The 49,397-nt window shown below is 57.8% G+C and carries 61 protein-coding genes and 1 pseudogene; 19 read left to right on the top strand and 43 right to left on the bottom strand.

The window, feature by feature from the left end; genetic code table 11:
* The 7 genes and pseudogenes from CRP02_RS27045 to CRP02_RS27010 all read left to right on the top strand — a co-directional run.
* The coding region (locus CRP02_RS27045; RefSeq protein ID WP_143539342.1) for a DUF5131 family protein at nucleotides 1–716 on the top strand (716 nt) is incomplete at its 5' end.
* Between the two features lie 184 nt (nucleotides 717–900).
* Complete coding sequence (locus tag CRP02_RS27040) at nucleotides 901–1,185, top strand: hypothetical protein (RefSeq protein ID WP_097173000.1); 285 nt, start codon at nucleotides 901–903, stop codon at nucleotides 1,183–1,185.
* Between the two features lie 168 nt (nucleotides 1,186–1,353).
* Nucleotides 1,354–1,849, top strand: a pseudogene (locus CRP02_RS28075) (hypothetical protein); the annotation flags it as partial.
* Nucleotides 1,850–2,540: 691 nt separating this feature from the next.
* Nucleotides 2,541–2,942, top strand: a complete 402-nt coding sequence (locus tag CRP02_RS27025) for a hypothetical protein (protein ID WP_097172997.1) — start codon at nucleotides 2,541–2,543, stop codon at nucleotides 2,940–2,942.
* Nucleotides 2,939–3,742 carry a hypothetical protein gene (locus CRP02_RS27020; RefSeq protein WP_097172996.1) on the top strand — a complete coding sequence of 268 codons (804 nt, stop codon included), beginning with the start codon at nucleotides 2,939–2,941 and terminating at the stop codon, nucleotides 3,740–3,742. The genes CRP02_RS27025 and CRP02_RS27020 overlap by 4 nt, the downstream gene beginning before the upstream one ends.
* Nucleotides 3,743–3,837: 95 nt before the next feature.
* The gene (locus CRP02_RS27015) at nucleotides 3,838–4,044 is read left to right on the top strand and encodes a ribbon-helix-helix domain-containing protein (protein ID WP_097172995.1); all 207 of its coding nucleotides are present in this window, start codon (nucleotides 3,838–3,840) and stop codon (nucleotides 4,042–4,044) included.
* 182 nt (nucleotides 4,045–4,226) lie between these two features.
* Entirely contained in the window at nucleotides 4,227–5,087 is an 861-nt protein-coding gene (locus tag CRP02_RS27010) for a replication protein A (RefSeq protein WP_097172994.1), read from the top strand.
* 166 nt (nucleotides 5,088–5,253) lie between these two features.
* Here CRP02_RS27010 and CRP02_RS27005 read toward each other — a convergent pair whose 3' ends face one another.
* The gene (locus CRP02_RS27005) at nucleotides 5,254–5,856 is read right to left on the bottom strand and encodes a recombinase family protein (protein ID WP_097172993.1); all 603 of its coding nucleotides are present in this window, start codon (nucleotides 5,854–5,856) and stop codon (nucleotides 5,254–5,256) included.
* Nucleotides 5,857–6,290: 434 nt separating this feature from the next.
* Here CRP02_RS27005 and CRP02_RS27000 point away from each other — a divergent pair, with 434 nt between their 5' ends.
* The 6 genes from CRP02_RS27000 to CRP02_RS26975 all read left to right on the top strand — a co-directional run bounded on the left by CRP02_RS27000 (nucleotide 6,291) and on the right by CRP02_RS26975 (nucleotide 8,805).
* Nucleotides 6,291–6,959, top strand: coding sequence for a ParA family protein (locus CRP02_RS27000; RefSeq protein WP_097172992.1), 669 nt, complete (start codon nucleotides 6,291–6,293; stop codon nucleotides 6,957–6,959).
* On the top strand, nucleotides 6,956–7,240 hold the full coding sequence (locus tag CRP02_RS26995) for a hypothetical protein (protein ID WP_032489676.1): 285 nt from the start codon (nucleotides 6,956–6,958) through the stop codon (nucleotides 7,238–7,240). The genes CRP02_RS27000 and CRP02_RS26995 overlap by 4 nt, the downstream gene beginning before the upstream one ends.
* A complete protein-coding gene (locus CRP02_RS26990) occupies nucleotides 7,237–7,491 on the top strand; it encodes a hypothetical protein (RefSeq protein WP_097172991.1) in 255 nt (84 codons plus the stop codon). Before CRP02_RS26995 ends, CRP02_RS26990 begins: the two co-directional genes overlap by 4 nt.
* Nucleotides 7,492–7,593: 102 nt before the next feature.
* Complete coding sequence (locus CRP02_RS26985; protein WP_097172990.1) at nucleotides 7,594–7,842, top strand: BrnT family toxin; 249 nt, start codon at nucleotides 7,594–7,596, stop codon at nucleotides 7,840–7,842.
* Nucleotides 7,839–8,276, top strand: a complete 438-nt coding sequence (locus CRP02_RS28025) for a BrnA antitoxin family protein (protein ID WP_323455399.1) — start codon at nucleotides 7,839–7,841, stop codon at nucleotides 8,274–8,276. Before CRP02_RS26985 ends, CRP02_RS28025 begins: the two co-directional genes overlap by 4 nt.
* 106 nt (nucleotides 8,277–8,382) lie before the next feature.
* The gene (locus CRP02_RS26975; protein ID WP_097172989.1) at nucleotides 8,383–8,805 is read left to right on the top strand and encodes a hypothetical protein; all 423 of its coding nucleotides are present in this window, start codon (nucleotides 8,383–8,385) and stop codon (nucleotides 8,803–8,805) included.
* A 3-nt stretch (nucleotides 8,806–8,808) separates the two neighbouring features.
* Here the strand turns inward: CRP02_RS26975 and CRP02_RS26970 are convergent, their stop codons facing one another.
* From CRP02_RS26970 to CRP02_RS26920, 10 genes are all read right to left on the bottom strand, one after another.
* Nucleotides 8,809–9,075, bottom strand: coding sequence for a DUF982 domain-containing protein (locus CRP02_RS26970; protein WP_097172988.1), 267 nt, complete (start codon nucleotides 9,073–9,075; stop codon nucleotides 8,809–8,811).
* A gap of 30 nt (nucleotides 9,076–9,105) precedes the next feature.
* On the bottom strand, nucleotides 9,106–10,170 hold the full coding sequence (ligD, locus tag CRP02_RS26965) for a non-homologous end-joining DNA ligase (protein WP_097172987.1): 1,065 nt from the start codon (nucleotides 10,168–10,170) through the stop codon (nucleotides 9,106–9,108).
* Between the two features lie 238 nt (nucleotides 10,171–10,408).
* The gene (locus tag CRP02_RS26960) at nucleotides 10,409–11,248 is read right to left on the bottom strand and encodes a DNA adenine methylase (RefSeq protein ID WP_097172986.1); all 840 of its coding nucleotides are present in this window, start codon (nucleotides 11,246–11,248) and stop codon (nucleotides 10,409–10,411) included.
* Between the two features lie 204 nt (nucleotides 11,249–11,452).
* Nucleotides 11,453–13,141 carry an SGNH/GDSL hydrolase family protein gene (locus CRP02_RS26955; RefSeq protein WP_323455398.1) on the bottom strand — a complete coding sequence of 563 codons (1,689 nt, stop codon included), beginning with the start codon at nucleotides 13,139–13,141 and terminating at the stop codon, nucleotides 11,453–11,455.
* Complete coding sequence (locus CRP02_RS26950; protein WP_097172985.1) at nucleotides 13,138–13,416, bottom strand: hypothetical protein; 279 nt, start codon at nucleotides 13,414–13,416, stop codon at nucleotides 13,138–13,140. Before CRP02_RS26950 ends, CRP02_RS26955 begins: the two co-directional genes overlap by 4 nt.
* Before the next feature lie 105 nt (nucleotides 13,417–13,521).
* Complete coding sequence (locus CRP02_RS26945; protein ID WP_031234067.1) at nucleotides 13,522–13,812, bottom strand: phage holin family protein; 291 nt, start codon at nucleotides 13,810–13,812, stop codon at nucleotides 13,522–13,524.
* Between the two features lie 465 nt (nucleotides 13,813–14,277).
* Entirely contained in the window at nucleotides 14,278–15,186 is a 909-nt protein-coding gene (locus CRP02_RS26935; RefSeq protein WP_097172983.1) for a glycoside hydrolase family 19 protein, read from the bottom strand.
* 153 nt (nucleotides 15,187–15,339) lie between these two features.
* On the bottom strand, nucleotides 15,340–16,506 hold the full coding sequence (locus CRP02_RS26930; RefSeq protein WP_097172982.1) for a phage late control D family protein: 1,167 nt from the start codon (nucleotides 16,504–16,506) through the stop codon (nucleotides 15,340–15,342).
* A gap of 3 nt (nucleotides 16,507–16,509) precedes the next feature.
* Nucleotides 16,510–16,722, bottom strand: coding sequence for a tail protein X (locus CRP02_RS26925; protein WP_097172981.1), 213 nt, complete (start codon nucleotides 16,720–16,722; stop codon nucleotides 16,510–16,512).
* A gap of 6 nt (nucleotides 16,723–16,728) precedes the next feature.
* Nucleotides 16,729–17,193, bottom strand: a complete 465-nt coding sequence (locus tag CRP02_RS26920) for a phage tail protein (protein ID WP_097172980.1) — start codon at nucleotides 17,191–17,193, stop codon at nucleotides 16,729–16,731.
* Nucleotides 17,194–17,237: 44 nt separating this feature from the next.
* Here CRP02_RS26920 and CRP02_RS26915 point away from each other — a divergent pair, with 44 nt between their 5' ends.
* On the top strand, nucleotides 17,238–17,561 hold the full coding sequence (locus CRP02_RS26915) for a signal recognition particle (protein WP_097172979.1): 324 nt from the start codon (nucleotides 17,238–17,240) through the stop codon (nucleotides 17,559–17,561).
* Here the strand turns inward: CRP02_RS26915 and CRP02_RS26910 are convergent.
* The 32 genes from CRP02_RS26910 to CRP02_RS26755 all read right to left on the bottom strand — a co-directional run bounded on the left by CRP02_RS26910 (nucleotide 17,558) and on the right by CRP02_RS26755 (nucleotide 46,274).
* Nucleotides 17,558–19,708 carry a phage tail tape measure protein gene (locus CRP02_RS26910; RefSeq protein ID WP_097172978.1) on the bottom strand — a complete coding sequence of 717 codons (2,151 nt, stop codon included), beginning with the start codon at nucleotides 19,706–19,708 and terminating at the stop codon, nucleotides 17,558–17,560. The two genes, CRP02_RS26915 and CRP02_RS26910, sit on opposite strands and share 4 nt — an antisense overlap.
* A gap of 122 nt (nucleotides 19,709–19,830) precedes the next feature.
* A complete protein-coding gene (locus tag CRP02_RS26905) occupies nucleotides 19,831–20,142 on the bottom strand; it encodes a phage tail assembly protein (protein WP_097172977.1) in 312 nt (103 codons plus the stop codon).
* A gap of 75 nt (nucleotides 20,143–20,217) precedes the next feature.
* On the bottom strand, nucleotides 20,218–20,730 hold the full coding sequence (locus tag CRP02_RS26900; protein ID WP_179784181.1) for a phage major tail tube protein: 513 nt from the start codon (nucleotides 20,728–20,730) through the stop codon (nucleotides 20,218–20,220).
* Between the two features lie 13 nt (nucleotides 20,731–20,743).
* Nucleotides 20,744–22,207: a phage tail sheath subtilisin-like domain-containing protein gene (locus tag CRP02_RS26895; RefSeq protein ID WP_097172976.1), complete on the bottom strand. Its 1,464-nt coding sequence runs from the start codon at nucleotides 22,205–22,207 to the stop codon at nucleotides 20,744–20,746.
* Between the two features lie 111 nt (nucleotides 22,208–22,318).
* The gene (locus CRP02_RS26890) at nucleotides 22,319–22,957 is read right to left on the bottom strand and encodes a DUF4376 domain-containing protein (protein ID WP_097172975.1); all 639 of its coding nucleotides are present in this window, start codon (nucleotides 22,955–22,957) and stop codon (nucleotides 22,319–22,321) included.
* Entirely contained in the window at nucleotides 22,957–23,934 is a 978-nt protein-coding gene (locus CRP02_RS26885) for a hypothetical protein (RefSeq protein WP_097172974.1), read from the bottom strand. Before CRP02_RS26885 ends, CRP02_RS26890 begins: the two co-directional genes overlap by 1 nt.
* 61 nt (nucleotides 23,935–23,995) lie before the next feature.
* Entirely contained in the window at nucleotides 23,996–24,169 is a 174-nt protein-coding gene (locus CRP02_RS27675; protein ID WP_179784180.1) for a hypothetical protein, read from the bottom strand.
* Between the two features lie 9 nt (nucleotides 24,170–24,178).
* Complete coding sequence (locus CRP02_RS26880) at nucleotides 24,179–26,443, bottom strand: hypothetical protein (protein ID WP_097172973.1); 2,265 nt, start codon at nucleotides 26,441–26,443, stop codon at nucleotides 24,179–24,181.
* A gap of 11 nt (nucleotides 26,444–26,454) precedes the next feature.
* Entirely contained in the window at nucleotides 26,455–27,120 is a 666-nt protein-coding gene (locus CRP02_RS26875) for a phage tail protein I (RefSeq protein WP_097172972.1), read from the bottom strand.
* Nucleotides 27,117–28,070 (bottom strand): baseplate J/gp47 family protein, encoded by a 954-nt coding sequence (locus CRP02_RS26870; RefSeq protein ID WP_097172971.1) that lies wholly within the window; start codon nucleotides 28,068–28,070, stop codon nucleotides 27,117–27,119. The genes CRP02_RS26875 and CRP02_RS26870 overlap by 4 nt, the downstream gene beginning before the upstream one ends.
* The gene (locus CRP02_RS26865; protein ID WP_097172970.1) at nucleotides 28,067–28,450 is read right to left on the bottom strand and encodes a GPW/gp25 family protein; all 384 of its coding nucleotides are present in this window, start codon (nucleotides 28,448–28,450) and stop codon (nucleotides 28,067–28,069) included. The genes CRP02_RS26870 and CRP02_RS26865 overlap by 4 nt, the downstream gene beginning before the upstream one ends.
* Nucleotides 28,401–28,601: a hypothetical protein gene (locus tag CRP02_RS26860; protein ID WP_097172969.1), complete on the bottom strand. Its 201-nt coding sequence runs from the start codon at nucleotides 28,599–28,601 to the stop codon at nucleotides 28,401–28,403. The genes CRP02_RS26865 and CRP02_RS26860 overlap by 50 nt, the downstream gene beginning before the upstream one ends.
* Nucleotides 28,602–28,610: 9 nt before the next feature.
* Nucleotides 28,611–29,171: a phage baseplate assembly protein V gene (locus tag CRP02_RS26855; RefSeq protein ID WP_097172968.1), complete on the bottom strand. Its 561-nt coding sequence runs from the start codon at nucleotides 29,169–29,171 to the stop codon at nucleotides 28,611–28,613.
* Nucleotides 29,168–29,920 (bottom strand): hypothetical protein, encoded by a 753-nt coding sequence (locus CRP02_RS26850; protein WP_097172967.1) that lies wholly within the window; start codon nucleotides 29,918–29,920, stop codon nucleotides 29,168–29,170. The genes CRP02_RS26855 and CRP02_RS26850 overlap by 4 nt, the downstream gene beginning before the upstream one ends.
* A gap of 14 nt (nucleotides 29,921–29,934) precedes the next feature.
* A complete protein-coding gene (locus tag CRP02_RS26845; protein WP_143539341.1) occupies nucleotides 29,935–30,318 on the bottom strand; it encodes a hypothetical protein in 384 nt (127 codons plus the stop codon).
* Between the two features lie 58 nt (nucleotides 30,319–30,376).
* A complete protein-coding gene (locus CRP02_RS26840; protein WP_097172965.1) occupies nucleotides 30,377–31,429 on the bottom strand; it encodes a major capsid protein in 1,053 nt (350 codons plus the stop codon).
* 89 nt (nucleotides 31,430–31,518) lie between these two features.
* Entirely contained in the window at nucleotides 31,519–31,956 is a 438-nt protein-coding gene (locus CRP02_RS26835) for a head decoration protein (protein ID WP_097172964.1), read from the bottom strand.
* Between the two features lie 53 nt (nucleotides 31,957–32,009).
* Nucleotides 32,010–33,053: a head maturation protease, ClpP-related gene (locus CRP02_RS26830; protein WP_097172963.1), complete on the bottom strand. Its 1,044-nt coding sequence runs from the start codon at nucleotides 33,051–33,053 to the stop codon at nucleotides 32,010–32,012.
* An 11-nt stretch (nucleotides 33,054–33,064) separates the two neighbouring features.
* A complete protein-coding gene (locus CRP02_RS26825; RefSeq protein ID WP_080823777.1) occupies nucleotides 33,065–33,322 on the bottom strand; it encodes a hypothetical protein in 258 nt (85 codons plus the stop codon).
* Nucleotides 33,322–34,977, bottom strand: coding sequence for a phage portal protein (locus tag CRP02_RS26820; protein WP_323455397.1), 1,656 nt, complete (start codon nucleotides 34,975–34,977; stop codon nucleotides 33,322–33,324). Before CRP02_RS26820 ends, CRP02_RS26825 begins: the two co-directional genes overlap by 1 nt.
* Entirely contained in the window at nucleotides 34,974–37,088 is a 2,115-nt protein-coding gene (locus CRP02_RS26815; RefSeq protein ID WP_179784179.1) for a phage terminase large subunit family protein, read from the bottom strand. Before CRP02_RS26815 ends, CRP02_RS26820 begins: the two co-directional genes overlap by 4 nt.
* A 17-nt stretch (nucleotides 37,089–37,105) precedes the next feature.
* Complete coding sequence (locus CRP02_RS26810) at nucleotides 37,106–37,711, bottom strand: hypothetical protein (RefSeq protein ID WP_323455396.1); 606 nt, start codon at nucleotides 37,709–37,711, stop codon at nucleotides 37,106–37,108.
* Nucleotides 37,712–37,890: 179 nt separating this feature from the next.
* On the bottom strand, nucleotides 37,891–38,463 hold the full coding sequence (locus CRP02_RS26805) for a hypothetical protein (RefSeq protein ID WP_097172960.1): 573 nt from the start codon (nucleotides 38,461–38,463) through the stop codon (nucleotides 37,891–37,893).
* Nucleotides 38,464–38,694: 231 nt separating this feature from the next.
* Nucleotides 38,695–39,186 (bottom strand): transcription termination/antitermination protein NusG, encoded by a 492-nt coding sequence (nusG, locus tag CRP02_RS26800; RefSeq protein WP_179784178.1) that lies wholly within the window; start codon nucleotides 39,184–39,186, stop codon nucleotides 38,695–38,697.
* A gap of 173 nt (nucleotides 39,187–39,359) precedes the next feature.
* Nucleotides 39,360–40,577, bottom strand: coding sequence for a helix-turn-helix domain-containing protein (locus tag CRP02_RS27360; RefSeq protein ID WP_143539340.1), 1,218 nt, complete (start codon nucleotides 40,575–40,577; stop codon nucleotides 39,360–39,362).
* 33 nt (nucleotides 40,578–40,610) lie between these two features.
* A complete protein-coding gene (locus CRP02_RS26785; RefSeq protein ID WP_097172956.1) occupies nucleotides 40,611–41,135 on the bottom strand; it encodes a hypothetical protein in 525 nt (174 codons plus the stop codon).
* Nucleotides 41,132–42,922 carry a DNA cytosine methyltransferase gene (locus CRP02_RS26780; RefSeq protein WP_097172955.1) on the bottom strand — a complete coding sequence of 597 codons (1,791 nt, stop codon included), beginning with the start codon at nucleotides 42,920–42,922 and terminating at the stop codon, nucleotides 41,132–41,134. Before CRP02_RS26780 ends, CRP02_RS26785 begins: the two co-directional genes overlap by 4 nt.
* Nucleotides 42,919–43,980, bottom strand: coding sequence for a phosphoadenosine phosphosulfate reductase family protein (locus CRP02_RS26775; RefSeq protein WP_097172954.1), 1,062 nt, complete (start codon nucleotides 43,978–43,980; stop codon nucleotides 42,919–42,921). The genes CRP02_RS26780 and CRP02_RS26775 overlap by 4 nt, the downstream gene beginning before the upstream one ends.
* Nucleotides 43,980–45,326, bottom strand: coding sequence for an MT-A70 family methyltransferase (locus tag CRP02_RS26770; protein ID WP_097172953.1), 1,347 nt, complete (start codon nucleotides 45,324–45,326; stop codon nucleotides 43,980–43,982). The genes CRP02_RS26775 and CRP02_RS26770 overlap by 1 nt, the downstream gene beginning before the upstream one ends.
* On the bottom strand, nucleotides 45,323–45,553 hold the full coding sequence (locus tag CRP02_RS26765; protein ID WP_097172952.1) for a DUF6525 family protein: 231 nt from the start codon (nucleotides 45,551–45,553) through the stop codon (nucleotides 45,323–45,325). The genes CRP02_RS26770 and CRP02_RS26765 overlap by 4 nt, the downstream gene beginning before the upstream one ends.
* Entirely contained in the window at nucleotides 45,553–45,810 is a 258-nt protein-coding gene (locus CRP02_RS26760) for a hypothetical protein (RefSeq protein WP_097172951.1), read from the bottom strand. Before CRP02_RS26760 ends, CRP02_RS26765 begins: the two co-directional genes overlap by 1 nt.
* On the bottom strand, nucleotides 45,807–46,274 hold the full coding sequence (locus CRP02_RS26755; RefSeq protein WP_179784177.1) for a hypothetical protein: 468 nt from the start codon (nucleotides 46,272–46,274) through the stop codon (nucleotides 45,807–45,809). The genes CRP02_RS26760 and CRP02_RS26755 overlap by 4 nt, the downstream gene beginning before the upstream one ends.
* A 518-nt stretch (nucleotides 46,275–46,792) precedes the next feature.
* On the opposite strand from CRP02_RS26755, the gene CRP02_RS26750 reads away from it, so the two are divergent.
* From CRP02_RS26750 to CRP02_RS26730, 5 genes are all read left to right on the top strand, one after another.
* Nucleotides 46,793–47,215, top strand: a complete 423-nt coding sequence (locus tag CRP02_RS26750; RefSeq protein WP_097172950.1) for a hypothetical protein — start codon at nucleotides 46,793–46,795, stop codon at nucleotides 47,213–47,215.
* 560 nt (nucleotides 47,216–47,775) lie between these two features.
* Complete coding sequence (locus CRP02_RS26745; RefSeq protein ID WP_097172949.1) at nucleotides 47,776–47,967, top strand: hypothetical protein; 192 nt, start codon at nucleotides 47,776–47,778, stop codon at nucleotides 47,965–47,967.
* Nucleotides 47,968–48,043: 76 nt separating this feature from the next.
* Nucleotides 48,044–48,859: a hypothetical protein gene (locus CRP02_RS26740; protein ID WP_097172948.1), complete on the top strand. Its 816-nt coding sequence runs from the start codon at nucleotides 48,044–48,046 to the stop codon at nucleotides 48,857–48,859.
* On the top strand, nucleotides 48,856–49,035 hold the full coding sequence (locus CRP02_RS26735; protein WP_097172947.1) for a hypothetical protein: 180 nt from the start codon (nucleotides 48,856–48,858) through the stop codon (nucleotides 49,033–49,035). Before CRP02_RS26740 ends, CRP02_RS26735 begins: the two co-directional genes overlap by 4 nt.
* A partial coding sequence (locus tag CRP02_RS26730) for a DUF5131 family protein (RefSeq protein ID WP_143539339.1) occupies nucleotides 49,028–49,397 on the top strand: 370 nt, incomplete at its 3' end. The genes CRP02_RS26735 and CRP02_RS26730, both read left to right, overlap by 8 nt.

Genomic DNA, 49,397 nt, shown 5'->3' with positions numbered 1-49,397 from the left:
ACATCGCCAAGATGGCCGAAAAGGCCGGTGGCCTGCCCGAGAATGCAGCGATCGGCACCACGGTTGAGGATCAACCGCGGGCGAATATCAACGTGCCGGCATTGCTGCAGGCGAGCGTTGATCTATGGCACGCCAAAACCCGCCCGCTCTTCCTATTCCTGTCCTGCGAGCCACTTATCGGCCCCGCCGATCTGACAGCGTTCAAGGAATACCCGGCATCAAAGTATCACACTGACGCCTTGCGTGGGAAAATCTGGATGCGGCCGGAAGACAACGACATTCCCAGCACAAATCACGTCCATAACGGCCGGGACTACATTGGACTTTGCCACAGCATCCAGTGGGTAATCGTTGGCGGCGAAACCGATCAGGGCGAACACAAGGCGCGGCCGGCGCACCCGGACTGGATTCGCAGCCTGCGCGACCAGTGCGCGGACGCCGGCGTTGCCTTTCATTTCAAGCAGTGGGGCGAGTACGTGCCGCAGCTCGGCGCGGTAACGCTCGATGATGACCCGGAAATCAGCCGGTTCGACTGGATGGAGTGGACCGGCGAGGAATGGGAACACTGGCACAAGCCCATGTGGTGCGACGAGCTGGACCCCGACCACAGCATGATCCGGGCCGGCAAGCGCAAGACAGGCCGCTTTCTGGACCGCGTTGAACATAACGCCCGCCCCGCCGTCCCTGCCCTCACCCTGAAAAATTCCGCAGCCTGAAAGGCGTTTCGATGACAGAGCTTAGATACCTGCCGTCCGCGTGGATGGACGAATCTATCCCGATCCAGAAGAAGACCCGAACAGCTTTATCCAATCGCGCCGGCGATAATTGGTTTCTTCGGCCGACAGAAGAAGACGAAGATGACAGAATTACTCTCAGCGCCTACAGCACGGCGATATCGTCATGTTCGATGAAAACCGCGTCTTTGGCGATTTCACCCTCATCATTGAAGATGATGGCCGATGGCTGACGACTACGCACGTACCGGCGCAAGCCAATTGCTTTCGTCTCGAACGCGAGAACGAAACGATATCTCATTCGATAGATGACCTGATTTCACTCATGGAGATGAAGGAAGGCGAATACTCTATCGATGCCTATTGGTGGTCGGACTATGAAGTTCCGCTTCGCTTCGTTGCTGAAGGCGAAACGGCCCGCTTCGAGCGTATCGAAGGGACCGCGCAATGAGCCGCGATGATCTGGCAAAAGCAGCCCTCAAACTCGCAAACGCAGTTGAGCATGACATGAACGGCAGCATGGGCAAGGGAGCAATGGCGGCCTGCTTTCCGATACGACCTTGCGCGCAGCCCATGAGGTTCATGCGATCCTCCAACCGCGAGAAACGGAGGCCGCGCGATGAAAGACCATCCTATCCTATTCAGCGGCACCATGGTCTGCGCCCAGCTCGAAGAGCGAAAGACGCAATCGCGCCGCCATTTAAAACTGCCGAAATGGGCGGTGCCCGGCACGCTCGAAATCGATGAGGACGGCCCTTATGCTTGCGTAGAGGCCACAAGCTGCCTTGCAAAGGTGCCGCTCAAAGTCTCTGTGGGCGACCGCTTTTGGGTGAAAGAAACGTGGCGTGCGCATCAGTGGTGCGGCGATCTGGTTGAGATTGCCTATGCAGCTCAGCGCGGGAAGGTTGGCTGGACGGACCAGGTGGAGCAAATCCCCTACCCGAACGGCGACAAGGATGCGTTCAAATTTTACGCGCCCAAAGGTCCGGATTTCTGGCGGCCGTCCATCTTTATGCCACGCTGGGCATCTCGCATCACGCTTTGTGTGACCGATGTGCGGGTTGAGCGCCTTCAGGATATCAGCGAGGAGGACGCATTTGCCGAGGGCGTTTGGCACACACCTACCTTCAATCGATTTGCCGACGACCTTCAAGCAGCATGCGTATCACCTCCGGGAAAATGGTTCACCAGCGCAACCGACTGGTACCCGCGATCTATGGGACAGGATCAACGGCCCCGGATCATGGGACAAAAACCCGTGGGTAATTGCCTACACATTCACGGTGCACAAATCCAATATCGACAAACTGGAGGTCCATTCATGACGCACATCGCGTGGAGGCTGAGGCATCGCAACGATGGTCCTCACATGTGGGAATACTACCCACTACCCATTCACCCGCAAACTAATGCGGACATCGTCACTCAGCCCCTCACACTTTCGCAGCTGCTCGACATTCTTAATGACGATAGGCACGCGAACGCCCAAGAGCGCCCGCCGGAGCCGCACCCGCCGCTAGGTTGGGCATCCGACGAGGCCAAACAGCTTCTCTACCCCAGGTCACTGACAAGCGATCTGAAAACGGTACTTTCGACCATGCTCTGGAATTCCGGAACCATGGCCGAACTCTTGCGCGCTGGCGGCGAGAGCATCAACCACAGGGCCGAAGATGAGCAGGCACACGTTTTACATTGGCTTATCGTCACCCTCCTTGAACACGGCGACGATTACCGCACCGTTGCAATGGAACATTTAAGAAAATGCGACGCCGCCCGCACCGCGAATGAAGCCGATGGAGCCGCCACATGAGCATTATCAACGCATGGAAGCCGGAAGAAGACGTTGTATTGCACCAGGTGCTGGGCAAGGTGGCCGAGGAATGCAGCGAGCTGGCGAAGATTGCAACGCGCTGCATGATCCAAGGCTACGCTGAAGCCGATCCCGCTACGCAAAAGCTGAACAGCACCGCGCTCATGGAAGAAGCGGCGGACGTGCGCGCTACGATGCGCTGGCTGTTCGATGTGCTGGATATCCCATTCAAAGGCGAAAGCCCGCGTGAAGCCCGGAAATTCGACGGCTTCAAACGATGGGAGTCAATGCTACGAGCTGCGCCCGACAATCGCCGTTGCCAAAACTGCGACGGCTATAACTGCGATGACGGCTGCGCTTATCCGGAACCAACCACCAAGCAGGAGGCCGGCCGATGACCGCCGCAACAAAGACGCAAAGAGACCTGTACGAAACCGCCGTCATTGAGCGCCTGAAGGAAAGCGGGTTCCTCGAAATCGAGATACGCACCGAAAGTCTCATGCGCTGCGGTGACGGATATCAGGACGAGATCATCAATGCCGGCTGGCACTACTGGAATGCCGCCCTGTCCGCTGCGGAGCCACAGCCCGTGCCATCCGTGGCCGTGAAGGCTTTGGATACATGCGCCGTCGATTTGCTTCTGTACAACCTGCTCGGAGAGGCAATTCAGGAAGGCATGCACAAAGCCACCAATCCCGATTGGGTCACAAAAGACTTTACGCAGACCGTTACATATATCGCTCTTCGCTCCACCATCTCCGCACAGGTGCAGGACGTGGCGGGGACCGTAGAGGCATTCGATAAGGATCACCCGGAGCTTTACTGGCACATTGCCAAAGGGAAGATAACGGCAGGCGAACCGCTCTACGGCGCGATCATCACCGATTCAAAAGGAAACGAAATCGGTCATGGCGAAAGCGATGCCAGCGCCGTCGATGCATTCAATGTCGCTGTCGCGAAAGCCAAGCACCCGTCGGCACCCGAAAAGCAGGACATTGCCTCGCTAGAAACCCAGCTGAAACATCTCATAACGACGCGTCCGAACAAGGCTGCGCTTGCTGCTTTCGATGACGATACGCGCATGTGGTTCGTCGCACAGCTCGCGGGCACAGCCAGCAGCCGCGTACCCCTCACAGACATTGAGGCTTTGGTGGCGCGACACCTGCCACCAGTCACGAACGACGCGCACACGAACTAAGGGAAGAAGGGTTTTGCAGCCGGCGAAACGCCATCACCGAGGAAACTTTGTGACGCCGCTTGCAGAATCAACGGGAATCACTGCTACATGTAGAGATGAAGAATACTCGTCCCTCATCCCGTGAAAGCGTTGCAGCCACCCGCGCAAGACAAGCAGCCAGAGGGCTTGTGAATGTCAGCATTGTTATGCCGGGTGAAGTGGTAGCAGAGATTGACCGTTTGAAACAGGAACGTGGGGCAACGTCCCGCGCCCCGATTTTGGAAGAGGCCGTCAGGTTTTATTTAGAACAAACAAGGGCATAAAGTAAAAAGCCCCACCTTTGGCGAGGCGGGGGCTTTTTGGATAAGTAGATAAAACGATCTTGAGAACCGTAAGACAGTCTCAAGATAGTTCAGAATTAACGAACTCGCAAGATGTTAGCGCTTGCGGGAACGCTGATTTTTTGTCTTCTGTCCATGCCCTCTTGAGAGAGGACAAAGGAACCATGTTCCAGCAGATTGGCGCGGTGCAGGCAAAATCCAGCACCAGACGAACCGGCGCACCCGTGCGCAGAAATTCCCGCCTGAAGGGCAAGTGCGAGGCTGTATTCTGGAAGCCCCTGCCCCGCCACGAAGCCCGCGAAATCCTGCTTGCCGCGCGCAAGTATGAGCTGGCAATGAAACAGCCAGGTAAGCGCACCGGCCCCCTCGGTCACGTCGCCCTTGAAGTGCTGGACTATCTCACCAATCTGGTTGATTTCGGGAACGGCCGGCTTGATCCGTCCATCAGCACCATCATGGAGAAGATCGGCCGCGCCCGAGCTGCTGTATGCCGCGCCCTTGATGCGCTGCGCACTCACGGCTTTGTCGACTGGCTGCGCCGATACATCCCGACCGGCAATGACGGCGCAGGCCCGCAGGTGCAGCAGACAAGCAACGCCTATCGCTTGAGCCTGCCGGCGCGCGCCAAGGCGCTTCTTGGCAAATATGTGAGGAAGGCCACCCCCCTGCCCGATGACGCGCTACAGGCCCAGCAGGAACGTGAAGACGCCATCAAGGCGCACATGGATGGCCTTTCGTCGGCCGACCGCCTGCGGGAGACTGTAGAGGACAGGGCGCGCGCCGAGCAATTGGCCGGGTATGTGGAGCGGGCCGCACAGAACCGCGCCCAGCGGCCCGAGGAAGGCCGCCAGACGCCAGCAGCAAAGCGGATGCAGTTTCATTACACCCAGCCGGCGACGGCGAACCCTGCCATCGAGCGCATCCGCAAAAATTTGGAGGCAAGAAAGGCCGAAAAGCTTTTGAATGAGCGTGAGTTCACTGAAAGAACTGAATCCGGTCCTGATTTTTATAATCCTGCGGATTAATAAGCGGACGCCGCTTGTTCGGTCCGCTCACGCGGCCCTGCGGCGGTTCCGAACCGCGTTAAAGTGCGGTTCGGCGGCAACCTATACGCAGTTTCAGGACCGTTTACACGCCCGGATAGGTCTTTTGGCTTATGAGAGGTCGCAAGGGGAAATCTTGAAGAGAATATTATTCCACATCCCCCGGAGCGGCGTCTTGCGGTGCAACTTTAAGCCGCGCGATAGTCTGGCGGCTCACGCCGTGTTTTCGGGCCAAGGCCGACACGCTGACGCCTTCCGCGAGTTCTGCCTTGGCTGACTTCACTTGCCGATCCGTCAATGCGGGCGGCCGGCCGAAGCGCTTGCCTTTTTCGCGCGCCCGCGCCACGCCGGCTTGCGTCCTTTCAATCAACAGGTCACGCTCAAATTGGGCCATCGCATTCAAAATATGCATCGTCATCGTGCCGGCCGAGCTGGTGAGATCGAGGCCGCCCAGTTGGAGGCAATGCACCCTCACCCCGTTTTCGGCCAGCATCTTGACCGTGCTGCTAACGTCCATGGCGTCACGGCCGAGGCGATCCAGCTTTGTCACGATCAACACGTCTTCCGGTTCGAGTCGGTCGAGCAGTTTCAAGAACCCCGGCCGCTGGGCCACCGGCGTACTTCCAGAGATCGTTTCCGAGACGATCCGGCGCGGCATGATGTTAAAGCCGGCCCTTTCAATTTCCGCGATCTGGTTCTCGGCCGATTGTCCAACCGTCGAAACGCGCACGTAAGCAAAAATTCGAGACATTCTCTCCCCTGCCCTGTCCATAAGTGACCGGGCCATTATTGGACATGTCGCATTTGCTGGAAAGGGGGTTTCGACCAGGTGTTAGCGTCGGCGCCACATCCGGACGATTTTGAGCATGCGCCTTAGCCCCTGCCCTATTGCCCAACCCGTTGATTAGGCACGCGGCATTCACCCGATTTAAAATTAACTGCCTGTTTACTTTAGTCACTCGGCATACCGGATTAGGTGCAAAACCGGGTTCATATAAATATCGGGTTTTTTGGTTTATCCGGTAATAGCGATTATCCGATTAGTGGAAATACCCAGTTGCAATTAAAACCCGATTTGTGTTTATATCCGGTCAATTCATTTACCGGATTTAATAATTAATCCGATATCAACTTTTACCGGGTATTTGAATAAACCAGATTATAGCGTTAACCGGAGAATGACATATGCCTGTTGTCGTAGTGGCTTCATCAAAGGGCGGGGCAGGGAAATCCACTACCGCTGTAGTGCTGGGGACTGAGCTAGCGCATAAGGGTGTCCCTGTGACCATGTTGGATTGCGACCCCAACCGTTCATTGACCATTTGGGCAAACGCTGGGGAAGTTCCGGAGAACATCACAGCTCTAAGCGATGTGACGGAATCCAGCATCGTTAAGACAATCAAGCAGCACGATGTTGATGGAGCCGTGGTGATCGTGGACCTTGAAGGCGTGGCATCCCGCATGGTCTCTAGAGCAATATCACAAGCAGACTTGGTACTCATTCCCATGCGCCCGAAAGCACTGGATGCGACCATAGGCGCGCAGTCGCTACAGCTTATTGCCGAAGAAGAAGAAGCAATTGACCGGAAGATAGCTCACGCGGTCGTATTCACGATGGTTAGCCCTGCGATCCGCTCAAACGAATACACAGGCATCAAGGCGTCACTTATCGAAAACGGAGTAGAAATCATTGAACCGCCTCTTGTCGAGCGGACGGCATATTCCGCACTTTTTCAGTTCGGCGGCAATCTCCATTCAATGAAATCGAAGCAAGGCAATATGGCGGCGGCAATCGAAAACGCCGAGGCCTTCGCGATGGCAATATTCAAGAAACTAACGGAGGCACTGCGATGAATGATTTCAAACTAGATCTAGGGTCGCTGAAACGGACCGCGAAGCCGGCCAGCGAAGCAGCCATCGCGAAGGCTGACGCAGTAGGGGAGGCGAGGGGCTTCGTTGATCGCTCGCCGCGCGGAAAGCCCGGCCGCAAGAAGAGCGAACGCACCGGCCAGGTGCACGCCAAAGTGCTGCCGCACGTTTCCGAAGAGATCGCAGAGGAGGCTATGCGGCGCGGGGTGGTGCAAGGCGTTATCATCGAGGAAGCATGGGCGCTGTACTTGGAGGCCAAAGGATGACGGAGCAAATGCGCTACAGGATTGAACACTACATCGAGGGCCGAGAGCAGGTTATTCCGCTTGACGATCTCGACGTGAAGAAGGCGCGCAGCCGCGCAAGATCATTGAGCAAGCAAGACGATCAATTGGGAAATGGTCTCGGCCATAGCGTCTATCTAATAGGCCAAGACGACAGCGGCACTGATCAGGAGCAATACATCTACATCGGTGGATCGCTTGCGGATAAGGACCTCGTCAAAGACTGGAAATAGCTATCAATGCTCTCTCCACAAAAGCCGCTCGGTGATGCCGGGCGGCTTTTTTGTGTATACAAAAAACTTGCGCCGTCTTAAATTTTATTGTAGATACAAAATATGAAAATCATTTGGGACGAACATAAGCGGAAATCGAACCTGACCAAACACGGTCTAGACTTCGCTGATCTGTCGATTGATTTTTTTGCGGCCGCCAAAATCGAAGAAACCAAGGAAGGCCGTTATCTGGCGATTGGAAACTTTGAAGGCGTTACCGTTATCGCCGTAGTGTTCCGCCCCTATGGCTCCGAAGCCCTTTCCGTCATTTCGATGCGGCGGGCAAGCAAGGCAGAAAGGAATTTCTTATGACCCGGAAATGGCCTCAATTTATTACCGCCGATCTAGGAGACAGCGAAGCCGACGCGGTAGAGATGCGCCGGCGCTGGCATGAGTACGACCGCGCCATGAAAGACCTGATTGCCAAGGGTGGCGTACACCAAGACGAAGATGGTTGGTGGGTTGAAACCGCAACCGGCGAAATGATCGGTCCCGATCCAGAGATTGAGAGACCGCTAGAGGCGGATGACCAAGCAAAGATGAAGCCGCTGCGCGAAGTGCTGCCGGATTTGGCCAAGAGCATCGACCGGGAGATAGCCCGGCGCGGCCGGCCGAAAGCGCAGTCACATAAAACCCCCGTAAACATCCGGCTCGATCCTGAAGTTGTCGAGCATTACAAGGCGATGGGGAAGGGTTGGCAGTCGCGTATAAACAGTGACTTGAAAAAGATATCCGGCCTTCAATGAGCCAGCCATTAAAGCCGCCCCAGCCCGGGCGGCTTTTTTGTTTCACCGGCGATTGCTTGACTCCTTTTGTCTATGAGAACATTTATAGAACAAAAAGGAAGGATCAATGCCCGCGCCACTCCTGAAATCAACCGAAATTCAAACCACGATCAGGAAGCCGCTTAGCTGGCCGATGCTCATTTGCTACCAGAATGAATGGCAGGTTTGTTACAAGGCGAAGGGAAAGCTTGACTGGCGCACTGTCATTGCATGGGTGTACGGCCGGGAAAGCATCTTCTTTTGCGAAGTGGGGCAGGAGCAACATGTGGTGGATCTACCAGACCCCAAGAAGGTGCCGTTCTTCGACGCCAATTTTCCTTTCACCGTGGACGAAGTCAACGAAGACGGCTTCCGCTTCAAAGAGCTTGCCGGCGCTGAAAACATCGTGGCGGCAAATGCGGCCTATCAGGTCTACAGGCATAATTGCAGCGGCATCGTGCGGTTGAGGCATGGCGGCCGAATAGTGCGGCGCTCCGATGAAGAAAACTAGCAGCTAGAAATCAAGATCGTCATCATCTGGAGAGACGGACAGGAGCGCTTCGTGGGCGGCATCAACAAAAGCCGTGCGTGCATCTTCCGGCCGATCATCTAAGCCATTTTCAAGGACGGCAGAGCAAACCATGAGAGCGGTCACATACGCCTGTCCATCCGGACTACCCGGCCACTTTTCGAGAAGGCACCGGGCCAAGTCCGTGACTGTTTCAAGGGTTTCGAAATCACCCCAATTGACCGTAATAGGCTCTATCCTGAATTCGCTCATCCGGCGAGCTTACACTAAAAACCGCGACGTTTAATCAAGCCGGTACACGTCCGCGTTATCCTGCCGCTCTCTCAGCCCCTTGTAAGCCGCATGACGTAGCTTGCGCTCAGGCGTAATTTGCCGAAACTCAATCTCCGCAATGAGCGTCGGTTGCACCCAAACAACCTCACGCCGGCCGGCATAGGCGACGGGCGGCTTTTTCTTACGCCACGGCAATTTATCGAGCATCCGGCGCAGCTCGTTTGCGGCCCGCTCTTTAAAGCCAGTGCCGACGCTTCCAACATAGCGCAGCTCGTCACCGTCATAGGCGGCCAGCAAGAGCGATGCAAAGCCACCGCTGGCTGACATGGAGGGTTCATATCCAACGATCATGAAGGGTTCCGACAGGACGCATTTAACCTTGATCCAGTCGCCGGTTCTTCCGCTCCGGTAGGGGCTGTTTCGATCCTTGCCGATGATGCCTTCCAGCCCGAGGCGGCAGGCATGCTCCAACATCAAACCGGGATCGTCGGTTTCAACTTCTTCGGAAATCCGGATTGCGCCGTCAAAGCCCGCCAGCATTTCTTCAAGCAGGTGGCGGCGGCTTCTGTACGGCAGCTCGCGCAGATCGCGGCCGTCGAGGTAAAGAAGATCGAAGGCAAACAGCACGGCATTGCCGGCCGTCTTCTTGCCGCTACGCGCGCCAACAGCACCCAAGCTGTTCTGTAGCGCATTGAAATCCGAGCGCCCTTGTTCGTCCAGGACGACCGCTTCGCCGTCGATGATGAAAGACGCCGGGCCGAGATCGCGAGCCGATTGCTCGATAGCCGGGAACCGTGTGGCCCAATCATAGCCGCCGCGTGTCAATATCCGCACGCCGCTCGCGTCAGCATGTATCGCAAGCCGATAGCCATCCCATTTGATTTCCCAGCCCCACTTGTCACCTGAAGGCGGCTTTTGCTTCAGCAGCGCAAGAGCAGGCTCCACACGCGTCGGCATTGGCTCCAGCGGCAATGCCGGCTGGGCCTTGTTTCTCTTGCGGATCGGGCGCGACTGAAGGGGCTTGCCATCATCGCGCAGCAGCAGCTTTGATCTGGGGCGAGGGGGCTTTGTCATACCCACAGCCTGCACCCGAAACCTTTACAAAGATTTGTCAGCACCCACGGGGAAAATCATTTCAGCGATCGCCGGCGGCCGACGCTGCAGCGTGAAACATTCGTTCGCCGTCTTGTAATTTTATTGCGACCGCGGAGCCGCTTGAGCGCGCGATCGCAGCAAGAAATTAGAAAGTCATTCCCGACGCCGACGCCAGAAACGCAAAAAGCCGCCCGGCATGACCGAGCGGCTTTCGAGTTCATAGCAATGGCAGGTTTGGAATAGCCGGCTCTTTGCCGTCGAGAATGACGACTTCGCCAACCTCTTTTCCCTCGCCGCCTCGAATGGTGTAGGTCAGCGAAACCGGCGTCATGGGATAGCGTGCGAAGATTTCCCGCACTTCCGGCCGGTCATTAAGCGAGATCATGAAGCGGCCCTTGATCGTGCTGAGACGTTCGGCCATTTCCGCAAAGTCATCTCGCTTGAAGACGTTCTTTCCATAATCGTTCTCGCAGCCGAAGTAGGGTGGATCGAGGTAGAACATCGCGCCCGGCCGGTCGTACCGCTCAATGAGCGAACGCCAATCGAGGCATTCAATGACGACGCCGGCGAGGCGTTCGTGGACCTCCTCCATGATCGGCGTCAGCCGCGTGACGTTGAACCGCGCTCCACCCGTGGTATCGACGCCAAAGGTTCGGCCGGAAATCTTGCCGCCGAACGCCAGCTTTTGCAGATAGAGGAACCGGGCGGCCCGTTCCAGATCGGTCAGGGTAGCAGGATCGCACGCGGCCAGCCGCTCGAATTCCCGCCGTGACGTAATCTGGAATTTCATCACCTCCAAGAGCTGGGGCAAGTGACGCTGCAGAATGCGAAACAGCGTCGTCACGTCGCCGGAAATATCATTGATGACTTCTGCTCGAGGAACAAGGCGACGGCGAAAGAATACGCCGCCCATGCCAGTAAACGGCTCCACATAAAGGTCATGCGGAATTTGCTCGAGCAATGCAGCGATCCGGCCGGCGAGCTGCTTTTTGCCGCCGAGATAGGCAGCAGGAGGGGAGACCGGCCGCACTTCGGAAAACTGGAAGAGATTTTGCATTTGTCTAAGACCATCTTTTCTGACAAACCGCACCGGCCTGCGCAGGCGAAGGGTGCGGCAATGATCTTTGATGTTGTCGGGCGGGGTACGACGCCAATCTGCACCCGCTGTTGCAGCCGCGAGGCTGCGGCCACCCGAGGGCGGCATGCAAAAGGGCCGGCGAGCTGATACCTGCCGGCCCTTTTTTTTGAGGATCAAGACAACTTACGCCGCCAAACCGATGCGCGGCTTATCGCCCTCTACCATCATGATTTTCTGAAGACGTAACGGCAGGTTTGATGCAGGAGCCGTCACGCCGAAACCGGGGCGGATCGAGAAGTATGTCGTGAAGGCGTTCGGGTCTATGTCTGCATCAATGAGCACGTTGTGAAAGACTGCCATCATCCATCCGCCCGTGACCTGGTCGCCGGCTCCACCGAATTGCAGGGCAGCGCCGACCAGCGTGCGCGTTCCCCCTCCGGACTTCACTACCCAGTTGATAGTTGGACTACGTTGTCCAGCCACGGAATAATAAAGGATGGCGACCGTGACCCGCTTGCCAAGAAGGGGCGTCAACTCGGTTGTCCTGATGTAGCGAACCATGCCAGCGGCAGCATTGCCGTTTGGAGCCATCGAAAATGAATGAGCAAAACCCGGCCACTTAACATTAGTGTCCTTTCTCGCCGTCGCTGGGGCTTGCGCGCTCCAATTGACTGGAACCGCACCTGTCCAGTTCGTGAAGTCAGGATTGGCATGCAGGTTGGTTGCGGCAGTGAACGGCCACGGCGCGGTGGCGTAGCCGGCGACCGGCGTCGATCCGCGATAGCTGGCAATCAGATAGTCCGCAATTTTCGCATAACCCAACTCGTTTGGATGCGTATCGTCCAGATACCAGGTGGGCGGCTTGCCCGCATCCATGAACGCCTGATGCGTGTCGATGACCATGATATCAGTCAGTGACGCGCCAATCTCAAGAATTGCTGCCCTCACCTTGTCATAGCCGGCGCTACTGCGCTTCGGGTTTTGGGTAGTGATGATCTGCGGTACGCCGGGCCATTTCAGGCATGTCATGGCAATGGGACCGAGAAAGGCTGATTTGCCAGATACGTATCTGACGTCGCCGCTCGAAAGCTCAAAGCTTTGCATGTTGTGGCCCTGATGCATGATGCAGAGATCGGGCGTCGGAACCGCCAGCGCGGCGGCGCGCTGGTCGGCAAACATGTAGCCAGCCATGCCACCCGGCAAAGCCGCCAGATAGACCGTTAGCGTGCCACGCTTGCCAGTACGAAGCGTAACCGGAGCGGCGTAAGCCTTTGGGCCGGTGGCAGCGTTGATGTTCCATTCCGCCCAACGATAAATGATGACGGTCGCATCGTGCATGTCGCCAATCGCTTGCGCCAGACGGTAGAAAATACCGGGATCGGCATAGGCGGTGCTGTCACCGTTCACGAACAGCGTAGCGTTTTCACCAGCATCAAGTTTGGCGTGAATGGGCGACCACGCGTTGATGCCCCGCACATTGACCGTAAAGGTCTTGCGCCGCACCCGCTTTCCGTCTGTAGCCTCAATCGTCACAGCCGGCGCAGGCATTGCTTTATGGTCAAGCGGGGTGAGTCCGCGCACGATGTTACGGCCGGATATAGCAAATCGGCCGCCAGCATCATCGAGCAATTTGAATGTCCAGGGCATACCTACCTCCAAAGCGGCGAGCGTGTCCCCGGCTGCTGCCACATCGTCAAAGTTCAAAGATGAAAGGGAGACCATAGCGCGAGCCTCGTATACGGACAGGACAGCCAGAGCCGCACCCGCCAACGCGGTCTCTTCAAAGTCCAGTTTCGATATCTCGATGACAGGCCCACTATCGCCATCAGGCATGGCAAGTCCCATGCCGGCCCGGAATGAAAAACCACTCATGTCCGGCCCTCGCGAAAGCCGCGCAACGCGATGTCAACCGGGCTTTCGGCGCGCACGTAGACCTTGTCCGTTTCCGCGAGGCCTGCGACAAGTTCACGGGTTCCGTCCGTAGAAAGCAACAGAAAATGTGGCGTGTTTGCCGCCGGCGCATTTTCCCCGATCACTACATAAACCGGGTACTCAGTTGCTATTTGCAAACCAAAGCGGCTGCATGTTTCGCCGTCGACAGCCAGTTGATACGCAAGCGTTCCGGCAACAGAAAATGTATCGGTCATTTTATCCTCAAAGATTATATTGCTGGGGATCGCAGGGCCGTCCAAGCGCCCGCGAGAACAGAAATGGGCCGGCTGCAAACCAGCCGACCCATCGTTGTTAGAAGGTCAGGCGACCTTTTTGCTAAACCAGCGCTGGAAAAGAACTTCCGTTCCACGCGGCCCTAAGTAGGCAAGCGCGGCGATGAGGCCGGTTGATGCGGGCTGGCTCATGCCGAGGTATGACGCAACGCCTTCACCAATGAGCGCCATACCCACGGCCACCGGAAATTCCCAAAGCAGCTCGCGCCCGAAAAACTTCCTGTTGCCTTTTCTGGCTTCATTGCCGTGCCACATGAAGCGGCCGGCAAGTGCGCCGATGATCGTTGTGAATGCCCCGCCGCCCCACGCGGTCAGCATTTCGTTGAACGAGTTGAACTTGTCCACCTTCAGCCCCTTGGCTCCTCTGAAGCCCTACGATTTCTATTTCCGGCAGGCAGGGTCTTTCATGCACTGCTGGTTGTTTGAGTGGATGGCCGGGCCAGCCGTGGCATCCTGCGAAGCCAGCCGCGCCGCCTCCGCATTTGAAAAGCGCGTAACCTGATATCCGCTGCCTTCAGTCGTCGCAGGCGCCGTCAGGCAACCCGCTAGAGCGCATGAGAGCAAGGCAACGATGGCGAGGCGCAAGATCGCGAAACGATGCATTGTTTTTCTCCATTTCGGTGATGCGTTGGAGCGCGTTTTTTGCGGCCTTCGCCTCGCCCTCTGCGCGCTCGATGGAGCGCCCTTCGTGCTTTCCGAGGTGATAGGAACCAGCGGCGAGGGCAAACGCGCAGAAAAGCCCCCCAGCCGCCATTTTGAGCCATCCGGCATCCAGCCCGAACATTACCGTACGGCGCTCCGGTTGATCGTGATGCGGCCGGAACCGACAAGCCACGTCAGAACCACAGCCCCGACTGTCGCGAAGACGAGGCTACCGAAGGCCCAAGGATTGGAGATCGCCCCGAACAGGGTTGCGCCGCTTTCAACAACGCCCTTGAGATCGTCCACCGCGCCGAGGCCGATAGCGCCGAGGAAGCTGCCAATGATCGTCAAGAGCGACTTGCTTTTCATGGCCGGCACGTTGTCCGCCTGCGCGTCGCGGTCGGCAACATCATCCGGCTGGCCCTGATGATAGGCGAGGGCGGCGGCTTCCAAAGCATCAAGGAAGGATTTGTAATAACCGGCGATCAGCTTTGCCTTGTCCCGGCCATTTACAACCGCGCGCGCGCCGACCGGATCATCTTTCTTGAGATTGAAATATGCCAGCAGCTTTTTGCCGGTAAACAGGCCTTCGAGCATGCCCACGATGGCAATCTCTGCGCTGATATCGAGATCAAGGGCGAGTGACGGATTGCCGACCAGGTCAACTTCGATCCGCTTGCCAAGGGCATCGTAGTTGAACTTATGCGTGAGCTGGATTTGGCCGCGTCCGAACCAGCTCTTTTTGTCCGCATCCTTGCGCCAGTAAGGTTCACTGACCTGTCCCAGCCGGCCGGCCTTGTATGCCTTATCGAGAGCAGCAATAGCGCCGGCGTCGGTCGAGGCGAAGGTTTCGCGAACCGGTAACATCGTGCCGCCCGTTTCGTGAAATACCGACGCCAAAATATAGGCGAGGAGGCGATTGTCCGGACCGGGGATTTTGTGAGAGTCCCAGCACCGGAAAAGTGCATTCATGCCATCAATCTGGCCCTGCGAAAGACGGCCGCCAAAAGGCGCGCGCCTCGCATATGCGAAGAACGTTGTCGCATCCATAAGGATAACTCCGATTTAAATGAGGTTGCCCGAAGGCGAGGGGAGGGAATGAACCTGGTGGTTCAAGCGCCCGGCGAGGCCGGGCGCTGCCAAGTCACCAGAGGCGACCAGACGAGTGGACCCGTCGCACCGATGGCGACGGGCAGTGATTATTCAGTTTTCATCCGTGCGCCCCAGCCGAGGCGTCAGGAAATGCGCCGGCGTTGCAGGCGTACCAGGTGCACTATTAGGCGCGACCTTGCCGCTGCTTTCCGGGCCGTTCTTCGAACCGCCAGCATTGCCGGAGGAACCGTCGCCTTCATCTTCGCCGCCTTCCGTCGATGACTTGCCATCGTAGAGCTTGCCGGAAATGTCAGTGGTGAAGGTGCCTTTCGCGACATACTTATGCGTGGCCGTGTCGATGATGTAGGGCACGCCATCGAGGCCGGGCCGAATGCCTGCGTAAAGCAGCGGCGCACCCGCGCAGATTGAGGTATCACCGATCACCGTGACCGATGTGCTGCCCTCGCCACGCTTCAGGTTCTTGGCTTTGGCCTGCGCCGCCTTGTCGGCTTCGTCCGGCGACGAAAACGGCTCCGGAATGCGATAGACGCTATCGCCGTCAGCATCTGCATCCGCTTCGATTTCGACGCGCTGCGCCTTGTCGCTATCCTGATAGTAGGCAACCACCTTGCTGTATTTCGTGCGGTCGCCAACATCGAACTTCAGGCTGCCGAGCTGCACCATTTCGGGGGTCACGATCACGCTACCGATATTGTTGCCGCTCGCCGATCTGCCCGAACCCAGCTTTGAAAACAGCAACCGGCCCTGCTTGATCGAGAATAGCCCGTTGTGGCGCTGGGCGAGCCGGCGCAGGAAATGGAGGTTGCTTTCATCCTGCTGGCCGATCCAGTCATAAACGAACTTCGACAGATCGGAATCAACGGCCGGCGTCAGGCCGCTTTCGCTCGCGATCTGCGAGACGATATCGCCAAGGGACTTTTTATCCCATGCTCGCTCTTGCCGTTCCTTCAGCTTGCCGCTCCGGAAGTCTACTGCCTTTCCCGAGATCGACAGGCCGTAGGGCAAACAGGCACCATTGATCTTGTCGGCCGTGAAGGTGCCTAGCGAACCTAGGTTGTTGCCGTAACCCATCCGGACGGCAATGATTGCGCCCTTGCGCGGCAGGGCCAGAAAGTCGGGCGGACCATCATTCAGCTCGATATCCACCGTGTCGGATTTCAATCCTTCTTTATCGGTGACCGTGATGGACTTCAGGCGCTCGTAGAACGTGCCGGCCACGGGCTGGCCATCAATCGTGATTTCGACGCGTGGATGCATGGCTCAATCCCAAAGACTGACAAGACGCGGCTGCGTCGTAGTGGACAGCATGGCGGGCATGGTGATTGCAGTGCCCATCGGCAGCACGACGCCTAGCGCCGCGAGGCCGGGGTTTGCATCGAGAACGACCTCGACGACTTTTTCCGTTCGGCCGTAGTGCGCCAGGCAGGCGAGATCGACGGTTTCACCCTGCCGCGTGATGTATGTGTTCGACATGGCAAATCACCGGAAGAGGTTGGAAAGGAAGCTTGTGGCGCGATCCAGAATGGAGCCACCGGGCAGGGGCATTATGTCCGGCTGGCGCTTGAGCTTGATGGTGTAGGCGTTGCGCGCAGCCACGCCGCGCGCGTTGTGATAGGACTTATCTTCCTCGATACCCTGCACCGTGAATACGCCTTGGATGACGCCCTCAACCGTATCGCCCGTAACCAGCATCATGGGCACGCCGGCGAGCGCTTCAGCGGCGATCCCATCGAGCTGCGATTGTCCGCCGAATTCTTCGGTGAAGATAACGCCGGCGATGGTGATTTCGTCTGACGTAGGGCCGGTCCATTGCTGGGGGTTGAGGGTTTGCCCCACGGGCACTTCCGCCCATGAGGTATTCAGGGAGCGCTTGACACCCTGATAGCCGAAACCCAGCGCCTCGAAAGCGAAGCCGCCGAGCATCATTGACGTGTAACCGGACATATTTTACCTCTGGCGACGCATGATGAATAAGAGGGGGAACAGCGGTGAAGCCAACGCTGATACTTGCACCGCTGCTGATTTTCGCGACGGCGGCTTCTGCCGCGCCCGAAAAGGTATCCGGCCAGATCGCAGTCCAGCTCGGAACGGTTTTGGCCGCTGAAGACTTTTGCGGCCTGACCTACGATCATAAGATGATCGCAGCGTATATCGAGAAAAACGTGCCGGCCGACGACATGGGTTTTCCCTCATTCCTAGAGCTGATGACATCAGGCAAGAAGTCAAAGCAGAAGAAAATGACACCGTCCGCCAAGGCCGCCCACTGCGCTCAAATCAGCAGGGTAGCAAAGACGAACGGCTTTATTCGCTAGTCGCTGAAGGCACTTTCAACATCCTGCCGCACCTTTTCGCCGATTTGCGAGGCGGCAGCATTGCCGGCCGCCAGCGGATCGGAAACGCCCGTGATACTGAACTGGTTGTGCACCGTAACGCTGACAGGTTCGCGGTTCGTCACCCTGACATCTTGTGTACCGTTCGGCTTGACCATTTCCGCAATCGAGCCAGCGTCGATGCGAGCGAGAACCGGTTGACCGGAGGCGGTTGCCGTCGCCGGCGCACCGCCCGCCGATCCACCCACGCCGGAAATTCCCGCGTGTTCGCGAAAGCTGAATTCCGGTTTGGCGGCATCGCCGAACCAGAAACTGTCCCAGCCAGAAACCCCCGAAGCATCCTTGTTGAGACCAAAGAGCTTCTGCAGAGCTTCCTTGTACTTTTGCTGGTTGTTGACCTGGTCCTGAAACGTATCGCCGGGGGTGTCACCCAAACTCTGGACGGACAGGCCAAAGCCGAGCTGCGAACCGAAACCCTTCAGCCATTGGCCAGCCTGACTATACCACGGCAGAACTTCAGGCACATTGCCACCCCCGCCCTTCGGGGCTTTCCCGCCCGGCTTACCACCGTCGCCACCCAACCCTGGAAACTCGCTCAAAGTTCCTATCGTTTTCAGGATCGATAGCGCCGTGCTTGCACCGGATAGAAGCATCAATGCGCCCGCCAGCTTGCGAACCGTACCCGCCAGCATCGCGATGCCCGAGGCGTACAAAAAGAGCTGGAAGCCGTAGCCGGACATTTCCGCAAGGAATTTGGCAATCGGATTATCCTTGATGGCGTCATTCAGCTCGCGAAGCGATGCGCCCCATTCTTTGGCTTTCATGAATATGCTGCCGATGCGATCTGCTGCGTTTGCGTCGATTTCCCCAAACAGCAGATCACCCAAATCTTCTGTTAGCTCGCGGATGCCGCCATCGTAACCCAGCCCCTGCATGAACCCTTTCATGGTCGCAGTGGCTTTGTCCAAGATGGTTACTCGATTGCCGAGTGTGTCGATCACATAGCCAATACCGGCCGCGCCCTCGCGGATCGCCGGCAACATGTCGTCACCCATCTCGGAGAACACGTTCGAAATCTTGTTGCCAAGCAGATCGAGGACATTGCGCGTCGTGTTGGCGCGCTGGACATACTCTGCGAAAGCCGATCCGGAATACTTCGTCCGGTCGGCCACGGATGCGAGCGCGTCATCCAACAGCTTGATATTGCCGACCAGCGGCATGAAGGCGCTGGCTTCATCACCGAAGAATTCGGACAGGAGCGAAGTCTGTTGATGCTTCGGAGCCTTGGAAATGGCCGTCAGCACTTTTCGCATGGTGCCTTTGGCGTCTTTCTGCATATCCTTGGCGATAGATGGTAGATGCAGGCCGAGGGCTTTTGCAGCGTCACGCTGGGACTTCTTGGCAAAGTCACCTTTCGACAGTGCGCGGATAACGTTCTTCATCGCCGTGCCGGCCGTGCTGGCATCCGAGCCGGCCGCGATCATGGCGCTACCCATGGCCGCAACGTCTTCTTTCACAAAGCCGCTCATCTCGCCGATGGCGCCAACGCGCAGCATGAATTCGGTAACGTCTTTGGCCTTGGACGCCATGTTGTTCGACAGGTGGTTGATGGCGTCGGCCATTTCACCAGTTTCGGCGACATTCAAGCCGAGCTGGGTTTTCAGCTTGGCGAGGCTTTCGCCGGCGTCGGCCGCCGTCATATCGAAGGCAACGCCAACACGGGCGGCCATTTCGGCAAAACTTTGTAGATCCTCAGTCGCCACGCCGGACTCGCCCGCCGCCGCGAACAGGGCCGCAATGTCGGTTGCGGCCAGAGGGATTTCGCCAGACATGCGCCGGATGCTACGGCGCATGTTTTCAAACTGTTCGTCGCTCGCCTCGACAACCTTCTTCACGTCTGCGAAGGCGGTTTCGAATTCGATGGCAGCGCCGGCCGTCGCCGAAATACCTTCGGTCGCGCCGAGGTAGCCGGCACCCAGCGCGACGGCCTGCCCGATCAGCCCGCGCATCGGCGCGAACGCCTTCATCTGCTGGCCTTGCAGCCGGTCGAGAGTGCGGAAGATCGGGGCGGATTTTGCAACAACATCTTCCAGAAGAGAGATGCGCAGGGTGCTTTGCACGACAGACATTTATTGCCTCATGATCTTGGAAAGCTCACAGGACTTTTCGAAATAGGCCAGCAGCTTTTTAGGAGACCATCGCTCGATGACTTCAAGCGATGTGGAGTGACGTTCGGAGACGAAGACGGCGATCAGCCGCCAGTCGTGTCCTTCTTCTTCTCGTTTCCCAAGAGGCCGGCCGTCTTATCGACAATCTTAGAAAAGTCTTTTGCGCCGATCTTCTTGAACGCCGGCAGAGGCGTATCGGAGATCGAAGCGAGAATGGCGGTCATTTTGGCGAGCTGGCCGGGAAACCCATCGCCGACGATCAAATCGCCAACGGTCGGCTCACGAAAAGTCAGGGAGGAAATCGTGGCTTCGCCATGGGTGACGGGCTTGGAGAGAGGAACGATTACTTCATCGGTCTCGGTATCGGCGACGGTATTGGTATTGGTAGCGGTCATGGTGAAACCTCAAAGAAATGGCCCGCACGAAGCGGGCCGAATGAAAGGAGAATTTGCGGAGGAAGTGACACGCCCTTAGAGCAAGAGCGCGGTACGAATGTCGGCGTTTTGCGAGACGCCGCCGACTTTGAATTCGAAATCATCCATTTCGTAGATTTCTGCGCCGTCGATTTCGAGTTTGTAGTAATTCACGTCCACGGCGTAATCGTTCGCCGCCAGATCGCCACCCTTCCAAGTGCCCGGATCGGGCTTGTAGAGCTTGCCGCGAATGGACATGACGGCACTGTGCGTGGTTCCATCTTCATCGACATGCGCGCCGGTAACGAGGAAAGGCGTGTCAGCGCCGGGCTTCAGGCGGAAGAGCTTCAAGATTTGCGGATCGAGACCCGGCATCTTGAAGCTGAATTCCAGCGCATTGTAACCAAGGTGCACGTTGCGTTCCTTGATCATGCCGGCGTTGCGCATCCCCTCGCGCTTGGCTTCCGGGACAGGCGGCGTGATTTCGCCGATCTGGCCGAGCTGGCTTTCGCGATCTGCCCACAGCATGCAGTCGCGAAGGATGTAACGGGGAAGGTTTTTTTCTGCCATGTCTGGCTACTCCTTATGCGGCAACCGCGAGCGGGCCGGTTTCGATAAGCCCATTCACTTCATCCAGCAGAAGCCGGTAGTAGAGAATGTTGCGGTGAGTGGTGATGTGGATTTGCTCCATGATGGCAACAGGCTCGAACTCGACGTTCAGGAAGATTTTGCCGTTTGCCATCAGGGTCGGATCATTCAGCGCCGGGAACCAGCACCGGCCGCCGAGAATGTCATCGTTGTTTTTGAATACGCGAAGAGCGGCGTTACCGTCTTCAATCATCATCTTCATATTCGCCTTCGTGAACTTGCGATCCACGTATGCGAAATAGATATCTTCCAGCGACTCGTTGATCATGTCGGCAGTGGCGCGGACACTATCGAACTGCCAAATGGGATCATCAATCGCCAGACGGCTACCCCAGGTGCGGAAGCCGCCACGCTCATTGATGATCGTCGCCACCTGATTTTCGTTCAGGTAGTTGGCGTCATCCGGATACGAGATCGTGCGGGCAACGCCGTCGATGGTGCGGATGATCTTGTTCGAAACCGAACCCGACACACCCTCACTGGATGCCACGACGCGAGACCGCACGCCGGCAAAAACCGCTGCAACCGGCTTTGTCACCGGAACCCCGTTAACGTTCTTGATGACCTTCGGATCGATGACCAGAATGCGGCCACCGTTGATGGTGCGACGAAAACGCAGGGCTTCGGCACTGGTCGTGTTCGGGCCGCTGATATAGCCACGAGCGCGAATTTTCGGGGTGATGGCATTCAACGCAGAAACGAACGGATTGGCCACGTCACCCACGTTTGCCGTCGCCTGCGGCAGCACCTTTGCAGCATCTGCGCCGCCGCCTTCGAAGGTAATGACAGGCGGCTCCGCGAGCTTCTTGCCGGGTTTGACGACGCGGACAGCCACAACCTTATCAGCGTTGGTGCCTTCACCCATGACGGCTTCAAGAGTCGGCAGCTCCTTGCCCTGATCGTTACCGCCGCCCGTGGCCTTCACAATTGGCGGCTCGGTCAATTTCGAGCCTTCAGCAACAACCGAAACCGATACGACGCCGGCTTCCACCCATGCACCGGTATTGCCGGCCGTGATGATGACGCGCGGCTGGTAGCCCGTCAAACCCTTGGCACGAAGTGCTGCGTAAATGCCGGTTCGCGCGACCAGGTCGCCGATAAGGTTCGCCTGCAGTATTGCCGGATCGGCGCTATGCTCGACGCGGTTGACGATGCACCACGATCCGCCTTCGCCGAAAACCGTCTTCACGTCTTCGAGCAAGGTGCCGCCCGCGCCGAGGCCTTTTGCTTTCGTCTCAGAAGTGACGAGCGTTGGCGTGTTCAGCGGAAACGCGGCCGGATCGGCGTCGGGTGCCGTGCCGTTGATGAAAGTGATGCCTTGGCGCTGGACACGAAGAAGCGACGGGGTTTCCGTGCTTTCGGTCAAGGTCACGCCATGCGCATAGGCTAGGTCAGCCATTATGGACTCCTTTGAAGTTTACAGATTTTGAAGGGGGGGCCGGTTCATAACCGGACATGAGGGGGCGCACCGCCAGAAAAGGCGGGGCGGGTTTTCAGATAGGAGTTGCCGTCAGGGCCAATAGGCGGGGTTCGTTGCGAAGTCGGCCGGGATCGCGATCATGTTCTTCAACTTGCGAGCCGCGAAGATATGCGCCTGCTTGTGATTCAACGCCGCGTAGCCGAAACGCATCGCGGTTTGCGCATCCATCGGATGCGTCGAGTTGTCTGCCGCGATCCACCTGAATTCAGGCGGCGCATCCGGATCAAGGAGGCGCTGCCATGCGAGGTTACCCGGCTGTGCGCCGTAGATTGTTATCGCATCTGTAGCCGCCGCCTTCGCACCCGCAATGTTCTCTCTATCTTCCGGGCGGGACTGGTAGTGTACCCCTTCGAAGACAAAGCCGGCATTGACGCGACGGTCGCGCTCGATATCAACATCGAGTGCACTGGCATGCCCGAGGGCAAGCAGCTCCGCAGCATGTGTCGTTGCAAGCGTCTTGATTTCGTCAGGCGTAGGCTTGTCATTCGGCAAATCCCATTTGACGATGATGGCCGTGCTTGTCCGTTCCAGACTGTTCATCTTCACCTTGTGCGCGCACCAGAAGTCAGCGCCATGAATAGCCGCTGGATGAAGCTTGCGGATCAGGAAGATCAGTTCGTCGGACGACAGATCGTAGGGCAGGTTGTCAGTACTGTAGGCGTCTTCCATCAGTTGTTCCTCAACTGCACCGCTCGCAGCTGGACGGTATTTGTGCCGCGAGAACTGCGAAGCCCAATCAGTACGTAGGGGTTCGGGGCGTCGGCCGTGAGATCGTTGTAGTTCGGATCAATTGCCCCGAACTCCCAAATACCGCCATCGTGCCACACGCGCGCGGCGCGATCAGCAAATCGGTCATTCAGCCATCCGTAAGTGGATGTCCAGATTTGGCCGCCGTTATTGAACCTGACGCGGTGCTGGCCATTGTAAGCCCAGTCCATATTTGAGTCAGACTGCGCTACCTGCCTCCATAGATAATCACCCGAGTATCCGTTCGGTGAGAAATCGATGGCGGCGGCGTGACCCTGTTCGGCGCGAAGATCGATGATGGCCCAATTTGACCCACCCGGCACGATGGCTATGTTTCCAGAGATAACCCCGCCAACCAATCTCACATACCGGGTATCGAAGAAGGCGGCGAGTTTGGCCTTGATGTTTGCCCACGTCACCTTGAACATGGTAGACGAACCAGCCTTCACGCCTGCAAAAGCATCGCCGTCATCCGGCGTTTCGACGCCGTTTGCTCCGGCAACAGCAGCACCTACCGTGGTGGTAGTGGTGAGCGTCGGGAGATTGCTCAGCGGCACTTTGCGATCCAAACCAAGAGGTGCGACACCTTCCGCCGCGTCTCTCTGGTCTTTGAGCATGTAGATCGAAAGTCCCGCCCGAAATTCGGTCAAGTCATTCGCAGTCGCATAATAGGCTGGCAACTGGCCGCCAAATTTTAGTGTATCGGGTGCCTTGCCGCCGACGATGATCTGGTCGATCTGTTCCTGCGCCAAGGTGATTTTTGTTTGCAGATTTGCAATCTGCGGGGCGACGTTGGCCTGAATATAGTCAAGCGACGCCTGTATGCCCTGCGCTTCGAGGGCGGCAAAAGATGCAGCGCGCGCCTCAACGGTAAAAAGGCGCACGGCGATGTTCGCCATCGTGCCGTTCCATAAGGGCCGATCAATCAACGTCTTCGGAAACGACGGAAGCTGATAGTCGTCAGACCTCTCTGGCATAGTCCAGCACCTCGTCACCTTCCTGCTCGATGATGGCGACAACTACCGTGCCGAGCATTTCGATTTCATTGAGCGGCTTGTATGTGAACGCGCCGAGTTTCACGGGCCGCGAGAGCTTCACCTGATAGGATTTTTCAGTGTTGATCTGGAAAGCCATAAGAACCCCTTAGAGTGCTGCAATGAACGCGTCCTGCACGAACGGCACGGAGGCGACATTGTTTGTGGTGGCCGCTGGACGCATACGAGCGGCATTCGCCCCAGCGCCGAGCGTGTAGGTTGAAAGATAGGTCCGACGCGAAGGGCGTTGCGGATCGACCGTGATTTCAGTCGTGTTCGGATTGACCACCGTGTTTCCGACCATGATGGCCGGGGTGAAGGTGTGGCGGTCTGGATCGAAGCTATCCAGTGTGAATTGCGTCTGGATGCTTGTCGTCGCGAAGCCAAATGGAAAGCTCTTCGTGACGGCCCGCATGGTGCTACGGTTTCTGGCAACGCGAGAGATTGCTTTCTGGTCAAGCTGGATCATCGGCTGCAAGTCAGCCGTTCCCATCATCACCATGCGCAGCTCGACCGACGCCGGAAGCCCCACCAGCGGGTTCGTCGTCGGATCGCCGTCATCCAGTTCGGTCCAGACATTTGACCCGGAAGGCCGGATTTCCCAACCAAGCTGGCAACCACCTGGCACCCAGCCTGCAAACAGCATGTCAATTTGCGTCATGCCATCCGCAAGGTTCAAAGCCTGCATCGGAATGACTGTGCGCGGGCTGTGATAACGGGCGGCATTCAGGCGGAAGCAGATATCCGTTTCGGTCGAACCTTGCGAGAACGCGCCGTCCGTTGTCAGGAATTGCGTACCGCCCGTGTACTTGTTCGACCCCGAGATATGCAGCGCATGCGCGCCAGTCGTGACGGTCACGAACGCATATCGCTTTCCGCTTTCCAGCAAGGTGATTGGCAGAACCACTTTGTTCCAGCCGACAACGAGATCGGCGTGGTTCAACTTGCCCTGCGCCAGTACAGCGTCGAAACGCGGCATGCCGCCCGTGGTGGTTTCCACGATGAAGACATGCACATCGCCGTCAGCGCCGACGCGGGCAAATGACAGGTCGAGGCTTGTCAATTGCATCGGCTGGGCCACAAGGAACGACTGTCCGTAGATGGAGCCGTTTACACCCACGTCTTCGGTGACGTATTCCCAATAGGGTTCGCTATACATTTCATAGCGAATTTGCCGCACGCCATACGTCTGGTGGCCGGGACCGCCATAGTCGCGCCTTTCGACAACTTCGAAGGTTTCGCCACCCACGTTGAGCATCTGCCCCACGCGGGAGTCACCCCCGAGGCCCGCCCAGCCAGCCTGATTTTCGCAGGCCCATTGCGTCGGGCCGTAGGTGATGCGGACGCGAGATGCTTCCTTGCGCACAAGTGTGGTCTGGGTATGCACCAACTGCGAAATATTCAGCGTGCCATCCAGAGATGTGTTGGCAATACGTGTCACCTCGCTAAAGGCTGGCACCATGCGACGGCCACGGAAGGCGATCTTCGGATCATCTTCCGCCTGCACTTCAAGCCGCGCCTGCGCTTCCGCTGCAAAGCCGAACCGGACACCCTCTTCAATGCGCGCCAGCCAGTCCACATGGGTCATGTCCCAACGGTCTGTTATCAGCGCCTGATCGAAGACGAATGCGCGGGCTTCGTCGGGCAGATCGACTTTCAGCCGCGCCGCGCCGATATCGCGTTGCATCTGGCGAATGATGACAGGACGCGGGATTTCCGTCAGCTTTGCCTTGATGTTGACGATCTGCGTTTCAATCGTCTCGGTCCGCATGAACAGGCCATCAAGATCGACTTCAAGCGCCGTAACGCGACCTTCCACTTCGTATAGCGTCTTCACGCGGTCGCTGTTGCCCGGTTCGATGGTGTTGACGCCGGCAGAGGTCAGCAGCACGAAGGCGATGCAAGCATCTGCGGCATCAACCAGAGGCTTTACGGGAACCGGGTTTGCTTCGCCTTGCTGCACGATCAGTTCGACTACACGGCGGATTGTCTTCGGCGTGGTGCGGTTGACGATGACGCTTGTTTCCGGATCGTCAGACGTTTCGAAAGGCCGGTTCGCCGTGTCGGTCACTTCCTTGCCACGCAGCAGGATCGCAACCCAACGCTGATCGGATGCGGCGACCGGTATCTGAAGCTGAAGGTTCATATCCTTCGGCGCTACCTGCGCATAGACGATCTTGCCGGCGACGTAGCGGCCGGTCGAAACCGTGATTTCCTGCGCAGATTTTCGGGCGACCGTGAAGGCGGCCCAATGGGCAGGGTAGCCGATAGCATCAAGCCAAAGATGATCGGTGGCGTCCTGCGCCTGCAAACCGATGGCTTCAAAATCGGCGTGTTCGGCGATTTCGGCTTCAGAAAAAGCAGTTCTCTGCATGTTTGTTTCCCTCAATCCAGCCGCTTGCGATCCATGTAACCGCCGATGGCATGGCTTCCGTCGATGAAGATGTTGTCGTCAAAGGTGATGCCGCGCCGCCATGCGAAGGAAACGGAGTAAAGCGTTTCCGGCGTCTTGGAGGTCGCCATGGCCAGCTTGGCGCGGCGGATAGGTTCAAGATTAACCGGCGTCATCGCCGCCCGTTTGAAGGCACTGCGGCCGATCTGGAAACGGTTCCTCGGGGCGGTCAGCGCCACGCGCACCAGGTAGTGCGCAACGAATGCCTTATGCGCTATGGGCGTTCGCCCGATCACTGCCCGGCCGAAGGTGAAGCGGTTCGGATGTGCGATGCGATCAACAATGACCGCATCGACAAAAGCAAGATTGCGCTTCAGCCCGGCAAGTGTGCCTTTCAGCGCCGCCAGAGGTGATGCGGGGTAGAGCGTGGAAACGCCGGCGCATTGCGCGATCATTTCCCGCTTTCGCTCTTCGGTCCAATCGTCAAACCAGAGATCGACCGAATGATGCACGGCAAGCCAAGGCAGGAACCGCGCCGGCGTCTGGTATGGGTTCATCAGCTCGGCGTAAGGGATCGGCAAGTCATCCGACGTTGCGGCGGCAAGCGCCTTTTCGAATTCCTCCGACGATGGCGGAAGCAAAACGCCTACATCGCTCATGCCCGCACCTCGATTTGAATATCAAGGCTGGTCATGACGGGCACCTTGTACGGGTCCGGCTCGATGATAACAGGAGCGAGATCGCGCACCCGGATCACTCCATCGCCGAAGGCCGCACCAGAAAGCAGGGCTTGCGGGATTTCGCCGCCAATCAGGATGCGGGAGGTTGCCGCCGCGATGATGCGCTTTTCCGCTTCCGCCTTGATGATGGCGGCGCTGGCGCGAGCGGCCACGATTTCCAGCGAGAGCGAAACCGCATATTCGGTGCGGCCGGCCGCCATGACCGAGATGGCGACGGCTTCCGGCGCGCGGTCCGGATGCGTGACAGCAGCCCGGATAACGGCAAGCTCCGCATCTGTCGGAAGCCTGCCCATAGGGCCAGTGATGACAACATCCGTATCACCGCGCCGGCCGTGGACCGCCCGGCCATTCACCCGCGCATCCCAAATCCCGAGCGACTTGTCATCCGATTGCGGCCACGCCGTCCAGGCATCGAAGAGATAGCGGCCAGCCGAACCAGCAGCCGGCAGATCGAAAGACAGAAGGTAGCGGCGAAGCAAGGCGTCGTCGCCTTCCATGATGGCGGCCGAGCTGGGCGTGGCAGGCGCAACGACCGAACGGACGATGTTGCGGCCGGCCGCGATGGCTTCCAGATTGTCGCCCTTGGCATAGGCCGCCAGCAACGACCGGAATGCATCGTTGACGCGCTGGCGATCCATCAGGCGCAGATAAGACCATGCTTCGCCGACAATGCCGGCAGGATCGGTTTCAAGGCTCTGCACGTCATAGACCGGCAGGGCCGGATTGATGACACGCATCTGGTTCCAGAATTCCAGAAACCGGACCTTGAAGGCCGAATAGAGCGTTTCGAAGTCCAGCGCCTCGATGGCATCCGGAGCCGGCAGGCGCGAAACGTCGATGGCGGCCGGCGCGTAAACAGCAAGTGTCATGATGATCTGCCCGCTATGACGACCCGCGTGCTTTGATCTTCCGCAATGGAATAATCGCCGCGATGGCCGAGAGGATAATAGACGCCGAAGATTTCCAGCGAGATTTTGCCGCTCGCGTCGGCACGGCTGACTTTTCCGAACCGCATCCGGAAACGCGGTTCCCATTTTTGGATTGCAATTGCGGCCGAGGAATAGAGCGCCAGCACATTGCGGCGCGTCATCTTCGCATCGACCAGGTCCGGCAGTTCCGAACCGAAATCACGTCGCATGACGCGCGCGCCGATTGGCGTGTTGAGGATTTTGTCAATTGACTGCCGGGTGTGATCCCAATCAGTCAGGGGTGCGCCGGTTGCGGCGTTGACGCCTGTTGAGCTTGGCATCCTCTTTCCCCTTTTCATCGATTGGCGAGACGACATCGCCGAAGGGCGGCGCAAGCTCGCGGGCCTGATCGGCAGACAGTTGGATGGGTTCGCCGGCATCACGCCAGCGCCCGGCAATCTCGCAGCCGGTGCGAACCGTGTAGTTTTTCATGGGGGTTCCTCAGTCTATCGCGAAGACTTTTTCCGAGCCTTCGACAATCGGCCACATGCCGGCAGATGAACCGCTGGCGACGTGCACCTTGTCGCCGATCCGCGCGACCTGCTTGCCGCCGTCGCCGCCGAGCTGCACGTTATCGGATTGGACGATGACCTTGGCGGCGGTCACTTTCACAAGCTCGCCTGTCGCCTCGATGACGGCATCGCCGATCTTGATGTGAAGCGGCGTATCGCGGTTTTCGCGGGCGTTCTCGTCGCTATAGGTCGAGAAGTCGATTTGCGCGTCTGCGAGATCGCCGCTTTCCGAAACCACATCCACTTGCTCGCCGATGCTGTAAAGAACATCGACCTTGACGCCACCGCCAGCCAGCGTGCGTGCCTTGATCCACGGCGTCAGGTAGGGTTCTTCGCCCTGCCGGGACAGCTCGACGCGATACTTGCTTTTGTCGTCGCTGATTTCGGCAATCTTGCCCTTGCGGCGACGGTTGCGCTCACGCCGCTCGATATCGGCAATTCGGTAGTTCAGTTCCTCGATATGATGAGCCAGCCAGTCGGCACCTTTCATGGCGCACCTCCATCCGGTAGCGTCAACAGCATGGCGTCGGCTTCGCTGTAGGTCATGCCGTAGCGTCGCATCGCCGCCGTCAGCTCTTCATCATCGCCGGCGATCTGCGCTTTCATGAGCGCGATCTTTTTCTCCATGTCCGGCTCGCGGTGCACCAGGTCGCTTTCGCACTTGGCGAAGAATGCGGCCATCGGCGATTGCGGATTGAGCGGCAAACCGGCGACAGGTTCGGCGACTGCATTGACGGTCATCTTCATCTGATGCGCCGCCAACCGCACGCCACCCGTGTCACCACTGATACGTGCGCGTTGGCATTTCTCGACGCTTATGATGAGGCGCTGGAAAATATTCGCCCATTCATTGTTAGGATCAACAAAGGCATCGGCTATCTGCCGAATGGTCATGTCGAGATAGAATTCAAAGTTGGCATCCGTCGCCGGCAGGCCGGCCATGAGAACTTTTTCTTCCGTCTCCGGATCGGTGACCAGATGCGGCGATGCTACGCCAGCCTCAAAGACGAGATCGACTTCGCCGCTGGCAACCAAAGAGCGCAACGATAGGCCGCTCATCTGCTTGCTATCGTCAGCGTAGACCGCGATGAACTGTTTTTCTTCCGGCGTCTTTAGTTCGCCAGCGGCACTGGTTTCTAGCGCGCCAATCTCGCTATCGAGTACGTTGTCGCCGACGAGCGTCCGGCCTTTCAGGGCTTGAACGGCGCAGATGCGAAGGGCAATACGGACAAGGGACATGGCACCTACCTGTGTCAGGCTTGATTAAGCCCGGCAATCAACCGGGTATGATTACGGTCATCGACCGTGGAAACTTCAAAGACTGGTTCGCCGGGGCGATCCAAGGCGCGTAGCTTGTCTTTCTTGCGAAGGACGATATCGGGATATTCGGTGCGGTCGATGTAGAGAGCCGCCTTACCCGCCGCGATCCGCGAGTGCAGGGACCGGCCGCCGCTGACATCGAGAGGCCCGGCCGTTTCGTCGCCAGTCCGCAGAACCGCCATGATGACCACTTGCGGCCGGTCCGGATCGGCTTTTTCGTTTTTCATGGGAGAGAGGCGAATGCGCTCCGCAAACCTTTGATCCACGCCGGACACAACCGCATCGCGCGCGGCCCGAAAAGAAGAAGAAATCGGCATGGCAATCCCCATGGAATGCGCCCGGCCGCCGCGCTGGCGGCCGGGCATTTGTTGATGATCAGTTGGTCTTGAACTGCACCAGGCAGTCAGGCTGCTTGCAGATGGCAAGCATGTTGGACTGCGACTTCATTTCGAGGCCGGTTCCGTGATCGAGAACCTTTGTCGAGATGAAGATCGAGCCGTCTTCTTCTTCCGTTGGCGCCTGATTGACGCGGTCGATGTGATAGGCCGGGCCGTCATAGGTGCGGAACATGGACTGCGTGCCGGTCGGATAGGCCGTGCCGCTGTTGTCGTCCACGTTCTTGACCGTCGAAACGGTGCCATCGTTGCTCTTGACCGGCAGACCGCCCTTGTATTCGCGGAACAGAATGTCGCCGAATTCGAAGACACGGCCCCAATTGCCGCCGAGGCGCTGACGTTCAAGGTTCGTCTGCGCGGATGCGTTCTGCGCCTGAAGCCAGAACTTTTCGACCTTCGAATGCGAAATCAGCTTGGAGAAGAATTTCGTATCGACCACGGCTTCCACCGCGCCGACCGTTTCGCCCTTGGCATTGCTGATGATGTGGTCGCTGGCTTCTTCGCACTTGGAGCGAACATCCGTAGCGGCCGTGCCAAGCGCGAAATCGATTTCCTTCTTTTCGACGCCGAACGTGTCGTACAGATTGTAGAGCACGCGAAGCTTGCCGTCTTTGATTTCACCGCGGAGCATGCCGAGCCGCAGAAACTCGCGGGTAATCGCGTGGTTCTTGCGGATGATGACAAGCTTGCGCTCAAGTTCGGCATCGAGCGATCGCTCGGTAATTTCGCCGTTGACGACTTCGAGCATGCCGTCGATATCGCCGACAAGGATGTTTTCAAAGTGGGTGAAATGCGGGATCGCAATGATGATGCCGTTCTGGTCATCATCGCCGGCAACTTCACCAGGTGCACCCGGTTCCTGATGCGAAAGAACCACGATCTGGCCTTCGCGGAAGTCGATGCGAACTATGCGCGAACGCTTCGGCTCACTCGGCGCGATGGCCAGCGCATTGAGAAGGCCGAAGGTATTCGGCAGTTTGTTGACCTCGTCAGTGAGTTCAACGTTGGTGTAAGGCAGCAAGATTTCAGGCATTGCCGATTGTTCCTTGTGAAGAAAAAGGCGCAGGACATCGCGTCCCGCGCGTGCAGGCTGAAAGGCCGGCTATTGATGGAAAGGGTGGATCAGGCGCGCAGGATCAGGCCGAGGCGGTCTTCGATATCTGCGATGGCGGCGGCCTGCTGCTCGGCGGTGACGCCAGCGGGCCAGACGATGTTGGCACGGTTGAGAACCGAGAAGCGACGGGAATAGAGCAGACCGTCAACGCGGTCCACGCCGTTTGGCGCTTCGCAGTCCTTCAGGCAGACGCCGTGAACTTTCTGGCTTCCGTCCGTCGCGGCCGGGTCCCATGCGACCAGCTTGCCGAGCTTGTCGCCGGCCGGGGCTTGCTCAGTACCGGCGATACGGCCGATAAGCTGGCCGAGCTTGACCAGGCGGGCAGCGCCGCCAGTACCGCCAAGCAGCGTGCCGACGCCGCGCGAGATTTCGGGATCTACTTCCTTCTTCAGCAGCGTGGACATGCCGGGGGTCTGCTGGAATTTCATAACAGGCAAAGTGCCCATGGTTGTTCCCTTTCGAAAGGAATTGGAGTTTCAGGGGTGGCGCGCGGAGCCGATCAGCTCTTTTTCATTTTGGCGGCGCGGGCATCCATGCGAGCGGACAGACCGCCCTTGGCCTGCGGCTTGCCGTTCGGATCGCGGTTCAAGTCCTGCGCATTCAACATGCGGCGCGGAGGCTGGTATTCGCCGTCGCCGTCGTCCGCTTTCGGCGCGACGGACAGCGTGGCCTTGGCGGCCTCGACGCTGTTGCCGGCATTGAACAGATGTTCCGCCAGCGCTTCACGTCCCTTGGCTTCATCCAGCGCCATGATGTTGGCGCGACGTTCAAGGGCATCTTTCACGGCATCGTTTGCGGATGCGGTCAGATTTGCGACCTGTTCTTTCAGGCCGTTGACTTCCGTTTCAAGCTGCTCGGCGCGCTCTTTATCGGTCATGGTAGTTTCCTTTGGAGGGTTTGGCGTTTGGGTTTTCGGCGGATGGCTGGATGCCATCGACCATTTCTTCGTCTTCGCCAGCGCAACCAGTTTTTTGGGCGCGTGCGCAAACAGGCTGTAATCGAAGGCAGCAACCGGCTTTGCCTTTGCGGTGGCCGTCGCGTCTGCGAAGCCTTCGGCAACAGCTTGATCCGGCGTGAACCAGCGTTCCGCCTTCATGATTTCGCGGCAGTCTTCGACGCTCTGGCCGGACTTGGCCGCATAGACGCGGGCATAGGAGGTCGCCAAGGCTTCCAGCGCCTCGATTGTCTTGCTGTGTTCGCTGGAATTTCCGAAGGTGAAGCCGCTCGGATCATGGATCATCATCACGGAGCCGGCCGTCATGGTGACGGTTGCGCCAGCCATCGCGATCAGCGAACCGGCCGACGCCGCAATGCCCTCGATGACAATGTTCGTTATACCGGGGCGCGCCGAGAACAGCGCGTGGATTGCAGCGCCTTCTGTCGCAACGCCACCGGGCGAATTCAGATGAACGTCAAGTTCGGACTCGCCGTCGATCTGCGAGAGCGCGACGATCACATCCGAGGATGTAAACCCGTCATCATAGTAATATTCGCCGACATAGCCGGTAAGCCGAAGCTTGCCGTCTTCAAGAATTGCAGCCATTTGGGATTACCTCAGTAGGGCCGGAAACGACCGCTGATAGCGTGCCGCCGAATTTTGGGTTTTTCGCCGCGCGCAATCTGGCAATTGCGGAGGGCTTCATTCAAAGCGCGCTGCACCTGGTCGAGCGAGGCGGTGGAATAGCGCATCATGTCTTCACCGAAGCGGCCTTCCGTCATCATCTCGCCGGTAAGCAACGCTTCCTCGACGCGGCGCAGCTTGGCTGCGCGCGCGCACCAATCGATCTTCAGTGGATCGTCATTGTCGGCCATCAAGCGGCTTCCTTTGCTGGATCGCGGTTGCCGACAGCAGCAGCCCCGAGCGGCCCGCCACCCCCGCCTTGCGAGCGGCCAAACGGATGCGGAACGCCTGCGGCCTCAAACATCTTCTTTTCGATGCCGAGCTGTTCGATCTGTTCCTCGCCGTTTTTGCCGGCCAGAGCGCATTCGTCATGGAATGTGGAAATACCGGTTTCCAGACGAATCTTGACGGCAAGAGCCGCCTTGTAGTCATCGGCAGATGGTGCAGCCGGTCCGCTCCATTCAGACTGGTAGACGCTTTCGCGGTCCCGGCTGAAGGCTGCATATCCGCCCTTGAACGGAATGACCTTGCGAAAGATCATTTCATCAAGCCAGCGCTCGAACACGCCCTGAAGGAACGGGGCAACGATCCGCGAACGCCGGCGCATGACGATTGGCCAGATGGTGGCAACGGCCATGCGAACCGACGAATACGAGGCGTTGGAATGATCCATTGCCAGTGCCTCGTATGTGATGCCGAGGCAGCGGGCGATTTCCTTCAGGAGACTTTGGAAGAACGGCAGATATTGCGACCCCGGCGTTGCCGCCGTGTGCATCTCGAAAGTCTCGCCCGGCCCAAGATGATTGATCCGACCAGACTCGGACATCGAAATGCCCTTGTTCTTCAGGGCGTCGATACGATTGCCCCAAACGTCCATCAGGTCTTGCTGAAGGCCGCCAATGTAGCCGTCCCAGTCACCGTCGAAACCTTCGGGCGCGTCCATGTCGGCAAGCGTCTCGATTGCCTTGAAAGCCTCGTCGCTCGGTTCCGGACTTTTGATCGTCGCCGCGAAGATGGTCTGCATCAACGCCGTGGCGAGCGTTGCATCTGCGAGCTGGTCGGATTGGGCGATGACCTTAAGCGCCGGCGCAATGACCGAAATCCCGCGCGGGCTGTTGAGGTTGGCGGCGCGGTCCATGACATGGATAACGTCAGCGCCATCAATAGTCCGATCGGACTCGATACCGTTCTTGCGGACACGGAACTTGTAGCCAATCGCCCGGTTGTGTTCGTCATGGTAGACGCCCTGATCAAGCCCCTCGCTTTCGTTGGTGGTGCGCGGGCAACGATGCGAGGCGAGAACGGAAACCTTCAGGCCGATGGTCAGGCCGAGGCGGCGTTGCACGTCCAGCGGCAGTTGATCGAGAACGGCAAATCCTTCACCCGTGGCAAGGAAGCTCCGCAGAAGCGCTTCCGCCATATCGGCAATCGTGGCCTTGCCGGCGAGATCGCATTCCTTCGGGTTCCACGCAAAGCGCCGCCATGCCCGTTCAACCTTGCGGCACCATGCCGAGGCCTGCTTTTTGGTGTAGCCAAAAGCTTCGAGCTGGGAGCGCAGATTGAGTTTCAGTTCGTCGCCGATGGTATCGGTGATGATCTGTTCAACCGCGCCCGATATCCAGCCGCTGTTTTGCATGAAGTCGAAGGCAAGCGCCGAGGCGCGTTCGGCCGACTCGCGTACATCGAGCCGGGCATCGCGCGTGACGGCGCGGCGCATGGCAAGAGTTCCTGCCGTGTCGCCGCGCAGATACCGCGCTGTCATCTTTCGTGCCATCGGCTTGTTCGCGACCGGGGCAGTTACCCGAACCGAATTCGCCTTGACGCGATGGCGAGGTTTTTCACTCAAGAGTATGACCCCCAACGTTTGCGCTGACGCGACTTTTTGCCGGTTGCTGGCGCTGGTTTCGGTTTTTGCTTGCTGAAGGGGCTTTCGTCGGCCAGGTCGAACAAGTCGTTGATCTGTTCCGGTTCGCCGTGAAGATCACGGATCAAATCGGCCCAGCGGTCCGTTGTCAGCCGGCGCTTGTTTTCGAGGTGCCAAGCCAGCGCGTAGGCGTAAACGGTCACGTCAAACCAGTCATTCTGGCGACCGTGAATCTTCTTCCATTTGCGCCCGGCCTTTGGACTGACCAGCTTTTTCGAGCTGCGCTTCAGGCTTGTTCTCGCCTCTTCGGCCTCATCGACCAGCCGTTCCGCCGTCAGCTCCTCGGCGAATTGAGTGTCGCAAAGGTTGGCAGCAAAATGGATGGTGCCCCGTGGCCACTGTTTATCCTCGCCGACGCCCTGCACCAGGTTGGCGAGAGCGGCGGTAACGGCAGTCTTCACATCGTAGAGGCCGACCGGATAAAGCAGGACTTTCGCAATCACGCGGTTGCGATGATCCTTGATATCCTTCTTTTTCGGCGTTCCGAGCCAAGGCAGGCCGATGGGTTCGCGACCATCGAGAGCAAGCACATTCGGCCGGCCGGCGCAGAACCGGTAAACGCGGTCCGTCGCCCAACCGGTATCGACACCTGAAATGTCCAAGCCCTTTTCTTTACCGCTCGGCGTGACATAGGTCCGCGAGAGCGCGTCAGAAAGCTTGATCCAAGGTTCGTCTGACTTGTCGGGCGATCCCTCGAAAATCTCGCGGTCGATAAGGCAGTGTTGCCCACGCGGGCCGATGGCATAGACACCCCACTTAATGCCGTAGCCTTGAACGTCAGCCGCCGAGACCAGCAAAGCCGCCCATTCGGGAATGATGTTGTTCGGTATGCCTTCTTCGCGGGCCGCCTCTACGATCTTTTCGTGATCGATTTCCTCGCCGCCCGGATCGTATGGCAGCGCCAAATCCTGCTGGTAGAACGTCTTCAGCTTTGTGGTGTTGCCTTCGGCTTCCTTCCAACGCTTCCAGATTTCGGCCCACTTTTCGCGCGGCGCGTAAGCCGCCCAAAGGTGATAGCTCGGTTGCCAGTCTCGGCACCTTCCCTCTAGCGGAGGGCAAAGCCATTTCGGCAGATCGGCCGGCGCTATCGCCACCGGCACAGGATCGTCACCCTCATGGACGCGCCTAGCGATCCAGTGCGCTTTTTCTTCCATCTGGCGCTTGTGGCCATCAAGGATAGGCTCGTTACACTTGATGCAACGCATGTGCACCGGCAGGCCGTGTTCCGTATCGAGACCGCGCATCTGATCGAATTCCAGCGCCTGATAGGTGCTGCAATGCGGACAGGGCATGTAGCGGTAACGCTGGTCGCCAGCCTCGAAATCTTCGGTAATGGCGCACTCGCCAGCGATGCCGGGTGTCGATCCCTGCCATTCCTTGGCAAGATCGCCGTACATTTTCTGACGCGCCCGCGCCTGATCGCGCGGACTGCCGCGCCCGTCAACATCGGCCGGGTAGCCCGTGACTTCGTCCATCGCCAGATACTTGATGGACACCATCTGCAAGCCCTTGGAAGAACCTGCATTGACGATCTGGCAGAAGCCACCGGCATAACGCTTGAACGCGGACGTGCTGCCCTGTTCGTCGCGGCTGTTGACCGGCATCACCTTGTGAGCGATCCGGGGCGATACCTCGATTGTCGGCTGCAATTTGATGCGGTTGAACTTCGTGGCTTCTTCCAGCGTCGGCAGCACGATCATCATCGAGCCGGGCGCTTGATCCACGATGAAGCAAAACCAGTTTTCAATTGCGGTCGATTTGCCGAGCTGGGCCGCCCAGCGGCATGTTACCCGCCGCGCAGGATGATCCGGATGCAGGCAATCTTGCGGTTCGCGCAGATATGGAACGCGGTCCGTAAGGAATTTACCCGGCCACGGCGAACCGGATTCCGGCGATACCCTGCGATATTCGTCAGAAAATTCGCTGATCGTCAGGTCTTCAGTTGGCCGGCTGGCGGCGGCCATCCCGCGAAACAGGACCAATGCGCCATGGGTAAGCTCTGGAAATCGTGCGCGCGCATCGTGAATGGTCACTGTTAAGCCCGCCCTGATTACTCTTGCTGAATGAGTTCACCGCCTTCGGCTTGGCGCTTCAGCGCTTCAAGCTGCTTTGTCACCTGCTCATTGAAGGTCGCCAGACCGAGTTTGGCGAAGCCCTTCAGGGCGAGGCGAACGGTTCGTTCGTCCCAGCCGAACTTGAGCGAGAGCGTTGCGGCTTCCGGCTCGATGGCGCGCTCGAATGCACTTTGCATTAAGGCAACCGCATCGCGCCCGGCTTGATCGACTTCATCAACGGTGGTGAGTTCACCCCGCCGTTTGGCGAGGTCCATTTCCTTCAGCTCGGCGTCGGCGAGCGCTTTGCGCGCGTTGCCATCGGCCTGCGTTTTGTTGCGATTGTTGACGCCACCCGAGGAAGGTGCCGGGCTGGGCGCGCTGCTGAAGAGCGTGCCGGCCGGGGCGGAACGGATGCGAATGTTGCCGGATCGATGTTCGACCAGGGCGATGTAATCGACCTTGTTCGACTTTCCGTCTTCGCGAAGCGGCAACGCTTCGGCGTGCTGCTTGAGGTAGCGAGAGAGCGTCGAGCGGTCCACTTTGTCGCCGGATTGCGTCAGTCGCGCAGCCGCTTCGGTGATGGAAATCCAATCTTCGTCCATCAAATCCATCCGTGCAAGCGTGCGTGCATCGTGCGTGTATGCGTGTACCGCTTTTCGAAAGTGCAACTAGTGAAATCCCGCAGTACCCCAGTCCCGTATGGTCGATTTTCCTCGAATACGGTCCCTAAATGGGGGGGGTGGGGGGGGTGCCGCCCCTCAAAGGGGGCAGGGTCGAAGGGTCACGGGACCAGCTTATCAAGCACCGCCGAAACACGTTGATCGAGCAGCGGAGCGCCGACCCGATGGAAGGCGGCGGCTGTTGCGCCCGTGGACATTTCCGTCGGGATGAAGACACCCGACCGGGCGAAGGTAATCTTGCTGCCCGACGAATTCAGCCGGTAGTAAACGTGCCCGTTGAACTTCGGAACTTCTTTGCGATCAGGGAACAACCCGCCACGCATGAAACTTCCGGGGTAAAGGGTTGCCTTGCCGAATGGCCTCGCGACCACACCAGCCGGCGTTTCCTTCGGCCGAAGATACTTGAGGCGGATGTTTCCGCCCCGCGTGGTCATGTCGTAGATATACCGACCGGGCCGAGCTGCCGCAGGATTGCCAATCGCCTTGACGATAACCTGCCGTGGCAAGCCGGTCTGCTTCGTCAGCTCACGGATAACAACCGTTTTTGAGCGGTTGCCCACCTGGTTGACGATGCGCGGCAGGACTTTCGGGAATTGGGCGTTTAGCGCTTGGAGGCGCTTGCCGTACTTGGCAAGGTTTCTATCGGCCCATCTGATCGTCAGAACACCAGACATGGACGCGCCTCCGGGAAATAAACCCTATACAAACGCAAAAGGCGACCGGGTTAGGGTCGCCTTCTGAAAACATAGCTATCGCACTGACCTTGACTCGATGCCTCAAGAGCGAGGCTGGCAAGGCTGGGTTTCGGACCACCTGTTCCCTGTAACCTTCCGGTTAGCTTTGGCAGCGTCTAGCGCTGGCATATGAGGGTGGCGAATCCGAATTATCCGTTGCCCAAATGACTCTCACACCTTTTTCAGAAATGCAAGAGGCAACGTGACGACGCCGACGCGATCCCCAAAACCGTCAATCCAGACCTTCGCTTTCGGCTCGCGGGAGGCTGTCACCTGCACCACAACGCAACGCTTTCCGGCGAACGGGCCGTGAACGATATCTGCCTTTGTTCCCTGCCCGATGGAGCGATCCACAGGCATGCGGCTGATATCGTTCGTTTCGTAAAGCGCCTTCAATTTGTCCACATCGCTGTCGTGGACAACGTGATAACCCGCTTCGTTACCGACGAAATCGATAACGCCGCTTTGTCTTTTCAAGCCAGCAAAGGCGCGGGCCGATGGCAGGATGCGGACCAGCATGTAACCGGAAAGAACGGAACGTTCGCCTTCGATTTTTACGCCCTTTTTGACCGCCTGAAAGCGTTCGCGAGGCACGTAAAGTTCGACATTCGCCCGCTTCAGGCTTTCTTCAAGAACCAGCTCCTTTGCACTTTCCACCGCCAAGCAATACCATCTTGCATCCTTTGGCCGGTCAGCAAACAGGGACATGACAGCGTCAGCAAGGCGCTGGGACGCTAAACGCTGCCTTCGTGTTGTCTCGGTTTTCTGCCATTGCGATGGCTCATTTTCCGCGCAAGCCACAGCCTGCGCCCCCGATTTCTTTCCCCGCATTCCCGTCAAACCTTGCTAATCTGTGTTTCAAATTCGGTGATAGCGGCCTCAACAGCCGTATCGAGATTGGTTTCATGCGGATCGACAGGCGGAAAGCGCATGCCCATAGGCGGCACCCAAGAGAACCACGGCCAGCAACGGCGCTCGTGCAAACGCCTCCATGCCGCCAACAGATCGCTATCCGGCCCGACCCACTGGAACCGTTCGGAAATCGGCTCCAAGAACGTCGAGCAACGCCAAGGTTCGCGCCGGCGAGCCGCAAAGAGCATGCCTTCAACAACGCTTGCGCAGTAATCCACCAGTTTGTTGCGGCGGATTTCCTCGAAAGACTTTTGGCCCGTGTCGCACATGATTTTTTCGACCGGCGCTAACCGGATTGGCTGGTTCGATGCCGTCAGGAGCATTTCAAGCCAAGTGGCCATCCACAGATTGGAAAACGATTTGGCGGGCACTTTCGCTACCGGCCCGCTGGCAGGTGGCAAGTCTTTCCAAGCCTTCTTCCGTAGGTAGATTGCAGGGCTGTAGGGTTTCACCCTGCCCTCGATCCACTTGAGATACGATGGCGTCAGACGGATGCAGTCCCGACGATCCGCGTCAGTCAGTTTGTCCCATTCCGCTTTTGCCTCGTCACGACTGTAGTCCTCATGGCGCGGCCAAGTCGGTTTCCAACGCTCAAACTCGCGGTTTATCCGCTTTCGCTCTGTCGTCGTCAGTGCGCGCTCGCCCGCGCCTCTTTCTGGAGAGTTAATTGGAGAGGTAAGTGGAGAGTTATTATAGAGGGGGCGCTCTGCCCCCACCTTATGGGGCGCACCGCCCCCAGCTTCGGGGCGCAATTCCCCCACGTCGCCAGCGCCGGCATCGTCATAAGGTGAGGGCATGACGCCACCGCCTTGCTGCAATAATTCTGGATGGCTGTAACCGTCTGGCCAGCGCGCGACATACTTTTTTTGACGCCATTTTTGACCTTTCATGCCGGCGCTTTCTACACGCAACCAGCCCTTTTCTTCGGCGGCGCGCAGATGAAGGCGGATTGTCTTGCGGTCACGCCCGCTCTTTTCGACCAGGTCGCCAATAGGAGGAAAGCAACGGTCGCCCTCGCGGTTCATGAATTCGGAAAGCACGCGCAGAACGTCGCGCGTCGTCGCCGGTAGATCGGAATTGCCGATTGCCCAACGCCAACGCCACATCCGCGATTGCTCCTTTCGTGTCCTGTTTTCGCTCATTTTCTGTCCTTAAACCCCGACATTTGCTCGATTTCACCCTTTCCAGTTTTCGTAAGCGCGGCGCAGATCGAGCCATCGGCCGGCCGCTTGCGCATCGTCATTCAGTTGATTTTTGGATTTGATCGCGAGAACGCTTTTCAGCCGCGTATCGGCCGCAGTTGCTGTCCGCACCAGACCGCCCGCCGTGTTCGCCTCAAGGAAGCGCCAGAACGATGGTTTCTTGACGGTAATTGCGGCATTGGCGGCATAGTTCTTTTCGCGCGCCTTGCGCTCTTCTCGCCCCATCGCACGGCGCAGGGCCGCTATGATCTTACTTGCTCTTTCGCCAACATCGAGAAGCATGCGGGCGACATCGAGGCCCAGCGCGACCAACTCGATTTCGTGCGACAAGGCATCCTTGCTGAAGGTTGCGATGATGGTCGCCTCATCCATGTGGCGAAATGCGACCAGGTGCACCCGCTCATCGTCGGTTTCGACTACCCATTGATCGCCGGCCAGCCGATCCGCGAGGTAGCGTACCCGCTCAACCTTCTTTTGTTCGGCCTGATGGTCTCTCATGCCGCCACCGCTTGCACGGCCAAGTGGTTGCAATTCGCAGCGGCGAGCGCCTTTGCCACGGGCGGGCAAACGCTGTTACCAACACAGGATATCTGCACTTCCTTGGAGAACGGAACCCATTGCGGACCGCCGTTATGGCCGATCCGAGAACGATCATAGTAGCCGTCGATCTTGTAATCAGCCGGGAAGCCTTGCGCAGTGTAAAGCTCGCGAGGCGTCAGCATACGCATCCCGATATCGACAACAACGAATGTCAGGCCGTCGATTTCCAGCGTGACGAACTCACGTTCGTCCCACAGACCATGGGACCGCATAAAATCCGCCACCTGTCGCGCGCGAACTGCTTGCGCTTCCGTGAATGGCGGAATGCCGATTTCCGCCTCAAGATGAGCGTGGCGCGCCTTACAGGTCGCCGTCCGCATCGGCTCATCACCGCGCGAACCCTCGCCAGTCTCGTAATAGGATTGAAGGAACGGCAATATCAGGCGGGTTTTGCCCTGCCCTTCCGGCATTACCGTGCCGCAAGGCTGCATCATGCTATGGCCGGTAGAGGTGCCGAAATCGCGCGCCACGTAAGCGGCTACGAGCTGCTGGTGGCTTCCGGTTTGCGTGAGGGTCGCCAACGGCGCATCCACCGGACGGCCGGGGTTAACCCCGCCAGCGCGCCGGCTATCGTTATTGTGCTGTGCCATGAACGCGCAAATGACGGCATTCTGGTCTTTGCCGCTGGCAGTTATGGTGTGCGCCGGCGTTTTGACAGACCGGCTTGCCCCGCCCTGCTGGGCATACGTCAGGACAGGCGCGACAAGGGCTTTTTCACCGCGCTTAGCGCCCGTGATCGTTCGTGCCGGCTGGCCCAAGTCCTCGACACGTCCGCCATGCGTAAGGTTGACCAGGTACGGCCGACCGGCACGCATTACGAACTTGTCAAAGCCCCGCGCGACCCGTGCCATGGAGTTAGGAGCAAGGGGCCGCTTGGCCTGCACGCCGTGCTTTTCCTTGATTTCTGCTACGGTATTGAAGATCGAGGGGCACGGAATGCTGTAATCGATGCAGTCACCGACGATAGGCCAAGGCAATTTTAGGCCAGCAATAACGTCTGGATCATCCGGACGGCCATGCGTCGGAGCCGGCCACACGATTGGTTGACCGTCAAAACGAATGATAATGAACAGCCGTTTGCGGATCGTCGGTGCGCCAAAATCACACCCCCGCAACTCGCGACTTTCCATTTTGCCGCCGAGTTTGCGAACAGCCTTGCACCATTTGCGATAATCTTGCCCCTTCTTTTCGGGGTCGGGCATCAGGCCGCGCGGCGTCATGATGAGCGGGCCGTAATCCTTGAACTCCTCGACGTTCTCCATCATGACGACATCGACCTTGCCGCCGCTCTTCTGGATGCGTTCGATCCAACCTGGAATAATCCAGCAGAGGTCACGAATATTGCGCTCGACAGGCTTTCCGCCCTTGGCCTTGCTGAAATGCTTGCAGTCAGGCGAAAACCACGCCAACCCGATATGCTTGCCGCGCAGATGGTCTAGCGGGTCGATCTTGTAGACGTTTTCCGAAAGGTGGATTGTGTTCGGGTGGTTTTCCTCATGCAGCTTAAGCGCCAAAGCATTATGATTGATGGCATAGTCTGGCGACCGGCCGAGCGCTTGCTCAATGCCGGTCGAAGCGCCACCGCCACCTGCAAAGCTATCGATGATGTACGGCCCGTTTGGACCGATGGCAGGAGCGACCGCCAGAAGCGTGCTTGCGAAAAGTGCGCCAACATGAGCGTTCATGCCGCCACCTTCCTTGCCTTTTCATCCAGCAATTCCGCATATCGCGCATGAATTTCATCAGGGTACAGAACCGGACTATTGAACCCATACAGACCAGCAACGTTGCGCCGGATGAATGAAAGCTTTTCGGCCTCGTCATTTGTCAGCATGCGCAAAGGCCAGCCTTTGACGTATTTCATTTCGGGGGTGATATGCCCCTCAAGTTCACGCCTCACATCGGCAAGCCGCTTGGCTGCGGCCAGTCGCCGGGAAAGATCGATATCCAATAAGAGCGGGGCAACATCACCCAACCAGCGCGCGCCTTGAAACGCAAAACCACTATCAGCCTCAAGAGCGACCATCCGGCGATAGAGGTCATGGCTTTCAGGTTGAGCGGAGGCCGCCGCCAAATCCGACACATTTGACATGATGCAGAAGCGGCAGGACACGCGGCCCATACCAAACTCACGATATGCAGGGTGCGGACGCAATCCGCTGGCATCAATAGCCGCAAATACCTCTTCTTCGGTCCAATCAAGAATAGGACGCCAATTCCACACCCTGCCCTTGGCATCACCGTCGAATACCGCCATCCGCGAGCGATTGCGGCTTTCAGCGCGGCGGATTCCGGTTACGTTTATGATTTCTTGATCTGGATAACGCTTTTTCAGGTCAGCGATGATGACGTGGGTTTTCAGCTCCGAGGTGCAAAACCGCATGTCTGGCGTTGACCAGCACGGAACAAGGGTAACGGTTGAAAGCAGCTCATAGCGAACTTTGCTAGACACCCAACGGCTTTCCCAACGCTCCATCAACCCGCCAGCCTTGCGACGAACCACAACGAGGTCACACCGCAGATGGTCTGCAAGTTCTTCGCAAATCGGGTGACTATCGTTCCACTCAACCAACCCGAGATCGGCATGGATCAGGATGCGAGGGCCAGCATGACCGATAGCGTCCAGATGGCGGAAAGTAGCCAAAGCCGCTGCCTGGCTGTCCTTACCACCTGATACACCTATGGCGACCGGACAATCTCTGGCAATCAGCGCATCAATCTCAACAGCACGCGAGACGTACATTATGTCGCCTCGCTTTCCGGCGTTCCGGCCTGATTACCCCAAAAGTCCCACATGCCATTCAGGCGGATATCACCCTCGGCAAGACTTTCTTTGCGCTGGAAAAGCTCAAGTTTGCGCAGCCCCGGCCATTGCCTATCAATCTGCTCTGCGAACCACACCGGCTTGCGGCTATGTTCGGTCTTTTTTTCGGCATAGAGGCTGGGGGGCTGCATTCCCATCAACGGGGCGATTGAAATAGGTCCGCGCTTTCCGATCAGGATTTTTTCGTGCCGATCACGCACATGGCGACCCATGCCAATATCTATCTTATCCCAAATGATCTCAGTGACGAATTCGAAGCCCCAAGCCTCCATCACTTCAAGAGCGTGCTTCGTGCGATTAGCGGTCGCCCATAACCACAATTCAGCAGACTGTGTTGCAGGGCTTTTATCGCCAGCACAAAGCGCCTTGATTTCCTCAAGTGACATCGCAGGGTACTTCAGCCCCTTGTCTTGCCCCGTTTCATCGCTCCAAGCCTCTTGCTGCCAAGGTGGATCGGCGTAGATAATTGGATAGGCAGCGCGAGGCATTTCGACCGTTGATCTTTTGCCCTGATCTGAAATCAGCCCAACCATTCGCAATCTGGCCTCGCGATTACTGGCCTGCTGCGCTGTTCGAATTTGCTTGCTTTCAGCGGCTATAGCCTTGTCCGAGGCGATTAGATCGCGGGCAAACCGCTCCTGTGCTTCCGGCGTGGCAAGGCGCTTTAATTGATCCAGCGTCACACCTTTGTCGTGCCGCGTGCCTCGTAATGTTTGCAAGGCGACCCTTGATATCTTTTCACCACGCTCAACATCACGTTGAATCGTTCGTTCTTTTTGACCGATGGCGTCCGCTGTTGCGGCGGTGAAGCGTTGAGCTTCCAAAGTAGCTTCGCCAATTTGGCGAACCTTCGCACGGCCATTTCCTGTCGCGCCATTCGCCGTTTCCGGGTGCTTGATAAGATACAGCTCCTTACGTCGCGCGAGGAACAGCGCCCGATCTGCGGCCGTCAGATCGGCGCGGATCAGGTTTTCATCAATCTCCCAAAGCTCGCAGTCCGTTTCGTCGCCCAGCTCATGAAAGCAAAGAATGGTGGACATTCCCAGCCGCGCGCAGGCTTCCAGCCTATGCCCACCGGCACTCAAACGAACGGTGACATCATCCTCTTTTCCGAAGACGGTTATCGGGGTTTTCAAGCCATCACGCTTTATCGAATCCATAAAGGAAACGACTTTCGCTTCATCGAGATTTCGCAGACGGTTGCCCACGACAATCTTGCCGATGGTTCGGGCTATCGCGATCTTCTTCTTCGGTTCCGGAATCATATCGAAGGCTCCGTCCGCACGTAGTTACCGTGATCCGAAGCCTTCAGCTTTTCGCCGACGCGCTTGCCCGTCACGCCCCGCGCAAGCATCTTTTCGGCCGCTTGCGGGTGAAACTGGAAAGCCGCACCAGATATGGCGCGGCGAGCATCGACAGGGAGAGCATCGAAACGCCGCATCGTCGCGGCCTTTTCTGGATTGGGGGGAGGAAGCCGGTCCGGACCGTCCATCAGTCAACCCTCACGATGGCATCGAGGTAGCGCCGGCCGCTATCCTTCAGATAGACGCGAGCTGGCCCGGCCTTCGGTTCTTCGATCCGGCAATACCCCGCTTCTGTGCAGGCTTTGGCGCGGTCACGGTCATAGACGCGAATAAGGTTTATCTTTCCGCCCGCCACATCACGAAGCATGAAGAGAAACTGCTGATCCAGCCGGCTAAGCGGCTTTAGAAAGAGTTGTGTGGCAGGCGATGAACGGGCGGGCTTCATTCGTCACCGCCGATCAACATCTCGGCGACCTTCGCCAAGTGCTGCTTTGCCAGACCAACAACCTTGAGGCCCGCCTTTTTCTCAGCGGCGGTTAGATGGCCGTCCGAAAGGGCCGATGCCAGCTCACGAACAACATCGTCGAGTACACCGTCAAGGCGCAACAGACCCATGGGGCAGAGGCTGACTTCCGCCGCGCCGCCATCATCTTTCACCAGCGAATAACCAGCTTCACGCGCTAACGTAGTGAGGATGAATGGATGCGCCGAACGGCGATCAAGATCGAGAGCCAGATCGACGCGGATGAAGCTTGAAGCCCATTGCGGGTCCGGCGAGGCGTATTTTGTAAGAACAGGACTGCCAACGCCGATGATCTTCGCGGCCGAGGTGACGCCGCCGACAGCATCATAAGCCGCCTGTGTGTTGGCCTTGAGGGCCGCTTCGGTAATCTTGGAAATTGAACGCACTTAGAGACCCCACAAAAGCAAGGAAATTAAATTTGGAAATGATTCCGTGAATGCCGTTCGCGGACGGCGTAATCAGGTGACAGCTACAGAGTTACGGAGATCACCCGATGCGAAGCAAAGTCAGAAACCCGCGCCAGAGCAGCAGTGAGATTGCGCCCCGGCGCGGGCCGCAGCAGGCCGGGAGGAATGGCCACGCAATTGAAACGGACGCCGCGAAGATGTGCGGACATCTTCGCGGCTGGCTGATGCACTGTAGGACTTATCGGCACCAGATCGGTGTATTCAGTTATCATCTATCGCCACCAGCAGCCCGGTTGAATTTATTGAAGTAGCGAACGAGGTCACTTGCTGAAACCTCCCTGCCGGTAGCGTCCTCGATTAGCTCGATGTGCTGCGGACGCGGAAACGCGCGGCAAGACTCCCACTTTGAAACCATACCCTTTGACGCATTCACCAGCCGCCCGAAGGCGTACAGGGAGAGATTGCGCTCGCGGCGATATTTACAAATAGGATGTTCCATGGATTCGAACATGTATCGAAATTCGACACAAAAGCAAGCGGCAAGCGTGTCCAACAAAGAAACATACATTGGTTTCTTTTTTAGATACAAAATGGGCATGCGAGAATGGATCAAAAAAGCGATCACTTATAAAACCGGCGATGGTTACGGGTCGCAAACGGCTGTCGTGACGTTGCTGGCTGAAAACTGCGGCTGGACGCCAACTCGCGGCAAGCTGAACAAGCTGATTTCAGGCCGGCAAGAGCTAAGCGCATCAGATATGTACGACATATCTTTAGTCACGGGATATCCGGTTCCGCCTTCCAGAACAGGCGACGAAAATCTGGACGCCTTTCTCGAACTCTATAACCGCACGCCTGAAAAGCACCGCAAAACGGCGCTTGACGCAGCTATGGTGTATATGAAGGCATCGGTTGATTAGCAGGGCTTCCAGTCCTCACAAGCATCACGAAGGCCATGTCTTCGTGAATGTTTACACTCCACGATCCGCCGTAGTTTTCCGCTAGTTCCTGCCGCAATTTGTCGGCGTATACCAGGTGGCCTTTTCGAGGAGCAGGCTCGGGCCGGGACGCCGCGCCCACCATGCACATTGCCGCGACACCAACGGGTGCCTTCAACAAGTTTCTTCGAGTATTCTCTTGCATTCCTATCCCCTAAAACTCGGGGTTAAGATGGAACAAAATGAGAACATAGACAAGGAAAAAATTCCTTGTTCACAACCTAGTGTGGTTTTCATCGCAAAAATTCCATGAGAAATATGATTACAATTAGAGCGTCCTAAGAAATCAAATACATAGCCGAATTGCACAATAAGTTTCGTAAAAGGATACATTTTACATTGACGAATGTATCAAATTAAGAGACATGATTGCTCCATCACGAACCGTTGAAACCCTCGCGGTCGGGATTTCCCGGATGGGCGGCGTTCCCTCGAAATGAACATTGCCGCCCATCCTTCAACATTAGGATGGATCGGCAAGCATGGCATCGCACCGCATAGACCAGAAGAAGAAAGCCAGCGTCATCAGCAAGATGGCGCAGTACATGATTGACAATCCGGACAACTGCACCCGCGAAACTCTCTTGCTGCAGTTCACCCAGGAAGAGGTTGACACCTGCCACGCGGACGCACGAGCCGAGGCCAACAGTCGCCAGAATCGCGAAGCGGCCTAACGTCCCTTCCGGTTTCCGCACCTTCGCCTGCGCAGGCTGGTGCGGCTTCCCGAAGAGACGGACAGGGCGACAAGCGATGACAGATACGACAGAACCAAAGTTTGGCCTCGGCGGATTTCAGGCCAAGTACCTTCACCCGCTGCATTCCTTTGTGAAATACGCTCGCGAGGTTCACCCCTTCCATCTGATGTACGGAAGCATCAGGCTTGAACCGGCCGACATTGGCGGCGTCTACATCATCGCATTAACCGGCCACGCCACCGCCATCATCCACGATCCAGAGGGCTTCATAGAAGCGCCGGCTACGCTCGACATTCCGGATGCCGCCTTTGCCGCCGCCAAGGGTGTTGCGCTTCCACCCATGACCTATTGGGGTGAGGAGTATGCGGTGACCGTGCCGGAATGGCTTCAGCCCGGCATGGTCTACGTCTATTCGGCCGGCATGCACATCAGCCCGAAAATGCGCAATCCAGCATGGGCCGAGCAGAATGGCGAGTTTCAGCCTGCCCTTTATTCCGCCCCGTGCAGCGTGCGGGATCATACGCGCGGGCTGGACTACCGGCTGATGCCGACAAAAGCAGCCATGGACTGGCGCGCACTGCTCGCCGCCAGCCAGATCACTTATCCGTCGATCTGCTTTAATCCGGTTGTGCCGGCACTTTTCAATCCGCTGATTGAGGTGCTGGTAAACGATCATCCAAAAGCCATTCTTGTTCATTGCCCTCGCAAAGCCGACAAGACGGATGCGCAAATGTTCATTCTTCAGATGACGGATTGCCCGGAGTTCATTGGCGTCTGGATGGGTTTCAAGCCGGCCGAGGCAAGCACAATTCCGGAACATTTCCTGACCCAGCCGAAGGCAAACCAAGCAGCCGAGGCCGCCGAAGGATGAGCGCCAGTCCCAGCCCCAGCCGCAAGCCTAAATCCCTTTTCCGCGTCACCTATCGCGACGGCGCGACGGTCACGACAACCGCCACCGATTCAGTTTTGGCTGGTTTGCAGGCCGAGCGCCAGCGCCCCGGCGCTATCAAGAGCATCAAGTTTTTGAAGAAGGTTTCCCATGGCTGACAGCACCAACATTTCGTGGGCGGATATGACGTTCAATCCTTGGATCGGCTGCACCCGCATCGCGCCGGCATGTGATGGCTGTTACGCCGCCCACCTGATGGAAACCCGCATGCACCGCGCCGAGTGGGGCGGGCCGGGCAAAGGCAACGGCACCCGCGCGCGCACCAGCGCCGCCAACTGGCGCAAGCCGCTGGCATGGAACGCCACGGCCGCCAAGGAAGGCACGCGCCCCTTTGTGTTCTGCGCCTCGCTGGCTGACGTGTTCGATAACGCCATTCCCGAAGAATGGCGCCGGGATCTATTCGACCTTATCCGCGCCACCCCGCACCTTGTCTGGTTGCTTCTGACGAAGCGCCCTATGA

It is taken from the genome of Rhizobium sp. AN5 (genome assembly GCF_900215255.1).
Taxonomy (GTDB): Bacteria; Pseudomonadota; Alphaproteobacteria; order Rhizobiales; family Rhizobiaceae; genus Agrobacterium; species Agrobacterium tumefaciens.
Note: the sequence above shows the minus strand (reverse complement) of the source record. Positions and strands in the feature narration are given on the sequence as shown.

Coding starts and splice junctions, on each gene's coding strand:
- CRP02_RS27040 (WP_097173000.1), top strand. CDS start 901: ATGTTCGATGAAAACCGCGTCTTTGGCGATTTCACCCTCATCATTGAA.
- CRP02_RS26945 (WP_031234067.1), bottom strand. CDS start 13,812: ATGCTGACCGCGTGGGGCGGCGGGGCATTCACAACGATCATCGGCGCA.
- CRP02_RS26750 (WP_097172950.1), top strand. CDS start 46,793: ATGGATTCGAACATGTATCGAAATTCGACACAAAAGCAAGCGGCAAGC.
- CRP02_RS26935 (WP_097172983.1), bottom strand. CDS start 15,186: ATGGATGCGACAACGTTCTTCGCATATGCGAGGCGCGCGCCTTTTGGC.
- CRP02_RS26890 (WP_097172975.1), bottom strand. CDS start 22,957: ATGGAAGACGCCTACAGTACTGACAACCTGCCCTACGATCTGTCGTCC.
- CRP02_RS26745 (WP_097172949.1), top strand. CDS start 47,776: ATGGCATCGCACCGCATAGACCAGAAGAAGAAAGCCAGCGTCATCAGC.
- CRP02_RS26760 (WP_097172951.1), bottom strand. CDS start 45,810: ATGAAGCCCGCCCGTTCATCGCCTGCCACACAACTCTTTCTAAAGCCG.
- CRP02_RS26860 (WP_097172969.1), bottom strand. CDS start 28,601: ATGAAAAACTACACGGTTCGCACCGGCTGCGAGATTGCCGGGCGCTGG.
- CRP02_RS26900 (WP_179784181.1), bottom strand. CDS start 20,730: ATGGCAGAAAAAAACCTTCCCCGTTACATCCTTCGCGACTGCATGCTG.
- CRP02_RS26870 (WP_097172971.1), bottom strand. CDS start 28,070: ATGACACTTGCTGTTTACGCGCCGGCCGCCATCGACGTTTCGCGCCTG.
- CRP02_RS27020 (WP_097172996.1), top strand. CDS start 2,939: ATGACCGCCGCAACAAAGACGCAAAGAGACCTGTACGAAACCGCCGTC.
- CRP02_RS26920 (WP_097172980.1), bottom strand. CDS start 17,193: ATGTCCGGTTACACGTCAATGATGCTCGGCGGCTTCGCTTTCGAGGCG.
- CRP02_RS26885 (WP_097172974.1), bottom strand. CDS start 23,934: ATGGCGAACATCGCCGTGCGCCTTTTTACCGTTGAGGCGCGCGCTGCA.
- CRP02_RS27010 (WP_097172994.1), top strand. CDS start 4,227: ATGTTCCAGCAGATTGGCGCGGTGCAGGCAAAATCCAGCACCAGACGA.
- CRP02_RS26910 (WP_097172978.1), bottom strand. CDS start 19,708: ATGTCTGTCGTGCAAAGCACCCTGCGCATCTCTCTTCTGGAAGATGTT.
- CRP02_RS26855 (WP_097172968.1), bottom strand. CDS start 29,171: ATGAAAGGTGCCGACTGGCTGGCTCATCATATCGAGGAACTGAACTAC.
- CRP02_RS26805 (WP_097172960.1), bottom strand. CDS start 38,463: ATGTCTGGTGTTCTGACGATCAGATGGGCCGATAGAAACCTTGCCAAG.
- CRP02_RS26905 (WP_097172977.1), bottom strand. CDS start 20,142: ATGACCGCTACCAATACCAATACCGTCGCCGATACCGAGACCGATGAA.
- CRP02_RS27015 (WP_097172995.1), top strand. CDS start 3,838: ATGAAGAATACTCGTCCCTCATCCCGTGAAAGCGTTGCAGCCACCCGC.
- CRP02_RS26970 (WP_097172988.1), bottom strand. CDS start 9,075: ATGAGCGAATTCAGGATAGAGCCTATTACGGTCAATTGGGGTGATTTC.
- CRP02_RS27025 (WP_097172997.1), top strand. CDS start 2,541: ATGAGCATTATCAACGCATGGAAGCCGGAAGAAGACGTTGTATTGCAC.
- CRP02_RS26775 (WP_097172954.1), bottom strand. CDS start 43,980: ATGTACGTCTCGCGTGCTGTTGAGATTGATGCGCTGATTGCCAGAGAT.
- CRP02_RS26955 (WP_323455398.1), bottom strand. CDS start 13,141: ATGAGTGGTTTTTCATTCCGGGCCGGCATGGGACTTGCCATGCCTGAT.
- CRP02_RS27360 (WP_143539340.1), bottom strand. CDS start 40,577: ATGAGCGAAAACAGGACACGAAAGGAGCAATCGCGGATGTGGCGTTGG.
- CRP02_RS26995 (WP_032489676.1), top strand. CDS start 6,956: ATGAATGATTTCAAACTAGATCTAGGGTCGCTGAAACGGACCGCGAAG.
- CRP02_RS26735 (WP_097172947.1), top strand. CDS start 48,856: ATGAGCGCCAGTCCCAGCCCCAGCCGCAAGCCTAAATCCCTTTTCCGC.
- CRP02_RS26770 (WP_097172953.1), bottom strand. CDS start 45,326: ATGATTCCGGAACCGAAGAAGAAGATCGCGATAGCCCGAACCATCGGC.
- CRP02_RS26875 (WP_097172972.1), bottom strand. CDS start 27,120: ATGAGCGATGTAGGCGTTTTGCTTCCGCCATCGTCGGAGGAATTCGAA.
- CRP02_RS26950 (WP_097172985.1), bottom strand. CDS start 13,416: ATGACCGATACATTTTCTGTTGCCGGAACGCTTGCGTATCAACTGGCT.
- CRP02_RS26780 (WP_097172955.1), bottom strand. CDS start 42,922: ATGAACGCTCATGTTGGCGCACTTTTCGCAAGCACGCTTCTGGCGGTC.
- CRP02_RS26810 (WP_323455396.1), bottom strand. CDS start 37,711: ATGGACGAAGATTGGATTTCCATCACCGAAGCGGCTGCGCGACTGACG.
- ligD (WP_097172987.1), bottom strand. CDS start 10,170: ATGACAAAGCCCCCTCGCCCCAGATCAAAGCTGCTGCTGCGCGATGAT.
- CRP02_RS26740 (WP_097172948.1), top strand. CDS start 48,044: ATGACAGATACGACAGAACCAAAGTTTGGCCTCGGCGGATTTCAGGCC.
- CRP02_RS26840 (WP_097172965.1), bottom strand. CDS start 31,429: ATGCCTGAAATCTTGCTGCCTTACACCAACGTTGAACTCACTGACGAG.
- CRP02_RS28025 (WP_323455399.1), top strand. CDS start 7,839: ATGACCCGGAAATGGCCTCAATTTATTACCGCCGATCTAGGAGACAGC.
- CRP02_RS26865 (WP_097172970.1), bottom strand. CDS start 28,450: ATGCCAAGCTCAACAGGCGTCAACGCCGCAACCGGCGCACCCCTGACT.
- CRP02_RS26930 (WP_097172982.1), bottom strand. CDS start 16,506: ATGCATCCACGCGTCGAAATCACGATTGATGGCCAGCCCGTGGCCGGC.
- CRP02_RS26830 (WP_097172963.1), bottom strand. CDS start 33,053: ATGGCTGCAATTCTTGAAGACGGCAAGCTTCGGCTTACCGGCTATGTC.
- CRP02_RS26850 (WP_097172967.1), bottom strand. CDS start 29,920: ATGTCCCTTGTCCGTATTGCCCTTCGCATCTGCGCCGTTCAAGCCCTG.
- CRP02_RS27005 (WP_097172993.1), bottom strand. CDS start 5,856: ATGTCTCGAATTTTTGCTTACGTGCGCGTTTCGACGGTTGGACAATCG.
- CRP02_RS27675 (WP_179784180.1), bottom strand. CDS start 24,169: ATGGCTTTCCAGATCAACACTGAAAAATCCTATCAGGTGAAGCTCTCG.
- CRP02_RS26825 (WP_080823777.1), bottom strand. CDS start 33,322: ATGGCCGACAATGACGATCCACTGAAGATCGATTGGTGCGCGCGCGCA.
- CRP02_RS26990 (WP_097172991.1), top strand. CDS start 7,237: ATGACGGAGCAAATGCGCTACAGGATTGAACACTACATCGAGGGCCGA.
- CRP02_RS26785 (WP_097172956.1), bottom strand. CDS start 41,135: ATGAGAGACCATCAGGCCGAACAAAAGAAGGTTGAGCGGGTACGCTAC.
- CRP02_RS26975 (WP_097172989.1), top strand. CDS start 8,383: ATGCCCGCGCCACTCCTGAAATCAACCGAAATTCAAACCACGATCAGG.
- CRP02_RS26765 (WP_097172952.1), bottom strand. CDS start 45,553: ATGGACGGTCCGGACCGGCTTCCTCCCCCCAATCCAGAAAAGGCCGCG.
- CRP02_RS26925 (WP_097172981.1), bottom strand. CDS start 16,722: ATGTCGAACACATACATCACGCGGCAGGGTGAAACCGTCGATCTCGCC.
- CRP02_RS26895 (WP_097172976.1), bottom strand. CDS start 22,207: ATGGCTGACCTAGCCTATGCGCATGGCGTGACCTTGACCGAAAGCACG.
- CRP02_RS26960 (WP_097172986.1), bottom strand. CDS start 11,248: ATGCAAAATCTCTTCCAGTTTTCCGAAGTGCGGCCGGTCTCCCCTCCT.
- CRP02_RS26880 (WP_097172973.1), bottom strand. CDS start 26,443: ATGCAGAGAACTGCTTTTTCTGAAGCCGAAATCGCCGAACACGCCGAT.
- CRP02_RS26985 (WP_097172990.1), top strand. CDS start 7,594: ATGAAAATCATTTGGGACGAACATAAGCGGAAATCGAACCTGACCAAA.
- CRP02_RS26845 (WP_143539341.1), bottom strand. CDS start 30,318: ATGCCGATTTCTTCTTCTTTTCGGGCCGCGCGCGATGCGGTTGTGTCC.
- CRP02_RS26835 (WP_097172964.1), bottom strand. CDS start 31,956: ATGGGCACTTTGCCTGTTATGAAATTCCAGCAGACCCCCGGCATGTCC.
- CRP02_RS27000 (WP_097172992.1), top strand. CDS start 6,291: ATGCCTGTTGTCGTAGTGGCTTCATCAAAGGGCGGGGCAGGGAAATCC.